This is a genomic window from Castellaniella denitrificans (assembly GCF_027214045.1).
GTDB lineage: Bacteria > Pseudomonadota > Gammaproteobacteria > Burkholderiales > Burkholderiaceae_B > Castellaniella > Castellaniella denitrificans_A.
The window spans coordinates 55,580-110,998 of sequence record NZ_JAPWHE010000008.1 but is presented as its reverse complement, the minus strand read 5'-3'; the positions used below and the strand labels follow the sequence as shown (position 1 = coordinate 110,998).

51 protein-coding genes and 2 pseudogenes (2 of these 53 only partly in view) are annotated in these 55,419 nt (G+C 68.4%); 28 read left to right on the top strand and 25 right to left on the bottom strand.

All coding sequences use genetic code 11. The annotated features are described in order from the left end of the window. The 6 genes in view from fba to O4H32_RS11570 are tightly spaced (at most 45 nt apart) and all read left to right on the top strand, a layout consistent with a single transcriptional unit that may run on beyond the window. A protein-coding gene (gene fba / locus O4H32_RS11595) for a class II fructose-bisphosphate aldolase (RefSeq protein WP_269359320.1) crosses the window boundary here: on the top strand, nt 1-1,023 show its 3' portion. Its footprint begins 42 nt before the window's first position; 1,023 of the gene's 1,065 nt are visible here — the last part of the coding sequence; the start codon falls outside the window, past its left edge; the stop codon is at nt 1,021-1,023. A 6-nt stretch (nt 1,024-1,029) separates the two neighbouring features. Beyond that, nucleotides 1,030-1,917 carry a phosphoribosylaminoimidazolesuccinocarboxamide synthase gene (locus tag O4H32_RS11590; protein ID WP_269359318.1) on the top strand — a complete coding sequence of 296 codons (888 nt, stop codon included), beginning with the start codon at nt 1,030-1,032 and terminating at the stop codon, nt 1,915-1,917. Further along, entirely contained in the window at nt 1,914-2,435 is a 522-nt protein-coding gene (gene purE / locus O4H32_RS11585) for a 5-(carboxyamino)imidazole ribonucleotide mutase (RefSeq protein ID WP_269359316.1), read from the top strand. Before O4H32_RS11590 ends, purE begins: the two co-directional genes overlap by 4 nt. After that, nucleotides 2,432-3,616, top strand: coding sequence for a 5-(carboxyamino)imidazole ribonucleotide synthase (locus O4H32_RS11580; RefSeq protein ID WP_269359314.1), 1,185 nt, complete (start codon nt 2,432-2,434; stop codon nt 3,614-3,616). The genes purE and O4H32_RS11580 overlap by 4 nt, the downstream gene beginning before the upstream one ends. After that, nucleotides 3,609-4,658: an L-threonylcarbamoyladenylate synthase gene (locus O4H32_RS11575; RefSeq protein ID WP_269359312.1), complete on the top strand. Its 1,050-nt coding sequence runs from the start codon at nt 3,609-3,611 to the stop codon at nt 4,656-4,658. Before O4H32_RS11580 ends, O4H32_RS11575 begins: the two co-directional genes overlap by 8 nt. Before the next feature lie 45 nt (nt 4,659-4,703). Further along, the gene (locus O4H32_RS11570) at nt 4,704-5,144 is read left to right on the top strand and encodes a MaoC family dehydratase (RefSeq protein WP_269359310.1); all 441 of its coding nucleotides are present in this window, start codon (nt 4,704-4,706) and stop codon (nt 5,142-5,144) included. Nucleotides 5,145-5,183: 39 nt separating this feature from the next. Here O4H32_RS11570 and purU read toward each other — a convergent pair whose 3' ends face one another. Genes purU through O4H32_RS11550 form a run of 4 tightly spaced genes read right to left on the bottom strand, consistent with a single transcriptional unit; the run spans nt 5,184 to nt 7,905 of the window. Continuing rightward, complete coding sequence (purU, locus tag O4H32_RS11565) at nt 5,184-6,032, bottom strand: formyltetrahydrofolate deformylase (RefSeq protein WP_269359309.1); 849 nt, start codon at nt 6,030-6,032, stop codon at nt 5,184-5,186. Between the two features lie 40 nt (nt 6,033-6,072). Beyond that, nucleotides 6,073-6,603 (bottom strand): flavin reductase family protein, encoded by a 531-nt coding sequence (locus O4H32_RS11560; RefSeq protein WP_269359307.1) that lies wholly within the window; start codon nt 6,601-6,603, stop codon nt 6,073-6,075. Nucleotides 6,604-6,610: 7 nt separating this feature from the next. After that, nucleotides 6,611-7,243 (bottom strand): pyridoxamine 5'-phosphate oxidase, encoded by a 633-nt coding sequence (gene pdxH, locus O4H32_RS11555; RefSeq protein ID WP_269359305.1) that lies wholly within the window; start codon nt 7,241-7,243, stop codon nt 6,611-6,613. A 23-nt stretch (nt 7,244-7,266) separates the two neighbouring features. Then, a complete protein-coding gene (locus O4H32_RS11550) occupies nt 7,267-7,905 on the bottom strand; it encodes a gamma-glutamylcyclotransferase (RefSeq protein ID WP_407932650.1) in 639 nt (212 codons plus the stop codon). A gap of 130 nt (nt 7,906-8,035) precedes the next feature. Here O4H32_RS11550 and O4H32_RS11545 point away from each other — a divergent pair, with 130 nt between their 5' ends. Next, entirely contained in the window at nt 8,036-8,896 is an 861-nt protein-coding gene (locus O4H32_RS11545) for a tRNA threonylcarbamoyladenosine dehydratase (RefSeq protein WP_269359303.1), read from the top strand. A 97-nt stretch (nt 8,897-8,993) separates the two neighbouring features. On the opposite strand, the gene O4H32_RS11540 is transcribed toward O4H32_RS11545, so the two are convergent. From O4H32_RS11540 to uvrA, 4 genes and pseudogenes are all read right to left on the bottom strand, one after another. Beyond that, on the bottom strand, nt 8,994-9,773 hold the full coding sequence (locus tag O4H32_RS11540; RefSeq protein ID WP_269359301.1) for an aminotransferase class IV: 780 nt from the start codon (nt 9,771-9,773) through the stop codon (nt 8,994-8,996). Beyond that, nucleotides 9,743-10,933: an aminodeoxychorismate synthase component I gene (gene pabB / locus O4H32_RS11535; RefSeq protein ID WP_269359299.1), complete on the bottom strand. Its 1,191-nt coding sequence runs from the start codon at nt 10,931-10,933 to the stop codon at nt 9,743-9,745. Before pabB ends, O4H32_RS11540 begins: the two co-directional genes overlap by 31 nt. Then, nucleotides 10,933-12,804: pseudogene (locus O4H32_RS15020) on the bottom strand (excinuclease ABC subunit UvrA); the annotation flags it as partial. The pseudogene O4H32_RS15020 and the gene pabB, both read right to left, overlap by 1 nt. A gap of 101 nt (nt 12,805-12,905) precedes the next feature. Beyond that, nucleotides 12,906-16,608: pseudogene (gene uvrA, locus O4H32_RS11530) on the bottom strand (excinuclease ABC subunit UvrA); the annotation flags it as partial. A 208-nt stretch (nt 16,609-16,816) separates the two neighbouring features. On the opposite strand from uvrA, the gene O4H32_RS11525 reads away from it, so the two are divergent. The 3 genes from O4H32_RS11525 to O4H32_RS11515 all read left to right on the top strand — a co-directional run bounded on the left by O4H32_RS11525 (nt 16,817) and on the right by O4H32_RS11515 (nt 18,705). Beyond that, on the top strand, nt 16,817-17,377 hold the full coding sequence (locus O4H32_RS11525) for a YceI family protein (protein ID WP_269359296.1): 561 nt from the start codon (nt 16,817-16,819) through the stop codon (nt 17,375-17,377). A gap of 110 nt (nt 17,378-17,487) precedes the next feature. Next, nucleotides 17,488-17,616 (top strand): hypothetical protein, encoded by a 129-nt coding sequence (locus tag O4H32_RS11520; protein ID WP_003803595.1) that lies wholly within the window; start codon nt 17,488-17,490, stop codon nt 17,614-17,616. A gap of 126 nt (nt 17,617-17,742) precedes the next feature. Then, nucleotides 17,743-18,705, top strand: coding sequence for a glycosyltransferase family 2 protein (locus O4H32_RS11515; RefSeq protein WP_269359295.1), 963 nt, complete (start codon nt 17,743-17,745; stop codon nt 18,703-18,705). 64 nt (nt 18,706-18,769) lie between these two features. Here O4H32_RS11515 and O4H32_RS11510 read toward each other — a convergent pair whose 3' ends face one another. Next, nucleotides 18,770-19,222, bottom strand: a complete 453-nt coding sequence (locus O4H32_RS11510; protein WP_269359294.1) for a hypothetical protein — start codon at nt 19,220-19,222, stop codon at nt 18,770-18,772. A 121-nt stretch (nt 19,223-19,343) separates the two neighbouring features. Between O4H32_RS11510 and ettA the strand changes: the two genes are divergently transcribed. The 5 genes from ettA (at nt 19,344) to O4H32_RS11485 (ending at nt 24,981) form a co-directional block, all read left to right on the top strand. Next, the gene (gene ettA / locus O4H32_RS11505) at nt 19,344-21,017 is read left to right on the top strand and encodes an energy-dependent translational throttle protein EttA (protein WP_269359293.1); all 1,674 of its coding nucleotides are present in this window, start codon (nt 19,344-19,346) and stop codon (nt 21,015-21,017) included. 53 nt (nt 21,018-21,070) lie between these two features. Then, nucleotides 21,071-21,628, top strand: a complete 558-nt coding sequence (locus tag O4H32_RS11500; protein ID WP_269359292.1) for an isochorismatase family protein — start codon at nt 21,071-21,073, stop codon at nt 21,626-21,628. A 138-nt stretch (nt 21,629-21,766) separates the two neighbouring features. Beyond that, complete coding sequence (locus O4H32_RS11495) at nt 21,767-21,994, top strand: glycine zipper 2TM domain-containing protein (RefSeq protein ID WP_269359291.1); 228 nt, start codon at nt 21,767-21,769, stop codon at nt 21,992-21,994. Between the two features lie 170 nt (nt 21,995-22,164). After that, complete coding sequence (locus O4H32_RS11490) at nt 22,165-23,970, top strand: acyl-CoA dehydrogenase C-terminal domain-containing protein (protein WP_269359290.1); 1,806 nt, start codon at nt 22,165-22,167, stop codon at nt 23,968-23,970. Between the two features lie 126 nt (nt 23,971-24,096). Continuing rightward, nucleotides 24,097-24,981, top strand: a complete 885-nt coding sequence (locus tag O4H32_RS11485) for an AEC family transporter (protein WP_269359289.1) — start codon at nt 24,097-24,099, stop codon at nt 24,979-24,981. 218 nt (nt 24,982-25,199) lie between these two features. Here O4H32_RS11485 and minE read toward each other — a convergent pair whose 3' ends face one another. From minE to O4H32_RS11465, 4 genes are all read right to left on the bottom strand, one after another. Beyond that, on the bottom strand, nt 25,200-25,466 hold the full coding sequence (gene minE, locus O4H32_RS11480; protein ID WP_269359288.1) for a cell division topological specificity factor MinE: 267 nt from the start codon (nt 25,464-25,466) through the stop codon (nt 25,200-25,202). A gap of 2 nt (nt 25,467-25,468) precedes the next feature. Next, a complete protein-coding gene (gene minD / locus O4H32_RS11475) occupies nt 25,469-26,284 on the bottom strand; it encodes a septum site-determining protein MinD (RefSeq protein WP_269359287.1) in 816 nt (271 codons plus the stop codon). A gap of 106 nt (nt 26,285-26,390) precedes the next feature. Then, entirely contained in the window at nt 26,391-27,194 is an 804-nt protein-coding gene (gene minC / locus O4H32_RS11470; RefSeq protein ID WP_269359286.1) for a septum site-determining protein MinC, read from the bottom strand. 6 nt (nt 27,195-27,200) lie between these two features. Continuing rightward, nucleotides 27,201-28,952 carry a glutamine--tRNA ligase/YqeY domain fusion protein gene (locus tag O4H32_RS11465; protein ID WP_269359285.1) on the bottom strand — a complete coding sequence of 584 codons (1,752 nt, stop codon included), beginning with the start codon at nt 28,950-28,952 and terminating at the stop codon, nt 27,201-27,203. A gap of 130 nt (nt 28,953-29,082) precedes the next feature. On the opposite strand from O4H32_RS11465, the gene O4H32_RS11460 reads away from it, so the two are divergent. The 4 genes from O4H32_RS11460 (at nt 29,083) to ruvB (ending at nt 34,358) form a co-directional block, all read left to right on the top strand. Further along, nucleotides 29,083-30,417 (top strand): cytochrome ubiquinol oxidase subunit I, encoded by a 1,335-nt coding sequence (locus tag O4H32_RS11460; RefSeq protein ID WP_269359284.1) that lies wholly within the window; start codon nt 29,083-29,085, stop codon nt 30,415-30,417. Further along, nucleotides 30,414-31,463 (top strand): cytochrome d ubiquinol oxidase subunit II, encoded by a 1,050-nt coding sequence (locus O4H32_RS11455; protein WP_269359283.1) that lies wholly within the window; start codon nt 30,414-30,416, stop codon nt 31,461-31,463. Before O4H32_RS11460 ends, O4H32_RS11455 begins: the two co-directional genes overlap by 4 nt. A gap of 22 nt (nt 31,464-31,485) precedes the next feature. Further along, entirely contained in the window at nt 31,486-33,207 is a 1,722-nt protein-coding gene (locus tag O4H32_RS11450; protein WP_269359282.1) for a ClcB-like voltage-gated chloride channel protein, read from the top strand. Between the two features lie 89 nt (nt 33,208-33,296). Then, a complete protein-coding gene (gene ruvB / locus O4H32_RS11445; protein WP_269359281.1) occupies nt 33,297-34,358 on the top strand; it encodes a Holliday junction branch migration DNA helicase RuvB in 1,062 nt (353 codons plus the stop codon). A gap of 12 nt (nt 34,359-34,370) precedes the next feature. On the opposite strand, the gene recQ is transcribed toward ruvB, so the two are convergent. The 7 genes from recQ to O4H32_RS11410 form a co-directional block, all read right to left on the bottom strand. Continuing rightward, nucleotides 34,371-36,245, bottom strand: a complete 1,875-nt coding sequence (gene recQ / locus O4H32_RS11440) for a DNA helicase RecQ (RefSeq protein WP_407932652.1) — start codon at nt 36,243-36,245, stop codon at nt 34,371-34,373. Nucleotides 36,246-36,306: 61 nt separating this feature from the next. Beyond that, on the bottom strand, nt 36,307-36,891 hold the full coding sequence (ruvA, locus tag O4H32_RS11435; protein ID WP_269359279.1) for a Holliday junction branch migration protein RuvA: 585 nt from the start codon (nt 36,889-36,891) through the stop codon (nt 36,307-36,309). A 61-nt stretch (nt 36,892-36,952) separates the two neighbouring features. Beyond that, nucleotides 36,953-37,501, bottom strand: a complete 549-nt coding sequence (gene ruvC, locus O4H32_RS11430) for a crossover junction endodeoxyribonuclease RuvC (RefSeq protein WP_269359278.1) — start codon at nt 37,499-37,501, stop codon at nt 36,953-36,955. Between the two features lie 13 nt (nt 37,502-37,514). Next, nucleotides 37,515-39,110, bottom strand: a complete 1,596-nt coding sequence (gene purH / locus O4H32_RS11425; RefSeq protein WP_269359277.1) for a bifunctional phosphoribosylaminoimidazolecarboxamide formyltransferase/IMP cyclohydrolase — start codon at nt 39,108-39,110, stop codon at nt 37,515-37,517. 50 nt (nt 39,111-39,160) lie between these two features. Further along, nucleotides 39,161-39,400, bottom strand: a complete 240-nt coding sequence (locus O4H32_RS11420) for a helix-turn-helix domain-containing protein (protein ID WP_269359276.1) — start codon at nt 39,398-39,400, stop codon at nt 39,161-39,163. Between the two features lie 18 nt (nt 39,401-39,418). Then, complete coding sequence (gene dusB / locus O4H32_RS11415; RefSeq protein ID WP_269359350.1) at nt 39,419-40,429, bottom strand: tRNA dihydrouridine synthase DusB; 1,011 nt, start codon at nt 40,427-40,429, stop codon at nt 39,419-39,421. 44 nt (nt 40,430-40,473) lie between these two features. Further along, entirely contained in the window at nt 40,474-41,625 is a 1,152-nt protein-coding gene (locus O4H32_RS11410; protein WP_269359275.1) for a Rossmann-fold NAD(P)-binding domain-containing protein, read from the bottom strand. An 82-nt stretch (nt 41,626-41,707) separates the two neighbouring features. Between O4H32_RS11410 and O4H32_RS11405 the strand changes: the two genes are divergently transcribed. Together O4H32_RS11405 and O4H32_RS11400 are read left to right on the top strand one after the other, a co-directional pair. Then, nucleotides 41,708-42,562: a cytochrome c oxidase assembly protein gene (locus tag O4H32_RS11405; protein ID WP_269359348.1), complete on the top strand. Its 855-nt coding sequence runs from the start codon at nt 41,708-41,710 to the stop codon at nt 42,560-42,562. A 31-nt stretch (nt 42,563-42,593) separates the two neighbouring features. Continuing rightward, entirely contained in the window at nt 42,594-44,075 is a 1,482-nt protein-coding gene (locus tag O4H32_RS11400) for a M48 family metalloprotease (protein ID WP_269359274.1), read from the top strand. Nucleotides 44,076-44,094: 19 nt separating this feature from the next. On the opposite strand, the gene O4H32_RS11395 is transcribed toward O4H32_RS11400, so the two are convergent. The 4 genes from O4H32_RS11395 to O4H32_RS11380 are packed head-to-tail and all read right to left on the bottom strand — an operon-like array spanning nt 44,095 to nt 46,800. After that, nucleotides 44,095-45,180: a YheT family hydrolase gene (locus tag O4H32_RS11395; RefSeq protein ID WP_269359273.1), complete on the bottom strand. Its 1,086-nt coding sequence runs from the start codon at nt 45,178-45,180 to the stop codon at nt 44,095-44,097. Nucleotides 45,181-45,183: 3 nt separating this feature from the next. Further along, nucleotides 45,184-45,606 carry a YybH family protein gene (locus O4H32_RS11390; RefSeq protein ID WP_269359271.1) on the bottom strand — a complete coding sequence of 141 codons (423 nt, stop codon included), beginning with the start codon at nt 45,604-45,606 and terminating at the stop codon, nt 45,184-45,186. Between the two features lie 4 nt (nt 45,607-45,610). Then, entirely contained in the window at nt 45,611-45,820 is a 210-nt protein-coding gene (locus tag O4H32_RS11385; protein WP_269359269.1) for a zinc-finger domain-containing protein, read from the bottom strand. 59 nt (nt 45,821-45,879) lie between these two features. Further along, nucleotides 45,880-46,800 (bottom strand): branched-chain amino acid transaminase, encoded by a 921-nt coding sequence (locus O4H32_RS11380; protein WP_269359267.1) that lies wholly within the window; start codon nt 46,798-46,800, stop codon nt 45,880-45,882. A 129-nt stretch (nt 46,801-46,929) separates the two neighbouring features. On the opposite strand from O4H32_RS11380, the gene O4H32_RS11375 reads away from it, so the two are divergent. Beyond that, nucleotides 46,930-48,309 (top strand): DEAD/DEAH box helicase, encoded by a 1,380-nt coding sequence (locus tag O4H32_RS11375; protein ID WP_269359266.1) that lies wholly within the window; start codon nt 46,930-46,932, stop codon nt 48,307-48,309. A gap of 12 nt (nt 48,310-48,321) precedes the next feature. Here O4H32_RS11375 and O4H32_RS11370 read toward each other — a convergent pair whose 3' ends face one another. Beyond that, nucleotides 48,322-48,696, bottom strand: a complete 375-nt coding sequence (locus tag O4H32_RS11370; RefSeq protein ID WP_269359264.1) for a thioredoxin family protein — start codon at nt 48,694-48,696, stop codon at nt 48,322-48,324. 64 nt (nt 48,697-48,760) lie between these two features. Between O4H32_RS11370 and O4H32_RS11365 the strand changes: the two genes are divergently transcribed. From O4H32_RS11365 to O4H32_RS11340, 6 genes are all read left to right on the top strand, one after another. After that, nucleotides 48,761-49,552, top strand: a complete 792-nt coding sequence (locus tag O4H32_RS11365; protein WP_269359262.1) for an EI24 domain-containing protein — start codon at nt 48,761-48,763, stop codon at nt 49,550-49,552. Nucleotides 49,553-49,567: 15 nt separating this feature from the next. Beyond that, nucleotides 49,568-50,446, top strand: coding sequence for a competence/damage-inducible protein A (locus O4H32_RS11360; RefSeq protein WP_269359260.1), 879 nt, complete (start codon nt 49,568-49,570; stop codon nt 50,444-50,446). Nucleotides 50,447-50,558: 112 nt separating this feature from the next. After that, a complete protein-coding gene (locus O4H32_RS11355) occupies nt 50,559-51,389 on the top strand; it encodes an IclR family transcriptional regulator (protein ID WP_269359258.1) in 831 nt (276 codons plus the stop codon). Between the two features lie 165 nt (nt 51,390-51,554). Continuing rightward, nucleotides 51,555-52,124 carry a TIGR01841 family phasin gene (phaP, locus tag O4H32_RS11350; RefSeq protein ID WP_269359257.1) on the top strand — a complete coding sequence of 190 codons (570 nt, stop codon included), beginning with the start codon at nt 51,555-51,557 and terminating at the stop codon, nt 52,122-52,124. Between the two features lie 307 nt (nt 52,125-52,431). Then, nucleotides 52,432-53,637: an efflux RND transporter periplasmic adaptor subunit gene (locus O4H32_RS11345; protein ID WP_269359255.1), complete on the top strand. Its 1,206-nt coding sequence runs from the start codon at nt 52,432-52,434 to the stop codon at nt 53,635-53,637. Beyond that, on the top strand, nt 53,634-55,419 hold the 5' portion of the coding sequence (locus O4H32_RS11340) for an efflux RND transporter permease subunit (RefSeq protein WP_269359253.1). It continues 1,373 nt past the right edge of the window; the window shows 1,786 of its 3,159 coding nt (coding positions 1-1,786); its start codon is at nt 53,634-53,636; its stop codon lies off the right edge, out of view. The genes O4H32_RS11345 and O4H32_RS11340 overlap by 4 nt, the downstream gene beginning before the upstream one ends.

The following is a 55,419-nucleotide window of genomic DNA, read 5'->3' as shown; positions in this document are numbered from 1 at the left end:
GAGCACGGTTACGGGATCCCTGCGTTCAACGTCAACAACCTGGAACAGGTCCAGGCCATCATGGAGGCCGCCGCCCAGACCGACAGCCCGGTCATCATGCAGGCGTCGGCCGGCGCGCGCAAATACGCGGGCGAGGGTTTCCTGAAATACCTCATCCAGGCCGCGGTCGAATCCTATCCGCACATCCCCGTGGTCATGCACCAGGACCACGGCCAGTCGCCCGACGTGTGCCGGGGCGCCATCGAACTGGGTTTCTCCAGCGTCATGATGGATGGCTCGCTGATGGCCGACGGCAAGACCATCGCCTCCTACGAATACAACCTGGACGTCACCCGTCAGGTCGTCGCCATGGCGCACAAGCTGGGCATCACTGTCGAAGGCGAACTGGGCTGCCTGGGTTCCCTGGAAACGATGAAGGGCGACAAGGAAGACGGGCACGGCGCCGAGGGCACCATGACCCGCGAACAACTGCTGACCGACCCCGAGCAGGCCGCCGACTTCGTCAAGCAGTCCCAGCTGGACGCCCTGGCCATCGCGGTGGGCACCAGCCACGGCGCCTACAAATTCACCCGCAAGCCCACCGGCGACATCCTGTCGGTGCAGCGGATCAAGGAAATCCACGCCCGGCTGCCCAACACCCACCTGGTGATGCACGGCAGTTCCAGCGTGCCCCAGGAACTGCTGGCGGAAATCCGCCAGTTCGGCGGCGACATGAAGGAAACCTACGGCGTGCCCGTGGAAGAACTCCAGGAAGCCATCAAGTTCGGCGTGCGCAAGGTCAACATCGATACCGACATCCGCCTGGCCATGACCGGCGCGATCCGCCGTTTCCTGGCCGAAAACCCGTCCAAGTTCGATCCGCGCGAATACTTGAAACCGGCCCGCGAGGCCGCGAAAAAGGTCTGCCTGGCCCGCTACGAGCAATTCGGCGCCGCCGGCCATGCCTCCAAGATCAAGGCGATCCCGCTGTCCGACATGGCGGCGCGCTACGCCTCCGGCGAACTCACGCAACTGGTGAAATAAACTCACATGAAGGCCTTGCTCCAATCCTCCATCGAATCGCTGCCCCTCCTGGGGCGCGGCAAGGTCCGCGACATGTACGCCGTGGGCGAAGACAAGCTGCTCATCGTCGCCACCGACCGGATCTCGGCCTTCGACGTGATCCTCGACGACCCCATTCCCGGCAAAGGCCAGGTGCTGACCGCCCTGACCGAGTTCTGGCTGGGGCGTCTGGGGCACCTGATTCCGACGCACGCCACCGGGATCGCCCCGGAAGACGTGGTCGCCCCCGGCGAACGCGATCAGGTGGCCGGGCGCGCCATGGTGGTCAAGCGCCTGGAACCGATCCTGGTCGAAGCCGTCGCGCGCGGCTATCTGATCGGCTCGGGCTGGAAGGACTACCAGGCCACCGGCGCGGTCTGCGGCATCGCCCTGCCACCGGGGCTGCGCCAGGCTGAACGCCTGCCGGAGCCGATCTTCACCCCTGCGGCCAAGGCTGAATTCGGCCAGCATGACGAAAATGTCGATTTCAACTATGTCGTGGCCCAGGTGGGCGCCGATCTCGCGGCCGAGCTGCGCCGCGTCACCCTGGCACTGTATGCCGAGGCCGCCGAATACGCCCGCGGCAAGGGTATCCTGATCGCCGACACCAAGTTCGAGTTCGGCCTGGACGCGCGCGGCACGCTGCACCTGATGGACGAAGTCCTGACGCCGGATTCCTCGCGCTTCTGGCCGGCGGACGCCTACGCCGTGGGCATCAGCCCGCCCTCCTTCGATAAGCAGTTCGTGCGCGACTGGCTGGAAACCCAGGACTGGGACAAGACCGCCCCCGCGCCGCGCCTGCCGGCCGACGTGCTGGAACGCACGGCCGCCAAGTACCGCGAAGCCCTGGATCGCCTGACCCAGGGGGCGCGATGAGTCATCCCGCATTCGCTGCCGCGCCGGCGCCCGTGGTCGGCCTCGTCATGGGCTCGTCCAGCGACTGGGACGTGATGCGTCATGCGGCGGCGGTGTTCGAGGAATTCGGCATTGCCCATGAGTCCCGCGTCGTGTCCGCTCATCGCATGCCGCTGGACATGGTCGAATATGGCGCCCGGGCGGTGGAACGCGGCCTGCGCGCCATCGTCGCGGGGGCGGGCGGCGCGGCCCACCTGCCCGGCATGATGGCGGCGCTGACGCCGGTGCCGGTGTTCGGCGTGCCCGTGCCTTCGCGCTACCTGCGCGGCGAAGACTCCCTCCTGTCCATCGTGCAGATGCCGCGCGGTGTGCCGGTGGGCACCTTCGCCATCGGCGAGGCCGGCGCGGCCAACGCCGCCCTGCACGTGGTGGCCAATCTGGCCATGACCGATTCCGCGCTCCTGCAAAAATTGCAGGAGTACCGCGCGCGCCAGACCGGCACCGCGCGCGCCATGGTCGTGCCGCCGGAGGGCGCATGAGCGCGCAACGCCTAGGCGGCGGCGAGCCTGCGCCGCTGCCTCCCGGCGCCTGGCTGGGCGTACTGGGCGGCGGCCAGTTGGGCCGCATGTTCTGCCAGGCCGCCCAGGCCATGGGTTACCGTGTGGCGGTGCTGGATCCCGACGGATCCTGTCCGGCGGGCAGGGTGGCCGACGAGCACATCCGTGCCGCCTACGACGACGCGGACGGGCTTGACCATCTGGCGCGGCGCTGCGCGGCCGTCACCACGGAATTCGAGAACGTCCCGGCCGACAGCCTGCGCCGCCTGGCGCAGACCCGCATCGCGACGCCTTCGGGCGATGCCGTGGCGGTGGCACAGGACCGGCTGGCGGAAAAATCCTACATCCAGTCGGCGGGCGTGCCGGTCGCCGCCCACGCGGCCATCCGGTCCGCGGCCGACGTGGACGCCTGCCCCGACGCGCTGTTTCCCGGGGTCCTCAAGACCGCCCGTCTCGGTTACGACGGCAAGGGCCAAGTCCGTGTGGCTTCGCGCGAGGAAGCCCGGCGCGCCTTTGACGCGCTGCGCGGCGTGCCCTGCATCCTCGAGGCACTGCAGCCCCTGGACTACGAAATCTCGGTGGTGGTGGCGCGCGACCTGCGTGGCCGCGCCGTCAGCTACCCCCCCTCGCGCAATGTCCATCGGGACGGCATCCTGGCGCTGTCGGTCGTCGATGGTTCCGTGCCGTCCGACGTCGCCGACCAGGCGCGCGGCCATGCCCTGTCGCTGGCCGATCACCTGGATTACCACGGTGTGCTGTGCGTGGAATTCTTCGTGCTGCGCGACGGGCGCGTGGTGGCGAACGAAATGGCGCCGCGCCCTCATAACAGCGGTCACTACACCCAGGACGGCTGCCTGGTGAGCCAGTTCGAGCAACAGGCGCGCGTCATGGCCGGGCTGCCGCTGGGTGGCACCGATCCCCTGCGGCCGGCCGCCATGCTCAACTTGCTGGGGGACCTGTGGTTCGACGCGCAGGGGCGGCGGCGCGAGCCGGACTGGGCGGGTGTGCTGGCCGTACCCGGCACCCGCCTGCATCTGTACGCCAAATCCGAGGCGCGACGCGCCCGGAAAATGGGCCACGTGAACATCCTGGGCGCGGACGCGGCGCAGCTGCGCGAGCGTATCGCCCAGGTATCGGCCGTGCTGGGACTGCCCGATGCCTGATCCATTCGCGGACGCGGGGCCGGCCGAGGCCGGCCCCGACCAGATCCAGGAAGCGGCCCGGCGGCTGGCCCAGGGGCGGCTGGTGGCCTTCCCGACCGAGACCGTCTACGGCCTGGGCGCCGACGCCGAAAATCCCGAAGCCGTCGCGCGCATCTATGCCGCCAAGGGACGGCCGTCCGATCATCCCGTCATCGTCCACCTGTCGCCCGATACGGATCCGGGCTATTGGGCGGCCTCGATCCCGGCCCAGGCCCGGCGGCTGATGGCGGCCTTCTGGCCGGGACCCTTGACCTTGATCCTGCCGCGCGCGGCCCGCATCCCGGACGCGGTCAGCGGCGGACAGGACAGCATCGGCCTGCGCTGTCCCTCGCATCCGGTGGCGCAGCGGTTGCTGCGCGCCTTCGCATCCCTCAAGCCGCACGGTTGCGGCGGGGTCGCGGCGCCGTCGGCCAACCAGTTCGGCCAGGTGTCGCCCACGCGCGCCGATCACGTGCGCGGTGAATTCCCGCACCTGGACGCGCAGGCGCTGATGATCCTGGAAGGCGGCGCCTCGGCGGTCGGAATCGAATCCACGATCCTGGACCTGTCGCGGCTGGACCGGGGCGTCGGTCCCGTATTGTTGCGGCCCGGGCACGTGACGGCCGCGCAGATCGCCGAGGTGCTGGGCGAGGTCCCGGCCCTGCCCGACGCGGCGGCGCCCCGGGTGTCGGGTTCGCTCAAGGCGCACTATGCGCCGCGCACGCCGGTATCGCTGGTGGACGCCGGCGCCCTGTCCAGTCTGCTCCAGAGGGGGGCGGCGGATGCCCCGGGCCGGCGGCTGGCCGTGGTGGTCCTGGATGCCGCACCGTACGCCGCGCCGCCGGGTATCGACTGGATCGTCCTGCCGGCCGATCCGGCGGTTTACGCGCACCGGCTGTACGCATTGCTGCGCGATCTCGACGAGGCGGGCTACGACCGGATCCTGCTGCAACGCCCTCCCGCAGGTCCGGACTGGCAAGGGGTCAATGACCGGATCACGCGGGCGGCGGCCGCGTTCGGCTGAGGATACGCTACACTGGCCGACAGCCGCTTTCCGGAGCACGATTCGATGAAATTCAAGGAACTCGAACCCGGCCTGGTGATTCATCACGGACCGGTCACGGTGGACGAGGCAGAGATGCTGGCGTTCGCGCGCGCCTATGATCCTCAGTGGTTTCACGTCGATGCCGAACGCGCCAGGGAAAGCCGCTGGGGCGGTCTGATCGCGAGCGGCTGGATGACCTGCGGACTGGCCATGCGCATGGCCACCGAAGCCGTTCTGCACGATTCCGAGTCCTTCGGTTCGCCCGGTCTGGAACGCCTGCGCTGGATCGCGCCGGTGCGTCCGGGTGACCGGCTGCGCCTGGAGGCCACGGTGGATACCAAGCGCGTGTCGTCCACGCGCGACGACCTGGGCATTGTCCGATGGACCTGGCGCCTGTACAACCAGGATGATGCCCAGGTGCTGGAGACCGAGGTCACCAGCCTGTTCGACCTGGGCGCCGCCTAGACACCGGGGCCGCGCGCCCGTTTCAACGCCACGCCTGCGTCAGCGGAACACCACGGTACGCCGCTCGTTCAGCAGGATGCGATGTTCGACATGCCAGCGCACGGCGCGCGACAGCACGACGGATTCGATGTCGCTGCCGATGCGTGTCAGATCACCGGGGCCCATGGCGTGGTCCACCCGTTCGATGTCCTGCTCGATGATGGGCCCCTCGTCCAGATCCTCGGTCACGTAGTGTGCCGTTGCCCCGATCAGCTTCACCCCGCGCGCATGCGCCTGGTAGTAGGGTCGCGCGCCCTTGAAGCCGGGCAGGAAGCTGTGATGGATGTTGATGGCGCGGCCTTCCAGGGCGCGGCACAGGGCCGGCGACAGGATCTGCATGTAGCGCGCCAGCACCACCAGATCGACCCGTTCGCGTTCGACCAGCTCCAGGATCCGCGCCTCCTGGGCGGCGCGGGTGTCGGCCGTGAGGGGCAGGTGATGGAAAGGCAGGCCGTGGGATTCGGCCAGCGCGCGAAAATCCGTATGGTTCGACACCACGCCGGCCACTTCGGCGGGCATCTGTCCGCCGCTCACCCGGAACAGCAGGTCGTTCAGGCAATGCCCCTGGCGGCTGACCAGCACCAGCAGCCGGGCCTTGCGGGCCGCGTCGTGGAACTGGCACTGCATCTCGAAGCGTTCGGCGATGCCGGCGAAATCGCTCGTCAGCGATTCGACCGGCTCGGCGACCGGCAGGGCGAAATGGACGCGCAGGAAAAAGCGCGACGAATCCGGATCGCCGAACTGCTGGGCGTGGACGATGTTGCCGTGGTGCGTCAGCAGCCAGCCACTGACAGTGTGGACGATGCCCATGCGGTCCGGGCAGGAAAGGGTCAGGATGTAATCGTGCATGGCGGAGATCGGGGAAGGCGCCCGGGGCGGTGGGGTGACGCTAGTTCCGGGAAAGGGGCTCGCTGCCGGGGGTCAGTTCGAAGTCGCCCGCGTGATAAATCAGCGGTGACAACAGTTGACGGTGGCAGTGTTCCACCTGGCCGACGAAGATCGTGTGATCGCCGGCCTCGTGGCGCTGGGTGTTGTGGCATTCGAACCAGGCGGCGCAACGGCTGTCGGCCAGCATCAAGGTGCCGTTCGGGGCGCGTTCCAGGCCCAGGCCGGTGAAACGTTCGGCCTGCGGGCCCTTGGCGAAGCGCCGGGCCAGGTCCACCTGGCCGGCCGACAGCACGTGGATGACATAGCGGTCCAGCGCCCTGAAGGCAGCCAGGGAAGCGGCTGTGTGCGTCAGCGTCCACAGCACCATCGGCGGTTCCAGTGAGACGGAACTGAAGGAACTGATCGTCAGCCCCAGCGGGGTGCCGGTCTCGGGGTGTTCCGCCGTGATCACGGTGACGCCCGTGGGGAATCGGCCCAGGGCCGAGCGGAAGTACAGGGCCGGAAAGTCGGCGGGCGTGGGCTGCGGACGCATGGGCGTTTCAGGGCGCGATGCGATCGAGGACCCAGTCGCCTTCGGCGTCGCGCGCGTAGACCAGCCGGTCGTGCAGGCGCGAAGGCCGGCCCTGCCAGAATTCGACGCGCGTCGCCTCCAGGCGGTAGCCGCCCCAGTGGGGCGGACGGGCCGGATCGTCGCCCAGTTCACGGCTCAGGTCGGCGACGCGTTCGGCCAGGGCTTCGTGGGTGATGGGCCGGCTCTGGGGCGAGGCCCAGGCGCCGATGCGTGAGCCCAGGGGGCGGCTGGCGTAGTAGGCGTCGGATTCCGGCGCAGACACGGGGCTGACGGGGCCCTCGACGCGCACCTGCCGTTCCAGTTCGGGCCAGAAGAACAGCAGGGCGGCCTGGGGATTGGCGGCCAGCTCCAGACCTTTGCGCGACTGGTAGTTGGTGTAGAACACGAAGCCCCGGGGGTCGAAGTCCTTGAGCAGCACGATGCGCGCCGAGGGACGGCCGGCCATGTCCGCCGTTGCCAGGGTCATCGCGGTCGGTTCGCGGACCTCGCTGCCCAGGGCCTGTTGGAACCACTGGTCGAACTGGGCATAGGGATCGGAGGCCACATTGGATTCGAGCAGCTCGAATTTCTGGTAGGTCTGGCGGATATCGGCGATGGACATGGTGTCTTGGTCGGAAAAGGGCGTCAAATGGGGCGGCGCAGCGCGCGCGCGATGGCACGCAGGCGGCGGTCGGTGATGCCGGCGGCGTCCAGGGCGTCGGCGGTTTGCAGCACGTATTCGGTACAGTGGCCGTAGCGCCCGCGCCCCTGGCGCACGATGGCGACGATCTCTTCGGTGGACAGGCCTTTCACGTAGCCTTCGTCCCGGCGGTCCATGGTGAAGACCAGGCCGGTGACGGCGCCGGATGTCGTGTGGCAGTTCAGCCAGCGCGGGATGTAGGACGCGCTGGGCATCTCGCGTTGCCACAGGGGGCCCAGGATGTCAGGCACCCGATCGCCGGCGATACGGTAGACAGTGCCTTCGCAGGAACCGCCCAGGTCCAGGCCGAAGACCAGGCCGGGGCGTTCCGGCGTGCCGCGATTGATGCGGGACCACAGGCACAGGGCGCGGTGGTAGCCGTGGATCCGCGCGCGACGGGCTTCCAGGTGGTCGAATTCCGGCCGCCAGATCAGGGATCCGTAGCCGAATATCCACAGATCGGAGCGGCCGTCCCAGTGCCGCAGCGTCTGGTCGATGGACGCCTGATGCCAGGTCGCGTCCCGCAGATGGAAAGCTTCCGGCGGGGGCGGAAGCTGGCTGGCGCGGGCGGCGGGCGTGTTCACGAGGGTTGGGCGGTATTGGAATCTGGGACAGCCTGTATTGTAGAGGACTTGCGCGACGGGGCGGCGCGAAGACTCGATGGACGGTTCCCCCGGCTAAAATGCAGGATTGCGCCTTTCTTCCATCGCCGCGATGCCCGACTTTCTTCCCCCCGATGCCGACCTGGACGCCGAACGTCGTTTCGGCGGCCTCGACCGCCTGTACGGCGACGGGGCCAGACGGGCGCTGGCGGAACTGCGCGTGGTGGTGGCCGGTATCGGCGGCGTGGGCGCCTGGAGCGTGGAAGCCCTGGCCCGCTCGGGTGTGGGGGCGCTGACGCTGGTGGACCTGGACCACGTGGCCGAATCCAACATCAACCGCCAGGTCCACGCGCTGGGCAGCACGCTGGGACGGGCCAAGATCGCCGCCATGGCGGACCGCGTCCGCGACATCAACTCCGGCTGCCGCGTCGAATGCGTCGACGATTTCGTCGGCCCGGACAATGTGGATGCGATCCTGTCGGGGCCGCCCGGCGTGCTGCTGGATTGCACCGACCAGGTGCCGGCCAAGATCGCCATGATCCTGCGGGCCCGCGCGGCGGGCTGGCTGGCGCTGGCGTGCGGCGGGGCGGGTGGCAAGACGGACCCGCTCGCCTTGCGGGCCGGGGATTTGTCGGCCGTGACGCACGACGCCTTGCTGGGGCGGGTGCGACAGGAACTGCGGCAACGCCACGGTTATCCCAAGGGCGGTGCGGCGGGCGGCAAGCCGCGCCGCCGGGTGCCGCGCATGGGGGTGCATTGCCTGTGGTTCGATCAGCCCGTCGTGCTGCCCGAAGCCTGGCGGCGCGCGGCCGCAGCCTCCGTGCCGGCCGACGGACCCGGGTCCGCGCCTGCCGCCGCACCGCAGGGCTTGTCCTGCGCGGGCTATGGCTCGGCCGTGGCGATCACGGCCACCATGGGGATGGCGGCGGCCGACTGGGCCGTGCGCCAGGGACTGGCCAAGGCGGGACTGTAATTCGTCCGGTGCGGGGCCGTTCGCGCATTGCGGCCTCTCTCTACATCGCGGCCTGCAGGCCGCTTCGAAGCGATCGGCATGAAATGATCCGCAGGGATCATTTCATATCCGAGCTCATCCAGCCGCGCAGGGCGTTCGACACGCGCAACGCCGGGGCCTGCCGCAGGTCGGCGAGGCTCAGTCGGGCTTCGCGCACGGCCCCCTCGTCCAGCAGGGCCTGGCGCCGCACGCCTGGCAACAGACCGCAGGCCAGGGGCGGGGTCAGCCAGGCGCCGTCCGCGTCCTGGACGTAGATCGTGCTGCGGCTGCCCTCGCACAGGTCGCCGGCGGCGTTGCCGAAAATCAGGTCGAAATAGTCCGGATGTGCCGACAGCCAGCGCTGGGCCGCCGCGTATCCGGGGCGATGCGTGGTTTTGTGGCGCAGCCAGGGGTCGGCGGCCTCCAGGACGGCCTGGGGCCCCAGCACGTCCGCCGCCAGGGCGATCCGCACCGGCTCGGTCGTGGGCGGCAGCGGCGCGCATGTCAGGGAGAGCGCGCCGTCGGCCGCCAGCAGCAGGCGCAGGCGGCACGGCGGATGCATGTCGGTGGCGGCCGGATCACCCGTTGTCGTCTCCGAAGCTTGCCGCCCTTGAGCCGCCAGGCCCCGGATCTGCGCCTCCATCAAACTTTCCAACACCGCCTCGTCCAAGGGATAGCCCAGTGCCCGGGCGGAGGCCCGCAGTCGCGCCCGATGGCCGGGCCAGAGCGCGACACGGCCCTGTTCGAGACGCATGGTTTCGATCAGATCGGGGGCGATCCGCCGGATCTCGGCGGCGGAAGGCGCGGGCAGGCCCGCCGTGGACCGGGTCAGTCCGGATTCAGGACGCGGGCTTTCCACAGGCATTCCTCCCATTCGTCGGCGGCGCGGGAATCGTACACGATGCCGCCGCCCACGCCGAACTCGGCCCGGCCGCCACGCAGTTCGATGGTGCGGATGGCGACGTTCAGCGAGAAATCCCCGTCCGGTGCCAGCCAGCCCACGCTGCCGCAGTAGATGCCGCGCCGGCGAGCCTCCAGCGCCCGGATGGCCCGCATGGCGGCGATCTTCGGCGCGCCCGTGATGGAACCGCAGGGGAACAGGGCGCGCAGCACCTCGGCCAGCGGCACGTCCGGCGCTTCGGCCTCCACGGTGGAGGTCAGCGTCCAGACCGAGGGATAGGCCTCCAGGCTGAACAGGGCCGGCACGCGCACGCTGCCGGGGACGGCGATGCGGCCCAGATCATTGCGCAGCAGGTCCACGATCATCAGGTTCTCCGCGCGGTTCTTGGCGCTGCGTCGCAGCGCCTCGGCGGCCTGCCGGTCCCAGGCCGGATCGGCGTGGCGGGGCGCGGTGCCTTTCATCGGCCGCACGCGCAGGCGCGCGCCCTCGCGGGCCACGAACAGCTCGGGTGACAGGGAAAGCACCCAGCGCTCGCCATCGCGCACGCAGGCGGCATGAGCCACGGGATGACGCCTGGCCAGATAGGCGTAGGCCCGCATGGGGTCCAGGCCTCGCGGCCAGTCCAGATGCAGCGGCAGGGTGTAGTTGATCTGGTAGTAGTCGCCCCGGGCGATGCCGGCGCGCACGGTCTCGATGGCTCGCGCATGGCGGTCGCGGGACACGCCCGGTTGCGGATCCGGCCGCCACGGCCGGCCCTGGTCATCGGCGAGACCGTCCGACGCCGGTGCGCCGGCGTCCGGACGATCGGGGCGGGGCGGTACGCCCGCCGCGTCCGGTCCTGCGCAGACTTCCCATTCGGCGCGGGCGTGGACCAGCGCCGTCAGGCGGGGCAGGGCGTCGCGCGTGTCCACGTCAGCCGGATCGGCGGCTTCAGGCATCAGCCATTCGCCCAGTTCGTAGTCCAGCAACAGGGCGACCCAGTTGCCCGCCCGCCGGGCCGCCTCGATGGCGTCCCAGGCGGCGGGCAACTCGGCGCGGCGGTGGACGGCGATGCGCGCCACCGGGTCCAAGAGCCGCAGCGACCGGCCCGCCAGCCGGTCCTCGAAGAGGCAGGGCATCAGGCCTCCCGGGCGCCGCGCGCGCCGCCGGCCGCCAGGAATTCCGCCAGGATCCGCCCGGTGTGCGTGTCGCCCGCGCAGAGCCGCTCGGGGCTGCCTTGGGCGACCACGCGGCCGCCCTGGTCGCCGCCTTCGGGCCCCAGGTCCACGATCCAGTCGGCCTCGGCGATGACGTCCAGGTTGTGCTCGATGACCACCACGGTGTGGCCGGCGTCCACCAGCCGGTGCAGCACCCGGATCAGCTTTTCCACGTCCGCCGTGGACAGGCCCACGGTGGGCTCGTCGAGCACGTACAGCGTGTGCGGGACGCGCGAAGCGCGGCCAGTGCGCAGTACGCCCTCGTCCAGGTGCGCCTTGGTCAGTTCGGTGACCAGCTTGATGCGCTGGGCCTCGCCGCCGGACAGCGTGGGCGAGGGCTGGCCCAGCGTCAGATAGCCCAGGCCCACATCCTGCATCAGTTGCAGCGCGCGGGCGATGCGGCGATGCGCGGAGAAATGACCGATGGCGTCGTCGACTTCCATGCGCAGCACGTCGCCCGCGCTGCGACCGTTCCATTGCACCCCCAGGGTTTCCTGGTTGAAGCGGGCGCCGTGGCAGGCGTCGCACGGCACTTTCACGTCGGGCAGGAAGCTCATTTCGATGGTGCGCATGCCCTGGCCTTCGCATTCCGGGCAGCGGCCGTCGCCGGTGTTGAAGGAAAAGCGCGAGCCCGTCCAGCCGCGCAGCCTCGATTCCCGCGTGCCGGCGTAGAGCTTGCGGATATCGTCCCAGAAGCCGACGTAGGTGGCCGGGCAGGACCGGGGCGTTTTGCCGATGGGTGTCTGGTCGACTTCCAGCACCCGGTCGATGGCCTCCCATCCGCGGATCGTGCGGCAGCCCTGCCAGGGGCCGGCCGGCCGGTTGCCGACGTGGCGCGCCAGGTTGTCCAGCAGCACGTCGCGCGCCAGGGTGGACTTGCCCGAGCCCGACACGCCGGTGACGACGTTCAGACGTCCCAACGGGATGCGCGCGTTGGCCTGTCGCAGGTTGTGCCGCGTGGCGTCTTCGATGTCCAGGCTGGGTGTGCCGGCGTCGACGGGGCGGCGGCCGTTCATGGGGTGGGCCAGGGGCTCGCGCAGGTAGCGCCCGGTGACGGAGGCCGGGTTGCGGATGATTTCCTCGACCGTGCCCTGGGCGACCACCATGCCGCCGCGCACGCCGGCGCCCGGGCCGATGTCGATCACGTGGCCGGCGCGACGGATGGTGTCCTCGTCGTGCTCGACCACCACCAGGGTGTTGCCGTTGCCTTCCAGGCGGGTGAGCGCGTCCAGCAGGATGCGGTTGTCGCGCGGATGCAGGCCGATGGTGGGCTCGTCCAGCACGTAGCACACGCCCTGCAGGTTCGAGCCCAACTGCGCGGCCAGGCGGATGCGCTGGGCCTCGCCGCCCGACAGGGTGGGGGCGGCGCGATCGAGGGCGAGGTAGCCCAGCCCCACGTCCATCATGAAGTCCAGGCGGCCGCGGATCTCGGCCAGAATGTCGCGCGCGATCTCGGCTTCGCGGCCTTGGGCGCCCAGGCCCAGGAAGAAACGCTGGGCGTCGCTGACGGGCATCGAGGCCAGGTCGGCGATCGAACGGTCGCGCCAGCGGAAGGCACGCGCCACGCGGTTCAGCCGCTGACCCTGGCATTGGGGGCAGGGCTGCGGCAGGCCGGTGGCTTCGTCCAGCCAGACGGATTCCTCGCCGGTCTGGTCCTCGGTGAAACCGGTCAGTTGCAGCCCGGTGCCGTAGCACCCCGGGCACCAGCCATGGCGCGAGTTGTAGGAGAACAGGCGCGGGTCGGGCTCAGGGAAACTGGTGCCGCAGCTCGGGCAGGCGCGCTTGATGGAGAAGGTCAGCAGGCCCGGGGCGGGCGCCAGGCCGGCGGCGCGGCGGGCCTCGATCGTGGCCGGACCGGGCGCGGTCAGACCGGTCAGCACGCGGAAGCTGCCATGGCCCAGCGCCAGGGCGGCGCGCACGGCCTCGCGCAGGCCGGCTTCGTCGCGCACGTCCACGATCAGGTCGCTCACCGGCAGTTCGATGGTGTGTTCCTGGTAGCGGTCCAGGCGCGGCCAGGGGCTGACCGGAATGAATTGGCCGTCCACGCGCAGATGGGAGTGGCCGTGCGAGGCCGCCCATTTCGCCAGGTCGGTGTAGTAACCCTTGCGCGCCACCACCAGCGGCGCCAGCAGGCCGATGTGCTCGCCCGCGTGGTCGCGCAGCAATTGCGCGACGATCTGCTCCGGCGTCTGCGGCGCTACGGGGACGTCGCAGTCCGGGCACATCTGGGTGCCCAGGCGCACGTACAGCAGGCGCAGGAAATGGTGGATCTCCGTCATGGTGGCGACGGTGGACTTGCGTCCGCCCCGGCTGGTGCGCTGCTCGATGGCGACGGTGGGCGGGATGCCGTAGATCGCGTCCACGTCCGGCTTGCCGGCCGGCTGCACGATGGCGCGCGCATAGGCGTTCAGGGATTCCAGATAGCGCCGCTGACCTTCGTTGAAGAGGATGTCGAAGGCCAGGGTGGACTTGCCCGAGCCCGACACGCCGGTGATGACCGTGAAGGCGTCGCGGGGGATGTGGACGTCGATGCCCTTCAGGTTGTGCTCGCGGGCGTTCAGGATGTGGATGTCGGGGCTGGCCGGAGCCGCCGCCGGCAGGCGTGGCGCGGGTTCGTTCAGGACCAGCGCGGGACTGTCGATCTGCCGCGCATAGTCGTCCAGCGCCCGGCCGGTGTGCGAATCCGGGTGGCGCATCAGGTCTTCCGGCGAGCCTTCGGCCACGACGCGGCCGCCCTGGTCGCCGCCTTCAGGCCCCAGGTCCACGACCCAGTCGGCGGCGCGGATCACGTCCAGGTTGTGCTCGATGATCAGCAGCGAATGGCCGGCGGCCAGCAGCTTGCGAAAGGCCCGCATCAAGCGGGCGATGTCGTCGAAGTGCAAGCCGGTGGTGGGTTCGTCGAACAGCAGCAGGCTGCCCTTCAAGGCGCCCTGCGGCGCCCGCGAGCGGGCGGCCTCGGCCAGGTGTCCGGCCAGCTTCAGGCGCTGGGCTTCGCCGCCAGACAAGGTGGGCACGGGCTGGCCCAGGCGCACGTATTCCAGGCCCACGTCGGCCAGGGGCGCCAGGCCCCACTGCACGTCGCGCAGGCCTTTGAAGAAGTCCAGCGCCTCGCTCACGGTCATGTCCAGGACCTCGTCGATCGAGGCGCTGCGTCCCAGGTGCTCGATGCGCACTTCCAGCACCTGTGGCCGGAAACGGCGGCCGTCGCAGTCCGGGCAGCGCAGGTAGACATCCGACAGGAATTGCATTTCCACGTGTTCGAAACCGGTGCCGCTGCAGCCGGGGCAGCGGCCGTCCCCGGTGTTGAAGCTGAAGGTGCCGGCCGTGTAGCCGCGTTCCTGCGACAGTGCGGCGGCCGCGAACAGCTTGCGGATGGCGTCGAAGGCGCCGACGTAGCTGGCCGGGTTGGAGCGCGTCGTTTTGCCGATGGGCGTCTGGTCCACCATCACCACGTCGGCGATGCGCTCCGCGCCCAGCAGGGCGGTGTGCTCACCCGGCGCTTCGGTGGCGCGGCCCAGGCGTTTGAGCAAGGCGGGGTAGAGCACGTCCTGCACCAGGGTGGACTTGCCCGAGCCCGACACGCCGGTCAGGCACACCAGCCGTCCCAGGGGTAGGGAAAAGTCGATGTTTTGCAGGTTGTTGGCGCGGGCACCCCGCAGCAGCAGGCGCGGGGTATTGTCCCGCACCGGCAGGGGACGTGGCGATTCGATGCGCATGCGGCCGCCGAAATAACGGCCCGTCAGCGTGTCGGCCATGGACAGCTCGGCCGGCGTGCCGTCGAACACGAGGTGCCCGCCGCGCTCGCCCGGCCCCGGACCGATGTCCAGAATGCGGTCGGCGGCGATCATGACCTGGGGGTCGTGCTCCACCACGACCAGGGTATTGCCGTGGTCCCGCAGGCGGTGCATGACCTGGACGATGCGATGGATGTCGCGCGGGTGCAGGCCGATGGACGGCTCGTCCAGCACGAACAGCGTGTTCACGAGAGATGTGCCCAGCGCGGTGGTCAGGTTGATGCGCTGGACCTCGCCGCCCGACAGGGTGCGGCTCTGGCGGTCCAGCGACAGGTAACCCAGGCCGACGTCGCACAGAAAGCGCAGGCGGGCGCGGACTTCGTCCAATAGTTCGGTCAGCGCTTCGTCCAGCGAACGGCCGAACTCGACGCGGTCGAACCAGTCCCGTACCCGTTCGATGGGCAGGCGCATCAGGTCGTGCAGGCCCAGGCCCGGGAGGGCCGCCAACTGCCCGGGCGTCCAGCGTGCGTGCGCCGGCAGGAAACGGGTCGCGCCGGGGATCGGATCACAGTCCCGTCCCAGGCGCCACAGCGTGGCGTCGGGTTTGAGCCGAGCGCCCTTGCAATGCGGGCAGGGCGTGTAGCTGCGGTATTTCGACAGCAGTACCCGCACGTGCATCTTGTAGGCACGGGACTCCAGCCAGTCGAAGAAGCGCTGCGCGCCATACCACTGGTGCTTCCAGGCGGACGGGCCGCCCTTCCAGTCGGGCGCGCCGCCGATCACCCAGCCGCGCTCCTCGTCCGTCAGATCGCGCCAGGCCGCGTCCAGGCGCACGCCGGCCTTGGGGGCGTAGCGTTCCATCTCGACCTGGCATTCCTTGTAGCTGGCGGTCTGCCAGGGCTTGATCGCCCCGTCGCGCAGGCTGCGGGTCTCGTCCGGCACCACCAGGCCGTAGTCGATGCCCATCACCCGGCCGAAGCCCCGGCAGTGCTCGCAGGCGCCCAGAGGAGAATTGAAGGAAAACGTGCTGGGCAGCGGTGTGCCGTAGTCGATGTCGCATTGCGCGCAGTGCAGGCCGGCGCTGAAGCGCCAGGTTTCCTCGCCTTCGTCGAACAGCGCGTGCACGGCGAGCCGGCCGTTGCCCTGGCGCAGCGCCGTTTCCAGCGCCTCGTCGACGCGTGCGGCTTCCGCGTTGCCCAGGCGGAAGCGGTCCTGGACGACATGCAGCATGCGCCGTCCGGGATCGCCGGCCTTGCGCTTGCCGGCCGCCTTCCCGGCGGCCGTCTCCGTCGCGGACGCGGAGGCCGTGTCGTCCTGGCGATGAATGCGCGTGTAGCCCTGCTGTTCAAGAAAGCCGCGGACCTCTTCCTCGGTGAAATTGGACGGAACCGAGACCGGAAAGGTGATCACCAGGCGGGGGTCGCGGGCGGCGCACAGGCCGTCCAGCTGACGCCGGATGCTGGACGGATCGTCGCGCGTCACCGGCCGGGCGCAGTTCCGGCAATGCAGGTGGCCTGCGCGGGCATAGAGCAGCTTCAGGTGGTCGTTCAGCTCCGTCATGGTCCCCACGGTGCTGCGCGAATTGCGCACGGGGTTGACCTGATCGATGGCGATGGCTGGCAGGATGCCTTCGATACGCTCTACCTGTGGCTTGTCCATGCGGTCCAGAAACTGGCGCGCATAGGGCGAGAAGGTCTCGACGTAGCGGCGCTGGCCCTCGGCGTACAGGGTGTCGAAGGCCAGTGAGCTCTTGCCGGATCCCGACACGCCGGTCACCACCAGGAGTTCCCCGGTGCGGATCGTCAGATCCAGGTTCTTCAGGTTGTTCTGGCGGGCGCCGAAGATGCGGATGGGTGCGTTCATTCCGCCATCATAATCCGGCTCGAAGCGGCATTGCGCGCCTGGGGCCGGGCGCTGATTCCAGGGCCTCGCGGCGGTCCTGGCGAACCGTCCGGTTTGATCCGCGTCAGGTGTCCGGACGCCGGGCGGCCCCGCTGGCCCGCCGAATATTTACAATTGACTGAACGCCGCCGGGGCGGTCCCGGCTTCCGTGGAAAACCGGAGAATCGCCATGAAACGCCTGCTTGTCATCCCGTTGCTGTGCGCCGCCCCTTTCCTGGCCCGGGCGGCCGACTACAAGACCGATGCGGACCACACCTTCGTCTATTTCGAAGTCCTGCACAATGGCACGTCCACGGTGCGAGGCCGCTTCGACACGGTCGAGGGCGACGTTGTTTTCGATCGCGCGGCCAGAACGGGCCAGGCGAAGATCCGCGTCGACATCAAGTCGATCAACACCGGCTCGAAAGGCTTCGACGAACATCTGCTGGGCGGCGATTTCTTCCAGGCCGGACAGCACCCCGAGGCCTTCTTCGAATCCTCCGCCTTTCGCTTCGAAGGCGACCTGGTCCGCGCCGTCGAGGGCAATCTGACCCTGCTGGGGCGGACTCATCCGGTCAGGCTGAACGCCGTCCGCTTCAACTGCTACCAGAACAAGCGCCTGAATCGCGAAGTCTGCGGCGGGGATTTCCGGGCGGACCTCAAGCGCAGCCAGTGGGGCATGGGCTTCGGCCTGCCGGGCATCCCGGACGCCGTGCGCCTGCAGATCGAAATCGAAGGCGTGCGCCAGTAGGCGGCGAGGGCGTCGCGCCCGGGCATGCCTGGGCGCTTGCCGGCAACTGGTGAAATTTTGCTAAAATGGCGTGTTTTGCTTTCAAGCCCGCCTTACACCAGGAGATCCTCATGGCAGAAATCAAACGCACGCGGCGCAACACCCTGGAGCGCCGTTGCCTTGGCAAAGCCTTCAAGCGTCTGTTCGTGCGCGCCCCCAAGGGCGTCTTCAAGATGCTGGAAAAGGTCAAGCGCGTCTGATCCTTCGGCGCCGGACAGCCGTATTGTTTATATACAATTCGGCATCAGGGAAACCACGAACCCGACGGTTCGTGGTTTTTTTTGCGACTATCATGGGCTGATCGGAACAACGAGGAGCCTTCCTGAATGGCTTGCTGGCGTCATCTGTTTTCCGTCGTCACGCCTACGTACAACCGCGCGCACACGCTGGAACGCGTCTACCGGTCGCTGCGGGAACAGTCCTTCCAGGACTTCGAATGGGTGGTCGTGGACGACGGTTCGACGGATGCCACCCGGACCCTGGTCCAGGGGTGGCAGCAGGAAGCCAGTTTCCCTATCCGTTACGTCTGGCAACCCAATCAACACAAAAAAACAGCGTTCAACAACGGGGTGCGCCACGCCCAGGGCGAATGGCTGGTGGCCATCGACAGCGACGACGAGCTCGACCCCAACGCCCTGTACCACATGGCCGGTGTCTGGGAACAGATCCCGCCCGCACAGCGGGACCGCACCGTGGCGATCATCGGCCTGTGCGCGCGGCCCGACGGCAGCGTGGTGGGCGACCTGTATCCCCGGGACGTCATGGACGTGTCCTCGCTGGACATGACGTTCCGCTACCATGTCCGGGGAGAGAAATTCGGTTGTCTGCGCACGGATGTGCTGCGCCAATTTCCCTTTCCCGAGGACATTCCCGGTTTCGTGCCCGAAAGCCTGGTCTGGCGGGCAATCGCCCGTGCCGGCTACCTGACCCGTTTCGTCAATCAGGTGTTCCGCGTGTATCACGACGACGCCGACGGCCTGTCGCGCGAGGGGAGGGTGGACAGCGGTCGCCATGCGCTGGGCCTGTGGCTGCTGGCGCACGACACGGTGGCGTATTGCCTGGGCTGGTTCCGCTACCAGCCGGCCTCGTTCTTCGGCGCGGCGATCCGCTATACCCGTTTCGGTCTGCACCTGCGCGCGCAGCGGGTGGACCGGCCCGCCGGGCGATGCCTGAATCGCTGGGCGTCGCGCCTGCTGGTGGCCGCCATGTGGCCGGCCGGGGTCGCGCTGTATGTGCGCGATCGCCTGAGAGACGCGATGGCGAGGGCCAAGCACCCGGTGACGATCTGAGCGTTCCGTCGCGGCATCTCTCCACGTCGCGGCTTGCAAGCCGCTCCGATTCGCCCGGCGCTGGTCAGTCCGCAGGGACTGACCCGTGTCCTGGCTCATCCTCGTCGTCCGGTGGTGTTTCGGTTTCCTGCAGGTCGAAGGGCAACAGGTCCGTCAGCGTGTCGGTCCAGGCCACCTCTTCGCCCTGGGCGTCCACCTTGATGTAGCGTACGCCTTCCAGGTCGGATAGCTGAACGGCCCACAAGAGTTCGCAATCCACCGCCTGGCCGTCGCCCAGGTCCAGGCCGCCGCAACTGCCCAGGAAACGCGCTCCGGGACCGCCCGCCTGGACGCGGGGGCGGTCCCCGTCCTCGTCCTTGGGACCCAGCGGCAGAGCGAACAGCGCCCATTCATAACCCTCGTCGGGCTCGGACACGATTTCGGCGATCACGGGTTTGCCCAGCCAGGCGCACAGCGCGTCGGCCGTGCGTCCCAGCAAGTCGGCCTCGGCCGGGGTGAATGCGAGAGAGAGGGGCATGATGGAAAATGGGCGGGGTGACTGATGATCGGCATTGTACGGTTTGAGGCGCCGCCCGTCCGGCCTACAATCGAAGCTTTGCGCGGCCGAATCCCTTGGCGCGCCCTTTCACCGTCGAGACATGGCACAGTACGTTTATTCCATGAACCGGGTTGGCAAAATCGTGCCGCCCAAACGCCAGATCCTGCGGGACATCTCCCTGTCCTTCTTTCCCGGCGCCAAGATCGGGGTCCTGGGCCTGAACGGCTCGGGCAAGTCCACCTTGCTGAAGATCATGGCCGGGGTGGACAAGGACATCGAGGGCGAAGCCGTCCCCATGGCGGGCCTGCGCATCGGCTATCTGCCGCAGGAACCGCAGCTGGATCCCGACCACACCGTCCGCCAGGCCGTCGAGGCCGGCCTGGGCGAAGTCTTCGAGGCCCGCAAGCGCCTCGACGAGGTCTATGCAGCTTACGCGGAGCCGGACGCCGATTTCGATGCCCTGGCCGCCGAACAGGCCGAACTGGAAGCCGTCATCGCGGCCGCCGCCACCAGCGGCAGCGACGACATCGAGACCCAGATGGAAATCGCCGCCGACGCCCTGCGCCTGCCACCCTGGGATGCCGTGGTCGGCAAGCTGTCGGGCGGCGAGAAGCGCCGGGTGGCGCTGTGCCGCCTGCTGCTGTCCAAGCCCGACATGCTGCTGCTGGACGAGCCCACCAACCACCTGGACGCCGAGTCGGTCGAATGGCTGGAAGTCTTCCTGCGCCAGTTCCCCGGCACGGTCGTGGCCGTCACCCACGACCGTTATTTTCTGGACAACGCCGCCGAATGGATCCTGGAACTGGACCGGGGCCATGGCATTCCCTGGAAAGGCAACTACAGTTCCTGGCTTGAACAAAAGGAAGACCGCCTGAAACAGGAGGAGGCCGCCGAATCCGCACGCCAGCGCACCATCAAGAAAGAGCTGGAATGGGTGCGGCAGAATCCCAAGGGCCGTCAGGCCAAGGCCAAGGCCCGCCTGGCGCGTTTCGAGGAACTGTCCTCGCACGAATACCAGAAGCGCAACGAAACCCAGGAAATCTTCATTCCCGTGGCCGAGCGCCTCGGCAACGAGGTCATCGAGTTCCGCAACGTGTCCAAGTCCTTCGGCGACCGCCTGCTGATCGACGACCTCAGTTTCAGGATCCCCGCCGGGGCCATCGTCGGCATCATCGGCCCCAACGGCGCCGGCAAATCCACGCTGTTCCGCATGATCGCGGGCCAGGAGGCCCCGGATTCCGGCGAAGTCGTCCTGGGCCAGACCGTGAAACTCGCCTTCGTGGATCAGTCGCGCGATTCCCTGCCCGATGACAAGACCGTGTTCGACGCCATCTCCGACGGCGCCGACCTGTTGACCGTGGGCCGTTTCGAGATGCCGGCGCGCGCCTACCTGGGCCGCTTCAACTTCAAGGGCGCGGATCAGGGCAAGCAGGTCGGCAAGTTGTCGGGCGGCGAACGCGGCCGCCTGCATCTGGCCAAGACCCTGATCGCGGGTGGCAACGTGCTGCTGCTGGACGAGCCTTCCAACGACCTGGACGTCGAGACCCTGCGCGCCCTGGAAGACGCCCTGCTGGAATTCGCCGGCTCCGTGCTGGTCATCAGCCACGACCGCTGGTTCCTGGATCGCATTGCCACGCACATCCTGGCGTTCGAGGGAGATTCCCGGGTGGTGTTCTTCGACGGCAACTACCAGGAATACGAGGCCGACAAAAAAGTCCGGCTGGGCGAGGAAGCCGCCCGTCCTCATCGACTGCGCTACAAGGCGCTGAAATAATCCGACCGGCCTGCAGGCCGGGAGGTGGAGAGAAGCCACGATTGGAGTGCGTCATGAAATACGCGGATGTGAATCAGGCCTTGCTGACGACCGGCACCAGCCTGTTGCTGGTGGTGGACATGCAGGAAAAGCTTCTGCCCGCCATCCGTGATGCCGACGCCCTGCGTGGCCGGGTCGAGCGCCTGGCCCAGGCTGCGCGCTTGCTGTCGGTGCCGGTCTGGGCGACCGAGCACTGGCCAGGAAAGATCGGCGCCACCCATCCCGGCCTGCTCGCGCATGTGGACCGGGTCGTGGCCAAGACTCATTTCGACGCCTGCCGCGAGGCCGGTTTTCTGGCGGATTGGCCCGCGGGCCGCACGCGGGTGTTGTTGACAGGCACCGAAGCCCATATCTGCGTGTTACAGACCGGGCTGGGCCTGGCGCAGGCCGGTTTCCGTCCCGTGCTGGTGGCTGACGGCATCGGCTCCCGGCGCGAATCCGACTGGTCGGCCGCCTGCGCACGCTGGCGCCATCATGGGCTGGAGACCGTCACGTCCGAGATGGCGATCTACGAATGGCTTGAAACGCCGGCGCATCCGGCCTTCCGGGACGTCCTGGCGCTGGTGAAGTGACACGTGGCCGCCGCTGTTACAAGTTACAAGGTTCGACATCTTGGCTCACAGCTTTTTCAGGTCACGGCGCTTATAAAGAACCCAGGACGCCCGACCGGGCGCGGAATCATCACGCAGCACACGAAAAGGAGAACCACTATGACGATCAGGACATTCGGAAAAATCGGCGCGGCCCTGATGCTGGCGACGGCCATGGCCGGATGCTCATCCTGGGATAGCATGAGCCACCGACAGAAATCGGCCGTGACGGGCGCGGGCCTGGGTGGCGTGGCGGGCGCCGTCGTCACGGGCGGAGGCATCCTGGGCACGGTCGGCGGCGCGGCCATCGGCGGTGTCATCGGCGATCAGATCGGCAAGAATCGCTGATCGCCTGCTTCCCGCTTGCGCGGGATCCCGTCGATGCCCTCGTTTTCGGGAAAGATTCCACGGCGCGCCCGAAAGGGCGCGCTTTTTTTATTGACTTTCTCCGGCGTCTGTTCTTAAATTCAAACAAACGTTTGAATTTAAGAACCATCACGATACCTGGAGATCTGGAGATGCCCGATTACAAAGCCCCCCTGCGCGACATCCGTTTTGTGCGCGACGAGGTCCTGAACTATCCCGCCCATTACCAGTCCTTGCCGGGCTGCGAGGAGGCCACCCCCGATATGGTGGACGCCATCCTCGAAGAAGGCGCGAAATTCTGCCAGGAAGTGCTGGCGCCCCTGAACCAGGTGGGCGACCGCGAAGGGTGCGTCTGGTCGGCCGAGGGTGTCAGGACCCCGACGGGGTTCAAGGAAGCCTACGCCCAGTACGTCGAGGGAGGCTGGCCTGCGCTGTCGCACGACACCGCCCATGGCGGTCAGGGCCTGCCCGAATCCCTGGGCATGACCATCAGCGAACTGATGGGAGAGGCCAACTGGGCCTGGGGCATGTACCCCGGCCTGTCGCATGGCGCCATGAATACCCTGCAGGCGCATGGCACCGAGGAACAGCAGAAAACCTACCTGGAACCGCTGGTTTCCGGCCAGTGGACCGGCACCATGTGCCTGACCGAGCCCCACTGCGGCACCGACCTGGGCATGCTGCGCACCAAGGCCGAGCCGCAGGCCGACGGCAGCTACAAGGTCACCGGCACCAAGATCTTCATTTCCGCCGGCGAGCACGACATGGCGGAAAACATTGTCCACATCGTACTGGCCCGCTTGCCGGACGCGCCCGCCGGCACCAAGGGGATCTCCCTGTTCATCGTGCCCAAGTTCCTGCCCGATGGCCAGGGCGGTCTGGGCGCGCGCAACGGGGTGTCCTGCGGCTCGATCGAGCACAAGATGGGCATTCACGGCAACGCCACTTGCGTGATGAATTTCGACGGCGCCACCGGTTTTCTGATCGGGCCCGCCAACAAGGGCCTGAACTGCATGTTCACGTTCATGAACACAGCGCGTCTGGGCACCGCCATCCAGGGTCTGGCGCACGCCGAGGTCGCCCTTCAGGGCGCCGCGACCTACGCCCGCGAGCGCCTGCAGATGCGTGCCCTGAGCGGTCCGAAATTCCCCGACCAGCCGGCCGACCCCATCATCGTGCACCCCGATGTGCGCCGCATGCTGCTGACGATCAAATCCTTCTCCGAGGGCAACCGCGCGCTGCTGTACTACGCCGCGCAGCAGGTGGACATCATGCAGCGCAGCCAGGACGCGGATGCGCGTGAACAGGCCGACAAGCTGCTGGGCTTCCTGACCCCGATCGCCAAGGCCTTCATGACGGAAACCGGCTTCGAGGCGGCGAACCTGGGCGTCCAGGTCTTCGGGGGCCACGGCTACATTGCCGAGCACGGCATGGAACAGAACGTGCGCGACAGCCGCATCTCGATGCTGTACGAAGGCACGACCGGCATCCAGGCCCTGGACCTGCTGGGCCGCAAGGTGCTGATGACCCAGGGCGAATCGCTGCGCATTTTCACCAAGGTCGTGCACAAGTTCTGCAAGGCCAACAGCGGCAACCGCGCGATCTCCGAGCTGGTCAAGCCTTTGGCCGAACTGAACAAGGAATGGGGCGACCTGACCCTCAAGATCGGCATGAAGGCCATGACCAATCGCGAGGCCGTGGGCGCCGCGTCCGTGGACTACCTGATGTATTCGGGCTACGTGACGCTGGCCTATTTCTGGGCCGACATGGCGCGCGTCGCGGCCGAGAAACTGGCGGCGGGCGAGGGCGACAAGGCGTTCTACCAGGCCAAGCTGCATACCGCGCGCTTCTACTTTGCCCGCATCCTGCCGCGCACCCGCGCACACATGGAGGCCATCAAGGCCGGTCCCGATGTGCTGATGGACCTGCCGGCCGAGGATTTCGCACTGGGGTATTGATCGGCCACCGCCGGCGTGTGCGCCGGATCGGGAACGGGGCGGGCTTCCTGGCGGGGGCCCGCCCCTTGCCATGGGTGCCGCGCTGTACACTCTGGGCTGCCTTTCGTCCCGTTCCCTGCCGTCCACATGCTGCTGACCCTGCTGAACATCGTCCTGCCCGTCTTCGCCGTGGCTGCCCTGGGTTTTGCCTTTGGCCGCCGCCAGGCGCGCACGCCGGACATGGCGTTCATCAACCACGCCAACGTGATGGTGTTCTGCCCGGCACTGGTGTTTTCCGCACTGCTGGATAATCCGGTCGATCTGGCGCGTGGCTGGCCGCTGGTGGCGGCCGGGGTGCTGATCATCGTCGTGCCGGGCCTGCTGCTGGCCCTGGTGCGCACTCCGGGGGTGTCACGGCCCGCTTTCCTGGTGCCGGGGATGTTCCGTAACACCGGCAACATCGGCATTCCGCTGATGATGCTGGCCTACGGCAAGGATCTGCTGGGCGACATCGTCGTGCTGTTCGTGTTGTCGAACCTGCTGCACTTTTCCCTGGGCCTGTTCCTGCTGTCGCGCGGCGGCAGCCGCTGGATGTGGCTGCGCAATCCGAACATCTGGGCGGCCCTGCTGGGGGTGGCGCTGGCGCCGCATCGCGCATGGATCCCGCCTTTCGTGACGACCACGCTGGACCTGACCGGGCAGATCGCCATTCCGCTGATGCTGTTCGGGCTGGGCGTGCGCTTGTCCCAGGACCGGATCGAGCAACTGGGACTGGCGTTGCGCATCAATGTTCTGTATCTGCTGGCGGGTCTGCTGACGCTGCCCGTCGTGCTGTGGCTGCTGCCCCTGACGCCGGAATGGGCGCGCATGGTGGCGCTGTCGGTCATGTTGCCGCCGGCGGTGCTGAACTATCTGTTGTGCGAACAGTATCGCGTCGAACCCGGGACCGTGGCCAGCGTGGTGCTGCTGGGCAATGTGCTGTCGGTGGCGACGATCCCGCTGGTGGTGTGGGCGACGCTATCTTGGATTTGAGCGGGAGAAACAGCTTCATCGGGGCGCTCGCCAAACGCGCGGGATGCTCAGTCCCCCGGACTGAGCACAAGCGTCCCGCTTGAACAGTGGCTCGCTTGCCTCCCCGTTGAAGCCGTTTCATCCGGCGGGTTCGAAGTTCGCGTCCGGCAAGGCCCGCCCCCGACCCTGGCGTGCCGTCATGCGGCCGGATGCATCCCGGGGCTGGATGCCGGCCTGGGTCAGTTGCGCGCTTCGGCTTGCGGCATTTCGATCTTGACCTCGAGCACTTCCAGGGAATCCTGTCGGTCGAGGTTGACCTTGATGTCCTCGGGGTTGATCTGGACGTATTTCGAGATCACCGCGATCAGTTCTTTTTGCATCTGCGGCAGGAAGTCGGGCGCGTTGCGGCCGCTGCCGCGTTCGTTGATCAGAATGAGCTGCAGGCGGTCCTTGGCGATGCTGGCCGAGGTTTTTTTCTGTCCGCGCAGGAAATCCAGGAACGACATGCTTATTTCCCCCCGAACAGGCGCTTGAACAGGCCGGGTTTTTCATAGTCCACGAAGCGCAGAGGCTTTTCTTCGCCCAGATAGCGGGCCACCACGTCCTGGTAGGCCAGGGCGACGTCGGAATCGCGGATGTGGATGGCCGGGATGCCCTGGTTGGATGCCTGCAGCACGGTTTCAGATTCCGGGATCACGCCGATCAGGCGGATGCGCAGAATGTCCTCGATGTCGCCCAGGGACAGCATTTCGCCATCAGCCACGCGCTTGGGGTTGTAGCGGGTCAGCAGCAGGTGCTCCTTGATCGGCTCATCGCCTTTTTCGGCGCGGCGGGACTTGGCCGACAGGATGCCCAGGATGCGGTCGGAGTCGCGCACCGAGGAGACTTCGGGGTTGGTGACCACCAGCGCGTCGTCGGCGAAATAGGACGCCATGATGGCACCGGTCTCGATGCCGGCAGGGGAATCGCAGACGATGTATTCGAAATCCATGGCGGCCAGGTCGGTCAGGACCTTTTCCACGCCTTCGCGCGTCAGGGCGTCCTTGTCGCGCGTCTGGGACGCCGGCAGGATGTACAGATTTTCCAGCTGTTTGTCGCGGATCAGCGCCTGGTTCAGGGTGGCTTCGCCCTGGATGACGTTGACGAAATCGTAGACCACGCGGCGTTCGCAGCCCATGATCAGGTCCAGGTTGCGCAGACCGACGTCGAAGTCGATCACGACCGTCTTGTGGCCGTGCATGGCCAGGCCGGCCGAGAAGCTCGCGCTGGTGGTGGTCTTGCCCACCCCCCCTTTGCCGGAGGTGACTACAACGATGCGCGCCATGGTGACTGTGTTCCCCTGTTCGAAAAAATTCATGACATCGTAAAGCAAAATGCCCCGGGAAGGCCGGTTCGCCGTCGACGGGGCGTGTCCGGATGTGACGGCCCGCTCAATGCCCAGCCTGCAGCGCCCGGATGCGCAGCGTGTCGCCGTCCAGTTCGATCTGGGCGGGGCGGTTGTGCAGTGTTTCGGGCAGGCGGGTTTCGACCACCCGGTAGACGCCGGCGATGGCCAGCAGTTCCGGATCGAGCTGGGTCGTCAGGATCATGGCGTGCGGATTTCCGCGCGCGCCGGCCATGGCCTTGCCGCGCAGCGGGCCGTAGACGTGGATGTGGCCGTCGGCGATGACCTCGGCGCCCTGGCTGACCATGCCCATGACGATCAGGTCGCCCCCGCGCGCGTAGATGCGTTGGCCGGAACGCAGCGGGTGACGGATCACCAGGGTCTCGGCGTGCGCGCCGGCGTCGGTCGGTGGCGCCGATGTGTCGGTGTCAACCGGCGGTTCGGAGGGCGTCGACTTTGCGGAGCGGGCGGGCGCGGCTTCCGGTTCGGGCTTGTGCGTCCGGGCCGTCCTGGCGGGTGCGTCGGTGCGGCTTTCCTGGCGGCTCGTGGAGATGTCCAGGGGCGCCAGGCCGGCCTGGTGGGCCGAGGCCAGCAGGGCCTGCGGCGCCCGTACGCCGATCGGGTGCAGCCTGTGGTGGCGCAAGGCGGTGGCCAGTGCCTCCCAGTCCGGCGCCTGGTCCAGGCCCTGGGCGTCGAGCACCACGGGCTCGTTCTCGTAGAAGGCGCCGGCTTCCTTCATGCGCTGGTCCAGCGCCCGGGTCAGCTCGGCGGTGTCGGCCGTGTGCAGCACGGCCCGCAGGACGTGCAGGGACGCGCTCTTGAAGTCCAGGGCGGAAGCGGTCTTGGGCATGGCGGTTCAGACCCAGGTGTCGCGCAGCGTGACGGCGCGGTTGATCACCGGACGTTCGGGCGTCGAGTCCTCGCGGTCTGCGACGAAATAGCCCAGGCGCTCGAATTGCCAGGTCGCGCCGGGTTCGGCGCGTGTCCCCGGTTCCAGCCAGGCGTCCACCACCCGGCACGATTCGGGGTTGAGCGCCCGCAGGAAGTCGCGGTCGCCCCCGTCGGGGTGCGGCTCGGTGAACAGACGGTCGTACAGGCGGATCTCGGCGGGTACCGCGTGGGCCGCGCTGACCCAGGTGACGGTGCCCTTGACCTTGACGGCGTCGGCGCCCGGCGTGCCGCTGCGGGTGTCGGGCAGGTATTCGGCATGGACTTCGACGATCTCGCCCTGCGCGTTCTTGACGCAGCCGGTGCAGCGCACGATGTAGCCATATTTCAGGCGAACCAGGTTGCCCGGGAACAGGCGGAAGTATTTTTTGGGGGGTTCCTCGCGGAAGTCGTCGCGTTCGATCCAGAGTTCCCGCGTGAAGGGGAAGCTGCGCCGGGCGCCTTCGGGTTCGTGCGGGTTCAGCGGCGCGGAGCAGGGTTCTTCGTGGTTTTCCGGAAAATTCGTGATGATGAGCTTGAGCGGATCGAGCACGGCCACGGCGCGCGCGGCGACAGGGTCGAGATCGTCGCGCAGGGCTTGTTCAAGGATGCCGTAGTCGATGCGGGAGTCGGCCTTGGACACGCCCAGGCGCTCGCAGAACAGGCGGATGGAGCCGGGCGTGTAGCCCCGGCGGCGCAGGCCGGCCAGGGTCGGCAGGCGGGGATCGTCCCAGCCGGCGACGTGTCCTTCCAGGACCAGCTGGCGCAGCTTGCGCTTGCTGGTGACGACGTAGCTCAGATTCAGCCGCGCGAATTCGTGCTGGCGCGGCAGCGGCGCGGCCAGTTGGCCCAGTTCGGCCAGGCGTTCCAGAATCCAGTCGTAGAAGGGACGCTGGTCCTCGAATTCGAGCGTGCAGATGCTGTGCGTGATGCCTTCCAGGGCGTCCTCGACCGGGTGCGCCCAGGCGTACATGGGATAGATGCGCCAGGCGTCGCCGGTGCGGTGGTGGGTGGCGTGGCGGATGCGGTAGAGGACCGGGTCGCGCAGGTTGATATTGGGCGAGGCCATGTCGATGCGCGCGCGCAGGGCCATGCGTCCGTCAGGAAATTTTCCGGCGCGCATGTCGCGCAGCAGCGCCAGGGATTCGGCGGCGGGGCGGTTGCGCCAGGGCGAATCCGTGCCCGGTTCCGTCAGCGTGCCGCGCGTGGCGCGCATTTCATCGGCCGACTGTTCGTCCACGTAGGCGTGGCCGGCCTGCACCAGGGCCTCGGCGAAGCGGTACAGGGTCTCGAAGTAGTCGCTGGCATAGAAGCAGTGTTCCACGCCGCCCTGCGTCCAGTCGAAACCCAGCCAGCGCACCATGTCGATGATGGCGTGGACGTATTCGTCCTCTTCCTTTTCAGGGTTGGTGTCGTCGAAACGCAGATGGCAGATGCCCTGGTAGTCGCGCGCCAGGCCGAAGTTCAGGCAAATGCTCTTGGCGTGGCCGATGTGCAGGTAGCCGTTGGGTTCGGGGGGGAAGCGGGTGCGGATGCGGGCGGGGTCGGGCGCGCCGGCGCGTCGGACTTCGGCCGGGCAGGGCGGGGGCGCCCATTGCCTGTCCTGGTATCGACCCGATTTCAGGTCATTGTCGATGAGGGTGCGCAGGAAATTCGAGGCGGGCGCGGAATCAGTGGTCATGGTGCGAGGATACGAGCCCCTGGGGCGGGAAGGTAAACGGGCATTTTGCCATGTTCGCGCGGGGGCCGGCCGGCTGGGGCCGCGAAAGGCGTACAGGCTCGAAGGGGGTTCATATAAACTAGCGCACATTATGACGCAAACCGCATGGGTTCTGTCGCTGTCCCAGTTTTATCTGAGCCTGGGATTCGTGCTGTTCTTCCTGGCGCTGGAACTGGGCCTGGCCTGGGTGTTGTTCGGCTTCCGGCTGTTCGCCGGCCGCAGCCAGGCGGCGCTGCTCGCTTATCGCTTCTGGGCCCGTGTGTTCGCCCTGTCCCTGATCCTCGGCTTCGCCGCCAGTCTGCCGCTGCTGCTGCAGTTGGGCACACTGTGGTCGGGGTTCATGGACCGGGCGGGCGAGGTCGCGGGCCCGTTGATGGGCATGGCGGTGCTGACGGCCTTCATTTTCAAATCCTGTTTCCTTGGCGCCATGCTGTATGGCCAGCGGTCCCTGTCCGACCGGGCGCATACGTTGGTCGTGGGCATGGTGGCGGTGGGCACGTCGCTGACGGCCTGGTGGCTCGCCGCGTTGCTGGCCTGGCTCCAGTGGCCGGCGGGCGCCATCCTGTCCGAGGGCCGCTATCGGGTGACGGACTGGCTGGAATTGCTGGTCGGCGGTCTCGCGCCCGCGCTGTTCGGGGTGCTGCTGGCCGGCGGTCTGCTGCTCGCCGCGACGCTGATGTTGGCCGTGACCGCCTGGCGCACCGAGGTCCGTCCCAGCGATTCGGGCGATCGCAGCGTCTATGCCTGGGGGCTGCGGCTGGTGCTGCTGGCGCTGGTGCTGCAGGCGCTGCTGGCGGCCGTCCTGGCGCGCGAGCTGCTGCCGCTGCAGCCGGCGCGCGTGGCGGCCGTCGTACCGCAATGGACCAGCGGGCCGCCGGCGCGCCTGTCCCTGGCGGCCTGGCCGGATGCGTCCCGGGGGCGTGACGCCTGGCGTCTGCAAGGGCCGTCCGATTGGCCCGAGTGGGTGCGGTTGCCGGCCGCCGGGCCCTTACGGGGGCTGAACGATCTGGCGGGCATCCGGCCCCCCTTGCTGACCACCTACCTGTCGGCGCGCCTGGCCGTGCTGCTGACCGCCGTACTCGTGGTGATGGCCGCGTGGGCGCTGTGGCGGAGCCGCCGTCTGGGCCATGAGCCCGACAGCCTGACGCGGGTCGACCGCGTCGGCCTGCGGGTCATGGCCTGGCTGGCCGTGATCCTGCAGGCGGCGGGTTGGGGCCACCTGCTGGTCGGCAGCCTGCCGTATGCCATTCAGGGGACGGTTTCGTTGCGCGAAATCGGTACGGACGCGGGCGAAGGGGTCCTCTGGGTCGTCCTGTGCCTGCAGATCGTGGTCTACGGCGCGCTGGCCGCGGGTTTCCGCCAGTTGCTGCGGCACGCCACCCGCTACGGTGTGGTGCCGGTGGCCCGTCACCGGGGACGCGCATGATCGATTCGCTCGCGGCCTTGCTGGGCCTGGGCGCCCAGGACCCGGCCTTCTGGATTCCCCTGGCGCTGATCGTCGTGTTCTTCGCCATTGTCGTGGCGGGCGTGCTGCTGGACGGTTTCGATATCGGTGTGGGCTGCGTGTCCCTGGTGGCGCCGCCCGCCTTGCGGCCGCGCATGCTGTCTTTGCTGGGCCCCTGGCGCGACGCCAACGAATTCTGGGTGTTCCTCGGGGTCGGGCTGTTCGCGGTGGCGTTTCCCTATGCCTGGCCCCAGACCCTGGGACGCCTGTATCTGCCGCTGTCGTTGCTGGCCCTGGGCACGATGCTGCGCTCGGTGTGCTTCGAATGGCGTTTGCGCGCGCCGGTCGAGCACCAGGGTCGCTGGCAGTTCGGCTTCGGCGCGGGTGCCGTGCTGGTCGCGTTTTCCCATGGCTATATCCTGGCGCGGGTGGCGGTGGCGTACCAGCCGGGCGGAGGCAACACCGGCTTCGCGGTCCTGATGGGCGGATGCGCCGTGGCGGTCTACAGCCTGCTGGGGGCTTCCTGGCTGATGATGCGCGAGGCGGGCGAACTGCGTGTGCGCGCCGTGGGCTGGGCTCGCCGCACCTTGCGGTGGGGCGCCGTGGGCGCCGTGGGCGTGTCGGTGGTGCTGGATTTTTCCAACGCCGGGGTGTTCCTGAAATGGGGCGACGGTTCGCACTGGCTGGCGGTCGGTCTGGTCTGGAGCACGCTGCTGGCGTGTTTCGTCCTGACGGAAATGACGCTGCAGCGGATGATCAGCCAAAGCTATCGCGCCTCGGCCCTGCCTTACGCCCTGGTCCTGGTGATCGTGCTGATCGTGCTGGGCGGCCTGGCCTACAGTTTCTTTCCCTACCTGGTGCTGGACGAGATCACGCTGTGGGACGCCGCCGCGCCGGTGGCGACCTTGCGCCTGGCCCTGTCGGCCGTCGTGATTGCGCTGCCGGTGGCGCTGATTTTCAATCTCTGGGTGTACTGGCGCATGCTTGGCCGGTCGCGGCCGCCCAGCCCGCCGGATTTCAGGCCTTGAGCGCGCGGCGCCGAGAGGCCTCATGATGAGGGGGCCGGATCTGCACCTGCGGGCCGACGGCGCGATCGCCATGCTGTGCTGGGCGGCCCTGGCCGGCGTCGGCGGCGCCGGGGTGACGATTGCCTTTCATGCCGGCATCCATGGGGTCCAGTGGCTGCTCGCCGGGCATTCGGGGGCCATCACCGAAGTGATGCGCGATCTGCCCTGGTGGCTGCGGCTCCTGGCGCCCGCCATCGGCGGCCTGTGTGCCGGAGGGCTGCTGGTGGCCGCCCGGCGCGTGTCGCGTGACGCGAATTCCGACTATATGGAGGCCGTGGCCATCGGCGACGGGCGGATGTCCGTGCGCCAGGGCCTGCTGCGCTCACTATCCTCCCTGTGCACGGTCGCCACGGGCGGCTCCATTGGCCGCGAGGGCGCCATGGTGCACCTGGCCGCCCTGTGGGGCTCGGTGCTGGGCCGGCTGTTGCGCCCGGATACGGCGCGCCTGCGCCTGCTGGTGGCCTGCGGGGCGGCGGCCGGGGTGTCGGCCGCCTACGGCGCGCCCATCGCCGGCGCCGTGTTCGTGGGCGAGATCATCCTCGGGTCCATGTCTTTCCAGAATTTCGGCCCGTTGCTGGTGGCGGCCGCTGTGTCGAATCTGCTCATGCGGCTGAGCGGCCACTACGTGGCGCTTTACGCCATGCCCGGCCTGGAGGCCGTGCCGGCGGCCCTGCTGCTGCCCAGCCTGGCCCTGGGCATCCTGGCCGGCGTGGGGGCGCCGCAGTTCCTGCGTTGCATCCACGGGGTGAAGTCGCTGTTCGGGCGCGCCGGCCTGCCGCTGCCTCTGAGCCTGGCCCTGGGCGGGTTGCTGCTGGGGGGCGTGCTGACCGGCATGCCGCAGATGGCGGGCAATGGCTATAGCGTCGTCGTGTCCCTGCTGCACCAGCCCCAGGCCTGGCAGATGGTGTTGTGGATCCTGCTGTGCAAAGTCCTGGCTACGGCGCTCACGGCCGGCTCGGGCGCCGTGGGCGGGGTGTTCACCCCGACCCTGTTCGTCGGCGCGGCGCTGGGCACGCTGTTCGCCCAGGGGCTGGGGGATGTCTGGCCCGCGCTGGCGGGCCACGGCACGGTCCTGACCCTGGTCGGCATGGGGGCCTTCCTGGCATCCGCGACCAGCGCGCCCTTCATGGCGATTCTGATGATCTTCGAGATGACGCTCAGCTACCAGATGGTGCTGCCGCTGGTGCTGGCCTGCGTGGCGGCATATTTCGTGTCGCGCGGCCTGGCCCAGGCGGTGATGTACCAGGTCACCCTGCGCCACGAGGACAACCAGGCGCTGCGCCAGCGTCTGCGCCACGACCGGCTGGATAGCCTGATGCGGCCGGCGGAAACCGTGATCCGTACGGACGCGCCCGTGCGCCGCGCCCAGGAGATGTTCCTGGACTACCCGGTGAAGTACCTGTATGTGACCGACGCCGAGGGCGCCTGGCAGGGTGTGATCGCCCAGCAGGATCTGACCCGCATGATGCTGGCCGAGACCGACGTGCAGTCCAAGACTTGCGGCGAGGTGCTGCGTCTGGACTTCGTCAGGCCCCTGTATCCCGACCTGAGTCTGGACGAGGCCCAGGCGCGGTTCAGCGCCTTCCAGGGGGAACGACTGCCGGTGATCAGCCGCGACCGGCCCGCCTTGCTGTTGGGGGTGGTCTACAAGTCCGATCTGCTGGAACGCTATTCGCAATTGAAGCGGGCCCTGGGGGATTTCTGAGCGAGTCGCCGCGCCGGGATCGGTGGTGACGGCCGGACGTGCCGCAGGGATGGCATAATCCCGGTACTGGATATCGACACAGTCTTTTCATGGCCATCCAAGCAGATTCCCTCTCGGCGCGCCCGCCCGAACCCCGTCTGGTGACGCCGGACGTGGCTTCGCGCGCCGAAGACTCCGTCGAACGCGCCCTGCGGCCCAAGTCCCTGGGCGACTACGTCGGCCAGCGGCGGGTGCGCGAACAGCTGGACATCTTCATCGCGGCGGCCCGACAGCGCGGCGAATCGCTGGACCACGTGCTGCTGTTCGGTCCGCCGGGCCTGGGCAAGACCACCCTGGCGCACATCGTGGCCCATGAAATGGGCGTGCAGTTGCGCCAGACTTCCGGTCCGGTGCTGGAACGCCCCGGCGACCTGGCCGCCATGCTGACCAACCTGGAACGCAACGACGTCCTGTTCATCGACGAGATCCACCGCCTGTCGCCGGTGGTCGAGGAAATCCTCTACCCCGCGCTGGAGGATTTCCAGATCGACATCCTGATCGGCGAAGGCCCCGCCGCCCGCAGCGTGAAAATCGACCTGCAGCCCTTCACCCTGGTGGGGGCGACCACGCGCGCCGGCATGCTGACCAATCCGCTGCGCGACCGCTTCGGCATCGTGTCGCGGCTGGAGTTCTATTCGGCCGACGAACTGGCCCACATCGTGCGGCGCAGCGCCGGCCTGCTGGGCGCGGATGCGACCGACGACGGCGCCGCCGAGATCGCCCGCCGCTCGCGCGGCACGCCGCGCATCGCCAACCGCCTGCTGCGCCGGGTGCGCGACTACGCCGACGTGCGCGCGGGCGGGCGCATCGACACCGCCACCGCCCAGGCGGCGCTGGCCATGCTGGAAGTCGATCCCCAGGGTCTGGACCTGATGGACCGCAAACTGCTCGAAGCCATCGTGCACAAATTCGACGGCGGCCCCGTGGGCGTGGACAGCCTGGCCGCCGCCATCGGCGAGGAACGCGACACGATCGAGGATGTCATCGAGCCCTACCTGATCCAGCACGGCTACCTGCAGCGCACCCCGCGCGGCCGCATGGCCACGCGTCGCTGCTGGCTGCACCTTGGGTTGAAGGCCCCGGCGGGCGGTGCGGAGCCGGAACTGTTCTAGCGTTCCGCCGCGTCAATCCCGGATCTGCCCCACGCAGGCCACCACATCGGGGCCGTAGGTTTCCAGCTTGCGCGCGCCCACGCCGCTGACGCCGGACAGGGCGTCCAGACTGTCGGGGTTGCGCAAGGCGATCTCCCGCAGCGTGGCGTCGTGAAAGATCACGTAGGCCGGCACATTGTGTTCGCGCGCCGTGCGCGCGCGCCAGGCGCGCAGGTGCTCGAAGCGCGCCAGGGCATCGGGCGGCAGGGCGTCCAGTTGCGCCGCCGTGGTCGTGCGCTGGCGGCCTGGCTTGGCGCGCTTGGTCGCCACGGGGCGCAGCATCAGGGTGCGCTCGCCCTTCAGCACCGCGCGGCTGGCCTCGGTCAGCGCCAGGGTGCCGTAGCCTTCCAGGTCCACCGTCAGCAGGCCCAGGGCCAGCGCCTGGCGCAGGATGCCGCGCCAGGCGTCCACCGACAGGTTCTCGCCCACGCCGAAGACGCTGAGCGTGTCGTGCCCTTGCTGCTTGACGCGATCGGTCATCTGGCCGCGCAGGATGTCGATCAGGTGACCGCCGCCGAATCGTTGTCCGCGCTCGCGCATCAGGCGATAGACGGTCGACAGCAGCTTTTGCACGGCCACGGTGCCGTCCCAGGCGGCGGGCGGCTCCAGGCAGGTGTCGCAGTTGCCGCAGGGTTCGATCGTCTGGCCGAAATAGGCCAGCAGATCCTGGCGCCGGCAGGTGACGGTCTCGCACAGGGCCAGCATGGCATCCAGTTGCCGCATCTGGCGGCGCTGGTGCAGGGCGTTGCCGTCCGAATCGTCGATCATGCGCCGCTGCTGCACCACGTCCTGCAGGCCGTAGGCCAGCCAGGCGTCGGCGGGCAGGCCGTCGCGCCCCGCGCGTCCGGTCTCCTGGTAGTAGCCTTCGACGGACTTGGGCAGGTCGATATGGGCGACGAAACGCACGTCGGGTTTGTTGACGCCCATGCCGAAGGCGATGGTGGCGACCATGACGATGCCGTCCTCGCGCAGGAAGCGCGCCTGGTGTTCGGCGCGTGTCCGGGCGTCCAGGCCGGCATGGTAGGGCAGGGCGTCGATGCCGCTGCGTGCCAGGAATTCCGCCGTCTGTTCGACACGCGCGCGCGACAGGGCATAGACGATGCCGCATTCCCCGGCGTGCTCGGCGCGGATGAAGTCCAGCAACTGGCGCCGCACCTCGTGCTTTTCGACGATGCGGTAGCGGATGTTGGGCCGGTCGAAACTGGCGACGAACTGGGGGGCTTCGTCCAGCGACAGGCAGGCGACGATGTCGGTGCGCGTGGCGGCGGTGGCGGTGGCGGTCAGGGCGACGCGCGGCACGCCGGGCCAGCGCTCGGCCAGCAGCTTCAGTTCCTGGTATTCCGGCCGGAAGTCGTGTCCCCACTGGGACACGCAGTGCGCCTCGTCGATGGCGAACAGGGCGACGCGCCCGCCATCCAGCATGTCCAGGCAGCGGGGGGTCAGCAGGCGTTCCGGGGCTACGTACAGCAGATCCAGTTCGCCGCGCAGAAAAGCGCGCTCGACCTCGCGGGCCTGGCCGGGCGTCTGCGACGAATTCAGGAAGGCGGCGCGCACGCCCAGTTCCAGCAGCGCGTCGACCTGATCCTGCATCAGGGCGATCAGCGGCGAGATGACCACGCCCGTGCCCGGGCGCACCAGGGACGGGATCTGGTAGCACAGGGACTTGCCGCCCCCCGTGGGCATCAGCACCAGCGCATCCCCGCCGCCGATGATGTGCTCGATGACGGCCTGCTGTTCGCCGCGGAAGGCGTCGTAGCCGAAGACTTCGCGCAGGGCTTCCAGGGCGTTCGCGTAGCGCGACGGTTCCACGGACGGCGGCGAGCGGCGGCCGCTGTCCGGGAAGTCCATCGGCCGGCCGTCCTCGTCCCAGAAGGGGATCGGATCCTCGTCGTGCATGCCGGTTCCGGCCTCAGCCTCGCGCCAAGGCCTTCAGGGCCTGACGGATGCCTTCGGACACGCTCAGCCCCTCCGGCAGGGCGCTCATGGCGCGGCGGGCCTCGGCGGCGGAATAGCCCAGGGCCTCCAGGGCGTTGAGCACATCGTTGCCGCCGGCGGCGGACGGCGACCCGTCCGGCCGCGCCGTGCCCGGCATGGCGCCAAGCTTGTCGCGCAGTTCGAGCAGCAGGCGCTCGGCGGTCTTTTTGCCGATGCCGGGCACTTTCACCAGTCGGCCGGATTCCTGGCGTTCGACCGCGTCGGCCAGATCGTCCACGCTCAGGCCCGAGAGCACGGCCAGCGCGGTGCGCGCGCCGATGCCGCTGACCTTGATCAGCGCCCGGAAGGCGGCGCGCTCGGCCGGCGTGGCGAAGCCGTACAGCACATGGGCGTCCTCGCGGATCGCCAGGTGGGTGTGCAGGGTCACGGTCTGGCCCGCGGGGGGCAGCTTGTAGAGCGTGCTCATGGGCACGTCGATCTCGTAGCCCAGGCCGCCGGCCTGGACGCAGACCGTGGGGGGGGACGATTCGATCAAGGTGCCGGTGATGCGGCCGATCATGGCGGACTCCGTCGTTCGGGGTGGGTGCGGGGGGCGTGCCGCGGGAGGGTGTCGCTGTCCATCAGGACACCAGCCGTCCGGTGCGCAGTCGCCGTCGGCCCGTAGACAAGGTCTCGGGCGCCAGTGCCTGCAATCGTCCGGCCAGGGGCGCGCAATGGGCATGGCAGATGGCGCAGGCCAGCGCGTCGGCGGCGTCGGGGGCGGGCTCGCCGTCCAGCGAGAGCAGATGGCGCACCATGGTCTGGATCTGTTCCTTGCTGGCGCGGCCGGTACCGACAACGGCCTTCTTGATCTGCAGCGCGGTGTATTCCTGGACGTCCAGGCCGCAGTCGGCCAGGGCGCACAGCGCCGCGCCGCGCGCCTGGCCCAGCAACAGGGTGGAGGCCGGGTTGGCGTTCAGGAAGACCTTTTCCAGCGCCGCCTGGTCGGGACGGACGTCGCGGGCGACCTCGCGCAGATTGTCCAGGATGACCTTGAGACGGCCGTGCAGGGGCAGGGCGGGCGGCACGACGATGGTGCCGCTGGCCACGTAGCGCAGCCGCGCGCCCTGGACTTCGATCGCGCCGAAACCCGTGCGTCGCAAGCCCGGATCGACTCCCAGGATGATCATCGGCGCCGGCCGATCAATGGCGGAAGTGGCGGGCGCCGGTGAAGACCATGGCGATGCCGCGTTCGTCGGCGGCCGCGATGACTTCGTCGTCCCGGATGCTGCCGCCCGGCTGGATGACGCAGGCCGCGCCCGCGTCGGCGACCACGTCCAGGCCGTCGCGGAACGGGAAGAAGGCGTCGGAGGCGACTGCGGAGCCCGCCAGCGTCAGGCCCGCTTTTTCGGCCTTGATCGAGGCGATGCGCGCCGAATCGATGCGGCTCATCTGGCCGGCGCCCACGCCCAGGGTCATGCCCTGACCGCAGAACACGATGGCGTTGGATTTCACGAAGCGGGCGACGTTCCAGGCGAAGAGCAGGTCGCGCATCTGTTCGGCGGTGGGCGCCAGGCGGGTGACGACGCGCACATCGGCTTCGGTGGCCTGGAGGATGTCCGGATCCTGCGCCAGCCAGCCGCCGCCGACGCGCTTGATGTCATAGGGGTTGTGGGCCGTGCCCAGCGGGACCTGCAGCACGCGCACGTTCTTCTTCGCGGCCAGCAGGCTCAGGGCGGCGCCGGTGTAGGCCGGGGCGATCAGGACTTCCAGGAACTGTTCGGAGACAGCCTGGGCGGCGGTCTCGTCGACCGGCGTGTTGAAGGCGATGATGCCGCCGAAGGCGGAGGTCGGATCTGTCTTGAAGGCCTGGCGGTAGGCGGCCAGCGCATCGGCGCCCAGGGCCACGCCGCAGGGGTTGGCGTGTTTGACGATGACGCAGGCGCCGGTCTGGAAGCTGCGCACGCATTCCCAGGCCGCGTCCGCGTCGGCGATGTTGTTGTAGGACAGTTCCTTGCCCTGGATCTGGCGGTATCCGGCCAGCAGGCCCGCGCCGACTTGTGCGTCGCGGTAGAAGGCGGCGCCCTGGTGCGGGTTTTCGCCGTAGCGCAGGGCCTGTTCGCGGCGCATCTGCACGGTCAGCACGCGCGGCCAGGTCTCGCGTTCCGGCACTTCGGCGGGCTCGGGTTCCCGCGCCGCCAGGCTGCTGAGATAGGCGGCGATGGCGCCGTCATAGGCGGCGGTATGGGCATAGACCTTGGCGGCCAGTTCCAGACGCAGGCCGTAGGACGGCTGGCGGGACGGACCGTCCATGTCCGCCAGCACACGCGGGTAGTCGGCCGGGTCGATCACCACAGTGACGCCGCCGCCGGTCGGGGAACCGTGGTTCTTCGCCGCCGAGCGCAGCATGGCCGGGCCGCCGATGTCGATGTTTTCGATGGCGTCGGCCAGGACGCAGTCCGGCTTCGCCACGGTTTGCTGGAAGGGGTACAGGTTGACCACCAGCAGATCGATGGGGGGGATGTCCTGCTCCTGCAGCGTGCGCAGGTGGGCGGGATCGTCGCGACGCGCCAGCAGGCCGCCGTGAATGCGCGGATGCAGGGTCTTGACCCGGCCATCCAGGATTTCCGGCGAGCCGGTGTGGGCGGCGACCTCGGTGACGTTCAGGCCGGCGTCGGCCAGCAGGCGGGCGGTGCCGCCGGTGGACAGGAGGGAAACCCCGCGCTGGGCGAGGGCCTGGGCGAATTCGACGATGCCCGATTTATCGGACACGGAGATCAGTGCGGTCTGGATGGTCATGTCGGCGGCGGAAAAGAAAAGGAAAACGGGCAGGCGGGCGCCGCGGCGCCTCAGGCCTGGATCTGGTGCGTCTGGAGTTTCTTGCGCAGGGTGCCGCGCGTGATGCCGAGCATGTCGGCCGCGCGCGTCTGGTTGCCCCCGGTGCGTTCCAGCGCGACTTCCAGGACGGTGCGCTCGACGCACAGGCCGACCATGGAGAGCATGTCGTGCGGAGTCGAGTCGCCCAGGTCTTCGAAATAGCGTTCGAGCTGTTCGCGGACAGCGTGTTCCAGGGGGGTGGTGGTGCTCATGTCGGATCGGTCGGAAAATCAGTGGTGGGAAGGCGCGGGTTCGAGGACGGCGTCGTCAGGCTGCTCGTCGAACCACCGCCGCAGTGCGTCGGACTGCTGCGCCGTGCTTTCCAGCGCCATGATGCGCGGCAGCAGCGTGTCCGCACCCGGCAGATCGGCCAGATACCAGCCAATGTGCTTGCGGGCGCTGCGTACGCCGGTGTGTTCGCCGTAGAAGGCGTAGTGGTCGTCCAGGTGGCCCAGCAGGTGTTCGCGCAGTTCGCCGTAGGTGGGCGGCGGCAGGTGAGTGCCGTGGGCCAGGTAATGGGCGATCTCGCGGAAGATCCAGGGCCGTCCCTGGGCGGCGCGGCCGACCATGATGGCGTCGGCTCCAGTGTAATCCAGGACGCGTCGGGCTTTCTCGGGCGAGTCGATGTCGCCGTTGGCGATCAGCGGAATGCGGATCTCCCGGCGGACTTCGCGCAGGGTGTCGTATTCGGCTTGTCCTGTGTACAGGTCGCATCGTGTGCGCCCGTGCAGCGTCAGGGCGGCGATGCCGCAGTCCTCCGCCAGGCGGGCGATGCGCACGGCGTTGCGGCTGTCGCGGTCCCAGCCGGTGCGCGTCTTCAGGGTGACCGGCACGCCCAGCGGAGCGCAGGCGGACACCACGCGGTCCAGGATGCGGGCGACCAGGGCCTCGTCGCGCAGCAGCGCCGAACCGGAGGCGACGTTGCAGACTTTCTTCACGGGACAGCCCATGTTGATGTCGATGATGCGCGCGCCCTTGCGGACGTTGAATACGGCCGCCTCGGCCAGCATGTCGGGGTCCGCCCCGGCGATCTGTACCGCCACGGGGTCGGGCTCGCCGTCATGGTTCAGGCGGCGCGCGGTCTTGACGCTGTCCCACAGGCGCGGGTTGCTGGCCGCCATTTCCGATACCGCGTAGGCCGCCCCCAGCGCCTTGCACAGGCGCCGGTAGGGGCGGTCGGTGACCCCCGCCATGGGAGCCACGCAGACGGGGTGGGGCAGGGTCCAGGATCCGATGCGCATGGCGGGCATTGTAGGTCGTCCGGTGCGGGAGTTGCGCGGCGCGCCTAGAGGCGCTGACCCTGCAGGAGGTGGCGGGCCAGGGGCTTGCGCAGCGCGGGCAGCAGGTCCAGTGCGGCCAGGCCCAGGCCGCAGGCGTGGCGCACCAGCGGATTGGCCGTGGCGAAAAGTCGCGGCAAGGTGTCGGTGATGCCCAGGGTCAGCGCGCGGTCCGCGCGTCGACGCCGGGCATGGCGTTCCAGCAGGGGCTGGACCGGGGCCTCCGGCGCCGCCAGCCAGGGCCGCAGCGTCTGGGTCAGCTGGGCCGCGTCGCGCAGGCCCAGGTTCAGCCCCTGGCCTGCGACCGGATGCAAGGTCTGGGCAGCGTTGCCCACGGCGACCAGGCCTTGGCCCAGCAGGCTGGGGCCGGCGTGCAGCGACAGGGGGAATGCGTGCGCCGCGCTCACCCGGCGCAGACGGCCCAGGCGATGGCCAAAGGCTGTCTGCAGCGTTGCGTCGAATGCGGCGTCCGGCAGGTCGCGCAGGACGTGGGCGCGTTCCGGTGGCACGCACCAGACCAGGCTGTAGAGGTCGTTGCCGGCCGGATGCGGCAACAGGGCCAGCGGGCCGGTGCGTGTGAAGCGCTCGAAGGCGCGGCCCGGCACCGGGGCGTCGGACCGAACGGTCGCCAGGACGGCGTGCTGGCCGTATTCGCGGCGCAGTCCCTGGGGCCGGCTGCCGTCGGACAGCAGCGCGAGGCGCGCGCTGCGCGGCCCGTCCGCCAACCGCAGCCGCACGGGCGAGCCCGCCAGGGGCCGGCGCGGCCGTTCCGGCACCAGCGAAACACCGGCGCGCCGCACAGCGGCGTACAAGGTGTCGAGGAGGTCGTCGTAAGCCACGACGCAGCCCAGTCGGGGAACCCCCATCTCGGCCTGGTCGATCAAGGTGCGGCCCAGATGTCCGGCCTGTGACACGTGCACGGTCAGGATGTCGGCGGCGCGCGCCGGCCAGGCGTCCAGGGTTTCCAGGAAGCGGCGGCTGCCGTGGTTCAGGGCCAGGGCGCGTGGATCGATGGCCTGTCCGGCCGGACGTGGCGAGGGTTCCGGGCCCACCAGTGCGATGCGTGCGGGGTCCGGGGCCGCGCCCGCCAGGCTCAGGGCCAGGGCGCAGCCGACCGGGCCGGATCCCAGGATGGCGGTGTCGTAGGTCGGAGGGGCCATGGCTGTTCGAACGGCGAAAAACGACCATTTTAGAATGCTTTAAACTAGCCGGATCGCATTATTCTGGATGAATCAGCCCGTCATGGACGTGCTCGCCTGGCTGCAGCCTTGGGAATTCTCGCCCGCTCTAGTGCTGGCCTTCGTGGCCTCGGCGTGGCTGTTCCTGCGCGGTCGCCGTGTCCATCGCGTCGGGGTCGTGCGCCAGTCGCTGTTCTGGCTCGGCTGGATCATGCTTTACCTGTCCATGCATACGCAACTGGACTACTACGCCGAGCGCATGTTCTTCATCCACCGCCTGCAGCACCTGGTCCTGCATCATCTGGGGCCGCTGCTGGTCATGAGCGCCTATCCCGGACAGGTCATGCGCGCCGGTCTGCCCCTGGCCTGGCGGGTGCGGCTGGCTGCGGCACGCCGAGCCGGCCCCGTGCGCGTCCTGGAATCCCTGGCGACGCATCGCTGGCTGGTGCCCCTGCTGTTTCTGCTGATGGTGCTGGTCTGGCTGGAGCCGACCGTGCAGTTCTATTCCATGCTCGACTGGCGGCTGTATCGGTTCATGAACTGGGCGGTGGTGATCACCGGGCTGATGTACTGGAACCTCATCCTGGACCGACGGCCCCGCCCCCCCGCCGCGATGTCGCCCGGCGGGCGGATTCTCTCACCCGTCTTCACCATGGCGCCGCAGATGGTCGCCGGAGCCGTCATCGTCTTCACCGAGCATGACATCTATCCTGTTTTCGACCTGTGCGGCCGCGCGTTGCCCGGTTTCAGCGCGCTGGACGACCAGGTGATCGGCGGGCTGATCATGTGGGTGCCGGCGGGCCTGATCGAGACCTTCGGGCTGCTGGTGGCGCTGGGCACCCTGATGCGGCTTTCGTCCCGCAACCGCCTGCCGCAGCCCCGACGGCGTCCGGCGGCCCGGCCCGCGGGCGCGGCCTGAGACGGCGACAGTCGTGGATGCGGGATTCGCCATGAAGACCTGGGTGCGCCGCGCGGGTGCGGGCCTGAGCCTGGCCGGCGCCCTGGCGGCCGGCGTGCCGTCCGCCTGGGGCCAGCCCATGGGGCTGCCCTCGATGGGCGCGGTTTCGTCGGCGGAACTGTCCCCCGCGGTGGAGCGCACCCTGGGCCAGGCCATCATGGAGCAGGGCCGTCAGGATCCCACCTATGTCGACGATCTGGATGTGAACCAGTACCTGACCGCGCTCGGCCGCCGGCTGGCCGCCCATGCGCCCCAGGCCCTGGCCCAGGACATCACCGTGTTCGCCGTGCGCGATCCCTCGATCAACGCCTTCGCCCTGCCGGGCGGCTACATCGGTGTCCACAGCGGGCTGGTGGTCGGTGCGCAGAGCGAATCCGAGCTGGCCAGCGTCCTGGCGCACGAAATCGGTCACGTCATGCAGCGCCACATCGCCCGGGGCATCGCCCAGCAGTCCCAGGGCACCGGCATCATGGTGGCCAGCCTGATCGGCGCCCTGCTGGCGGCCCTGGCCGGCCAGGGCGATCTCGCCATGGGGGTCGCCACCTTCGGCCAGGCCGCGGCCATCGACAGGCAGCTCGGTTTCTCCCGGGGCGCCGAGCAGGAAGCCGACCGGGCGGGGCTGCAGATGATGCGTCAGGCGGGTTTCGATCCCCAGGGCATGCTGGCCATGTTCCGCCGCCTGATGAATGCCTCGCGTCTGAACGAGGGCACGGGCGGCGGCTACGCTTCGACCCACCCGTTGTCCATCCAGCGCCTGTCGGACATCGAAAACCGGATCGAAGGCCAGCCTTCCGCGGCGGTGAAGCCCGATCCCGAATTCTGGTTCGTGCGCACCCGGCTGGCCTTGATCCAGGCACGCGACCATGCCGACCGGCAGCGTTTGCGGCAGACCTTGCACGGCGAGGCGCGTGATCTGCGGGGGCAGCGCCAGGCGGCCGCCCTGTTCGGCCTGGCCTCGCTGGACCAGGAGGACGGCGACCTGGCCGGCGCGCGCGCGCAACTGGAACGGGCGCAGGCCGCAGGGGCGGCGCCGCAACTGGACATGCTGGCGATCCGGCTGGCCGCCGCCCAGGGGCTGACGGCCGCCGTGGATGTTTCGGCCACCGCCTGGAAACGCTGGCCCCACAGCCAGGGGGTGGCCGAAGCGCGCGCCCACGCCCTGCAGAAGGCCGGCCAGGACAAGGCCGCCGCCGTTTTTCTCCAGGCCGCCGTCGAGCAATGGCCGGACACGCCGGAATTCCAGAAGCTGCTGGCGGCCAGCCTGCAGCGCCTGGGGCGCGAGGTCGAAGCCCATGAGGCCATGGCGAGTTATTTCGAGCAGACCGGCGCGTTGCCCACGGCGGTCGAGCATCTGCGACAGGCGCGCACCCTTTCGAAGGACTTCTATGTCCAGTCGCGGCTGGACATGCGCATCCGTGCGTTGCGCGAACGCCTGGACAACCAGCGCGCGCTGCTGGAGCCTTTCAAGAAATAGCCAGCGATCGGGGGTGGGTTCAGCGGCCTTGCCCGAAGAAACGCAGCAACCGCGCCGGCAGCCAGTGCAGGCTGCCCGGGAACATCCCCGTCACGAATCCTGCGTGCCCTCCCTGGGCCGGCTGGTGCAGCAGCACGTCGCCGGACGCGTCCCGGGATCCTGGCAACGAGGCCTCGGGCACGAGGGGGTCGTTGCGGGCGTTCAGCGCCAGGGTGGGCGTGCGGATCGATCGCAGCAGCGGCAGGCTGGCCGCGCGGGTCCAGTAGTCCAGCGCATTGAGGTAACCGTGCATGGGCGCGGTGTACAGGTCGTCGAACTCGCGCAGGGTTCGCATGCTCTGGGTGCGCGACACGTCCACGGAACCAGGAAATTCGCGGGCCTTGTCGAAGATCTTGCGGCGCATGCTGCGCAGGAAATAGCGCGAATACAGTTGCCGGCCCCAGGCGGTGTCCGACAGCCTCCGACCGCAGGTGGCCAGATCCATCGGGACGGATACCGCGGCCGCGGCGCGCAATCCATGGGGGGTGTCGCCCGATTCGCCCAGCAGCTTCAGCAGGGCGTTGCCGCCCAGGGAAATCCCGGCGGCATGGAGCGCGGCAGCGGGCAGACGCGCGCGGACGTGGCCGATGACGAAATCGATCTCGGCCGAGTCGCCGCTGTAGTAGGCCCGGGCCATGCGGTTGGGTACGCCGGAGCAGCCGCGAAAGTGTGCCGCCGCCACCACCCAGCCGGCGGCGCGGAAATCATGGGCGATGGCCTGCATGTACGGGCTCAGGCTGTTGCCCTCGAGGCCGTGGAACAGGACCAGGGCGGGGCCGTCGCCCGCCAGTGCGGCCCAGTCGGCGTCCTCGATCCAGCGTCGCGCCGCCGTGCCCACCAGGCCCGATACGTGCGGCGAGGCCTGGCCGTCGGGATGCCGGTTGGGGTTCAGGCGGGGGGCGCACCAATCCAGGTCGACGAAGTCGCCGTCCGGTGTGTCGACCCGCTCGCGCACGAAATGCAGGGTGGGGTGCTGGGCGCAAAGCGCCCCGTAGAGTGTCTGGGCGTGTCCGCCCGGCAGCCAGGCCGGCACGGGGCACGGGTTGGTGTCGATGCGCGCGCTCATGGCTCAGTGCAGGGTGCGGGAAGGGTCGGGGCGGTCGAGCAGTTCGGCCTCGCGGGGCGCCGCCGATGCGTGGTGCACGATCATCCGCCAGCCTTCCGGGCCTTTCTGGTAGATGTTGGTCGTGTAGAAGCTCAGGGTGTCCTTGCCACGCGGGGTGTCGACCATGATCTGTTCGATCAGCGTGTGGACCGCGTTCATGACGCCCGTCATGGCCTTGACCTGGGCCGGGAAGGCGCTGATCGGGCCGTTGGCGAAGATCTGTTTCCAGGCCTCCCGTACGGCCCGGGGGCCCAGGGTCCGCAGACCGCCCGGGTGGATGCAGACCACATCCTCGTCGTCGCTCCAGACGCGCATCATCAGAGCGGCGTCGCCCTGGCGCATGGCTTCGTAGAAGGCGTATTCCGCCTCTTCGGGCGTGGGAAACATGGGCCTAGTGGCCGTGTGCTTTTTCGCCCTCGCGCAGGGCGTAGCGGGTGCCGCAGTACTGGCAGCGGGCCACGTGGTTCTTGACGACTTCGATGTAGATGCGCGGGTGCTGGCTCCACAGGGGCGCCTTGGGGCCGGGGCAGTAGACCGGCAGGTCGTCGGCGCCGACTTCGACGATGTCCTGGTTGTGGGCGGTTTCGGGCACGCTGCTCATGGTGTTTCCTGGTAAGGGCCGGACGGGCGGGCCGTCCGGGTGGCGGGTTCGGAGAGGACTCAGACTTTGGAGAGCCAGTGGTGGTATTTCGGCGTCTTGCCGGACACCGCGTCGAAGAAGGCTTTCTGGATCTGGGCGGTGATCGGGCCGCGTTCGCCGGCGCCGATCTGGCGACCGTCGATCTCGCGGATCGGGGTGACCTCGGCCGCCGTGCCTGTGAAGAAGGCCTCGTCGGCGATGTACAGGTCGTCCCGGGTCAGCCGGCGCGATTCCACCCGCAGGCCCAGGTCGGCGGCGATCTGGTGGATGGAGGCGCGGGTGATGCCGGTCAGGGCGCAGGCGATGTCCGGTTCGTAGACCACGCCGTCGCGCACGATGAACAGGTTTTCGCCGGAGCCTTCGGCCACGAAGCCCTGGGTGTCCAGCAGGATGGCCTCGTCGTAGCCGTGGTCCAGGGCCTCGGCGTTGGCGAGGATGGAATTGGCGTAGGTGCTGGCGATCTTCGCGCGCGGCATGGTGACGTTGACGTGCTGTCGAGCGAAGGACGAGATCTTGACGCGGATGCCCTGTTTCAGGGCCTCTTCGCCCAGGTAGGCGCCCCAGGCCCAGGCGGCGATGGCGACGTGGACCGAGGCACCCTTGGGCGAGACGCCCATTTTTTCAGAGCCATAGAACACCAGCGGCCGGATGTAGCAGGATTCCAGTTCGTTGCGGCGCACGACCTCGATCTGGGCTTCGGAGATCGCCTCGCGCGAGAAGGGGATCTTCATCTGGTAGATATGCGCCGAATTGAACAGGCGCTTGGTGTGGTCTTCCAGGCGGAAAATCGCCGTGCCGTGGTCGGTGCGGTAGGCGCGTACGCCCTCGAAGACGGACAGGCCATAGTGCAGCGAATGCGTCAGCACGTGCGTGGTCGCGTCACGCCACGGCACCAGCTTGCCGTCGTACCAGATCACCCCATCTCGATCAGCCATGGACATCGCCGTCTCCCGGAATTTGTCAGGCGTTCATTGTACCAATTGCCCGGCACGCGGCGATGCACGCTAAAATAAGGGGTTCATGAACGCGTGGGGCCGGTTTTCCGGGTGCCTGCGCACCTTATCCGACGAATGACCGACTCCACCTCCCAAGACATCACCGCGCCCGAGGCGCCCGTTCCGTTCGCCCAGTTCGGCCTGCACCCCGGCATCATGCAGGCCATCGAGGCCACCGGCTACGTGTCCGCCACTCCGATCCAGGCCAAGGCCATTCCCATCGCCATGTCAGGGCGGGACGTCATGGGCGCCGCCCAGACCGGGACGGGCAAGACCGCCGCTTTCTCGCTGCCGATCCTGCACCGGCTGATGCCGTTTGCCAACAGCAGCGCATCGCCTGCGCGGCATCCCGTGCGCGCCCTGATTCTGACGCCCACGCGCGAACTCGCCGACCAGGTGCACGCCAACGTTGCCCAGTACAGCCGCTTCGTGCCCCTGCGCACGGCGGTGGTGTTCGGCGGGGTGGACATCCGTCCGCAGCGCGATCTGCTGCGCCAGGGCTGCGAAATCCTGATCGCCACGCCGGGCCGCCTGCTCGACCACGTCGAGCAGCGCAACGTCAACCTCGGACAGGTCGGCATCCTGGTGCTGGACGAGGCCGACCGCATGCTGGACATGGGTTTCCTGCCTGACCTGGACCGCATCATGCGGCTGTTGCCGCCGGGCCGCCAGGGCCTGCTGTTTTCCGCCACCTTCAGTCCGGAAATCCGCAAGCTCGGCCGCACTTTTCTGCGTACCCCGGTCGAAGTCGAGGTCGCACGCCCCAATGCCACGGCCGACACGGTCACCCAGATCGCCTATCCCCTGGAAGGCGAGGCCAAGCGCCGGGCCGTGGTCCATCTGGTCAAGTCCCGCAAGCTCAACCAGGTCATCGTGTTTTCCAACACCAAGATCGGCTGCAGCCGGCTGGCCCGCCAGCTGGAGCAGGACGGCGTGCGCGCCGAGTCCATCCACGGCAACAAGACCCAGATCGAACGCATGAAGGCGCTGGACGCCTTCAAGGCCGGCACACTGGAAGTCCTGGTGGCCACCGATGTGGCGGCGCGTGGCCTGGACGTCGCCGGCGTGCCCTGCGTGATCAACTACGATCTGCCGCGCAACGCGGAAGACTACGTTCACCGCATCGGCCGCACCGGCCGGGCGGGGGCCTCGGGCGAGGCCATCGCGCTGTTCGCGCCCGAAGAAGAACGCTATCTTCAGGACATCGAAAAGCTCATCAAGACCACGATCCCGCGCGGCGAACTCGAACTGCCGCGCAGCGTCGCCCGCCGCCGCCCGGTCGGGGGGCATCACGGGTCGTCCGTCCGGCATGCGCACGAGGCGCCGCTGGACGACTTCTTTACCCGGCCCTACGAGCCCGCCGCGGCCGCGCCGCGTCCCGAGGCCGAATCCCGTCCCGCCGCGTCGCCGACGCGGCGTCCCGTGGGCGTGCTGCTGGGCGGAAAATCCTCTTAGGGTGCGCAGGCACTAGTTCGCCAGGGCGTCCAGGCGGCCCGGACCGGCCGGCAGCACCGGCAGGGCCGACGCGCCGTCGATCAGGCGTCGCAATTGTTCGATGCGCGGCTGCAGCGCGCCCCAGTAGCGGGTGCCGTCCCGGTCCTGCACCAGGATCGTGGGAAAATTCTCGATGTCCTCGTCGCCCAGCCAGTCCGGGCTGTCCTCGACGTCCACCCACAGGAAGGTCCAGTCGGGATATTCGTCCGCCAGGGCTTCCAGCAGGGGGCGCCAGGCGTCGCAGGTGCGGCACCAGGCGGCGCAGTAGCAGGCCACGCGTCGGCCTGCGTCCGTGGCCAGCCGGTCGCGCAGGGCCTGGGGGGTGGCGTGCGGATCGAACAATTTCATGCAGACAGGCATCCCGTTCTTTGAATAAGATGATTGTATGGGTTCTCAAGGATCATTCCGCCATATGACGCATCAAGACCTCGCCCTGCGCGACCCCCGCTCCACCCATGGCCTGGCGCTGGTCGGACAGGCTTTCCGCCGTGCCGCCGCCAGCCAGTTGCACCCGCGCATGCTCGCGGCCCTGTTTCTGCCCTTCGTAATCGCCTTCCTGGGGGCGGTGCTGCTCCTGTGGTTTTTCTGGCAACCGCTGACTGGCTGGCTGGATCAGGAGGCTTCGTCCTGGGGGCTGTTCAACACTGTCGACGGCTGGCTGGTCGCGGTCGGCCTGTTTTCCCTGAAGCTGTGGCTGGTGCCGCTGATGGCGGCCGGGTTGCTGTTGCCCATGGCGGGCATCCTGGGGCTGGCGATTGCCGCCGTGTTCGTCATGCCCATCGCGCTGCATCATCTGGAACGCCGCGATTACCGGGGCCTGGACCGCCAGGGTCGCCACACCACGGCGCTGGGCATCTGGAATGCGATCTGGGTCGGAGCGCTGTTCTGTCTGGGGTGGCTGTTCACCATGCCGCTGTGGCTGATTCCTCCCATGGCGCTGGTGCTGCCGGTGTTCTGGTGGGCTTTCGCCTTGAACCGGATGCTGCGTGTGGACGCCATGATCGAACATGCCAGCCCGGCCGAACGCCGGTTGCTGTGGCGGCGTCACAATCGCCAGCTCTGGCTGATCGCGGCCTGTCTGGCTGTCGTGAACCTGATCCCGCTGTTCTGGCTGGTGATGCCGGTATTTTCGGCGCTGGTGTACGCCCATTTCTGTCTGGAAGCGATCCGCCGCCTGCGTGCCGAAACCGTCATAGATCTCTGACCCGGAAACCTGAAAATGCCCTCCGCCGCCGTTCCTGATGCCGATCCGTCCGATCCGCAGTCCGCTTTTTGTGATGCCGACGCCTGCCCCATTCCCCAGGCGCCGCCGCGCGTGCGCCTGATCGCCATCGGCGACGAGATCCTGTCGGGACGCCGTCAGGACAAACATTTCGCCAAGCTGATCGAACTGCTGCAGGCGCGCGGACTGCGGTTGCACGCCGCCGAATTCATTTCCGACGACGAGGACGACATCGTCGAATGCCTGCGACGCAGCTTCGCGACGCCTGACCTGGTGTTCTGCTGCGGCGGCATCGGCGCCACGCCCGACGACCGCACCCGTCAGGCCGCCGCGCGCGCCCTCGGAGTGCCGCTGGCGCTGCACCCCGAGGCCGCCCGCCTGATCGGCGAGCGTTGCGCCGAAATGGCGGCCAAGGGCCAGGGAAGCGCGGACATGTCCACACCGGAAAACCAGCAGCGTCTGCAGATGGGCGTGTTCCCCGCCGGCGCGGAAATCATCCCGAACAGCTACAACAGGATTCCTGGCTTTTTCATCCGGAACCACAGTTTCATGCCCGGATTCCCGGTGATGGCGCACGCGATGATGGCCTGGACGCTCGATACGCGCTATGCCCGGTGGCACCATCGCGAGTCCAGGGTCGAACACGCTTTCCTGGTGTTCGGCCTGCCGGAATCACGCATCACACCGGCCCTGGAATCGCTCGAACGGCGCTGGCAGGGCATCCGGGCCTTCAGCCTGCCGAACGTCGGCGATTCGGGTGGTCACCCCCACATCGAACTGGGGGTCAAGGGCGACCCGGAGGCCGCCGCGCAGGCGCTGGCCTGGCTGCGGACCGAGGTACTGTCCCTGGGCGGGCGGCTCGAGCCGCCCGTCTGACCAGGCGTCGGAGACAGGGCGGCGCGGGTGTCCACGGCCGCCAGAAAATGCTTGCCATGCGATAGGTTTTTTCATAGTATGGAAAAATGGCGCGATGCAACAAAGCGAACCCATGGCACGTCTTCCCCATACTTCCACTCCATCCTCACACGGCACACCGGCACTCGCCGCGGCTGCCGGCGATCATGGCGCGGTGACGATCCAGGTCCTGGATCGCGCCATGCGCATCCTGGATGTCCTGGCCGGACAGCGCGACCCGGTCACGTTGAAGGATCTGTCGGCCGCCACGGGCCTGCACGCCTCGACGGCGCACCGCATCCTGGCCGACCTGGCCGTAGGCCGCTACGTCGAACGCGTCGACAGCGGCCTGTACCGTCTGGGCATGCGCCTGCTGGAACTCGGCTCTCTGGTCAAGGGGCGGCTGGATGTGCGCACGGCGGCCATCGGCCCGATGCGCGAACTGCACCGCCAGACCGGCCAGACCGTCAACCTGTCGCTCGTCCAGGGCGACGAGATCGTCTACATCGAGCGCGCCTGGAGCGAACGGTCCGGCATGCAGGTGGTGCGCGCCATCGGCGGGCGGGCGCCGCTGCATCTGACTTCCACCGGCAAGCTGTTCCTGTCCGTGTGGGACGCCCGCAGCGTGCGCAGCTACGCCATGCGCACGGGGCTGGCCGGCACCACGCGCAACAGCATCACTCAGGTCGATCAACTGGAACGTGAACTCGCTCTGGTGCGCCGGCATGGCTATTCGCGCGACAACGAGGAACTCGAACTCGGCGTGCGCTGCATCGCGGCCGGTGTCCATGACGATACCGGGGCGCTGCTGGCCGGGCTGTCCCTGTCGGCCCCCGCCGAGCGCATGCGCGACGACTGGATTCCGCTGCTGATGAGCACCAGCGCCCGTATTTCCGAAGCCCTGGGCTACGAGGCGCAGCACTGAATCCCGCTCCGGTTCAATCATTTTGTTGCGACGCAACAAAATGAGTTGACATCCTTTTGAATTTCTATAAAATTTCATTTGTGCGTTGCAGCAAAATGCTGCGATCGAGAAGGTGCCGGGCATCGTGCCTCTGAGGAAACCTTCTACCATTGACAAGGAGTCATCATGAGCGCGAATCAACAATCCCTGCTGGCCTCTCAAAAGGCCGTCATCGACAATCTGCTGGCCGTCCAGGGCACGTTCTTCAGCGGTTTCGAAAAGCTGGTCGACCTGAACCTGAAAGCCACCAAGGCCGCTCTGGAAGACGTCGCCCAGAAGTCTCAGGAAGCCGCCGAACTGAAGGACGCGCAGGAACTGCTGGCCTTCACCTCGGCCCTGGTCCGTCCGGAGCAGGCCGTGGCCTACGGCAAGGACGTCTACGAAATCCTGGCCGACATCCAGGGCGACCTGAGCAAGCTGGCCGAAGCCCAGCTGTCCCAGGGCCAGAAGCAGATGTCCGATGTGGTCGAGCAGTTCGCCCGCAACGCCCCCACCGGCTCCGAAGGCGCCGTGGCGCTGCTGAAGTCCTCGCTGGCCACTGCCACCAACGCCTACGAATCCGCCTCCAAGGCGGCCCGCCAGGCCGCCAACGCCGCGGAATCGAACTTCGCCGCCGCGACCAACGCCACGCTGAAGGCCGCCGCCGACGTCGGCAAGGCCACCAAGGCCGGTTCGCGTTCGCGCCGCGCCGCCTGATATCCACAGGCATCGCCGGCCGACCGCCAGGCCGGCCATCCAAGAAGCCCCGGGACGAAAGCCCCGGGGCTTCTTTTTTGCGCGATCAGCGGGCGCAAGCCTGCGCGGCGTGGGGGGGCCTTTTTCCGCCGAGCCGCCCCAAGGAAAAAAGCGCCCCCTTTGGGGGCAGCAAGCGGGCGCAAGCCTGCGCGGCGTGGGGGTTCCTTTTCCTCGTATACTCGCCCAGAGGCGACCATCAGGCCGTCCGCTCCGCCGGTGCAGCGACACGGCGGGGATTCTCCTGTCGATCATCCCGTTTCGAGGACCCATGGCGATTTCCTCCGTGCGCCGTTCTTTTCTGTGGTGGGGCCTGGCGACACTGCTGATCCTGGGCGCGTGGGGCTGGTGGTCGGGCCGCCCTGCGCCGACCGCCGCCGCGGAAAACACGCGGGCGGCCCCGGTCCTGGTGCATACGGCCACCGTGGCAGCCCGCGACATGCCCATCCGGCTCCAGGGGCTGGGCGCGATCCAGGCCTGGGCCAGCGTGACGGTACGCGCGCGCATCGATGGCCAGCTGGAGTCGGTGGGCTTTCGTGAAGGCGAGGTCGTGCGCCGGGGCCAGGTCATCGCCAGGCTCGATGACCGCGTCCAGAAGGCCCAGCTGGCCCAGGCCGTCGCCCAGCGAGCGCGCGACCAGGCGCAACTGGACAATGCCCGCGAGGATCTGGCGCGTTACGTCGAACTGGCCCGCCATGGCGCCATCGACCGCAAGACCCTGGACACCCAGCGCGCCCAGGTCGAGGTGCTGCGGGCCACGATCCAGTCCGACGAGGCCCAGATCCAGGCTGCGCGCGTCCAGCTGGACTACACCCGCATCACGGCCCCTCTGACGGGGCGCACCGGGGCCCTGCAGGTGGACCCGGGCAACCTGGTCCGCGCGACGGATGCCGCAGGACTGGTGCTGATCAACCAGATCGACCCGGTCGCCGTCAGTTTCACCGTGCCCGACACGGCTTTCGCCGAGGTCCAGGCCGCCCTCCGCGTGGCCGGCCCTTCCTCCCCTGGACTGACGGTCGAAGTCTACGGTCGGGGACAGTCGCAACGGCTGGGGCAGGGTGCGCTGGTCCTGATGGACAACCGGATCGACGCCGCCAGCGGCACTTTGCGCCTGAAGGCCCGGCTGGATAATCCCGATCAGGCCTTGTGGCCGGGGCAGACCGTGGATGTGCGGCTGATCCTGGGGGACCGGGCGGGCGCCCTGGTGGTGCCGGAGTCCGCCGTGCAGCGCGGCGCCGAAGGGCTGTTCGTCTACGTGGTGGATCCGGACGGCCGGGTACGCCTGCAGGCGGTGCGTACGGCCGTGGTCCAGGACGGCCTGGCCGTGGTGGACGATGGGCTGTACGCGGGGCAACGCATCGTGATCGATGGCCAGTACAAGCTGCGGCCCGGCTTGAAGATCGCCGAAATCTCGGCCGGAGCGGCCACGCCGGCAGGCGATGAACCCGCATCCGCCGCGCCGGGGAATGCCTCGTGAACATCTCCGAACCCTTCATCCGGCGCCCCATCGGCACTTCGCTGCTGGCGATGGCCTTGTTCCTGCTGGGCCTGGCGGTGTTCCCGCTGCTGCCGGTGGCACCGCTGCCTCAAGTCGATTTCCCCACCATCCAGGTCACTGCCAAGCTGCCCGGCGGCAATCCGGAAACCATGGCCACCAGCGTGGCCCAGCCGCTGGAACGGGAATTCGCCAGCATTCCCGGCCTGGTGCAGATGAGCTCGGAGAATGCGCTGGGTTCGTCGCGCATCACGCTGCAGTTCGCGCTGGATCGCAACATCGACGGCGCCGCCCTGGACGTGCAGAGCGCCATCAACGCGGCCTCGCGCCAACTGCCCTCGAACCTCTCCAGTCCGCCGACGTTCCGCAAGGTCAACCCGGCGGATTTCTCCATCCTGATCCTGTCGGTGCAGTCCGATGTGTTGCCCGTCACCGAAGTCAACGACTTCGCCGACAACATCCTGGCCCAGCAATTGTCGCGGGTCGAGGGCGTCGGCCAGGTGAACATCTTCGGGCAGCAGAAGCCGGCCATCCGGATCCAGGTCGATCCGCGAAAGATCGCCGCATTGGGCCTGGACCTGGAATCGATCCGCGGCGTGATCGCCACCACCACGGTCAATCAGCCCAAGGGCACGATCGACGGCAGCCGTCAGAGCTATACCATCTACACCAACGATCAGGTGCTGGAAGCGGCGCCCTGGAACGATGTGATCGTCGCCTGGCGCAACGGCGCGCCAGTGCGGGTGCGCGACATCGGCCAGGCGGTGCCGGGACCGGAAGACACGAAACAGGCCGCCTGGGCCTTCGCGGGTCGTGGGGCCGGGCCGGGCGACGTATCCTGGAACGGGCGTTCCCTGGTGATGGGGATCACCAAGCAGCCGGGCGCCAACGTCATCGACACGGTCGAGCGCGTCCGCGCGGAACTGCCGCGCCTGATGGCGTCCATGCCGGCCAGCATCCAGGTCAGCACCCTGATCGACCGTACCCAGAACATCCGCGCCTCGGTCCACGAGGTCGAATTCACGCTGTTGCTGTCAATCGCGCTGGTGGTGCTGGTGATCTTCATGTTCCTGCGCAACGTCGCGGGCACGCTGATCGCCAGCGCTACGGTGCCGCTGGCCCTGATGGGCACCTTCGCCCTGATGTATGTGGCCGGCTACAGCCTGGACAACCTGTCGCTGATGGCGCTGACGATCTCCGTGGGCTTCGTGATCGACGACGCCGTGGTCATGCTGGAGAACATCTGGCGCCACGTGGAAGAGGGCATGACACCCATGGAGGCGGCGCTGAAGGGCGCGCGCGAGATCGGCTTCACCATCGTGTCGATCTCGGTGTCGCTGATGGCGGTGTTCATTCCCCTCCTGCTGATGGGCGGCATCGTGGGGCGGCTGTTCCGCGAATTCGCCGTGACCGTCACCATGACCGTGGCGATCTCCGTGCTGGTGACGCTCTGCCTGACGCCGATGCTGTGTTCGCGCTATCTGCGCAATCCGCGGCAGGCCGCGCATGGGCGGCTGTACCAGGCCTTCGAGCGCGGCTTCGACCGCATGCTGGCGGTCTACAGGCGGGGACTGGACCACGCGCTGGACCACCAGTTCGCCACGCTGTGCGTCTTCCTGGCGACGGTGGCCGCGTCCGCCGCGCTGTTCATCCTGATTCCGAAGGGCTTCTTCCCGCAGCAGGACACGGGCGCGATCTTCGGTCTGGCCGAATCGTCGCAGGACAGCTCTTTCGACGCCATGAACCAGCGCATGCTGGCCCTGG

Excerpts from the sequence above, each read along its gene's own strand:
- purU (WP_269359309.1), bottom strand. The coding sequence starts at position 6,032 with ATGCACGATTACATCCTGACCCTTTCCTGCCCGGACCGCATGGGCATC.
- minE (WP_269359288.1), bottom strand. The coding sequence starts at position 25,466 with ATGTCGTTCCTGGATTTCCTGCGCGGACAGAAAAAAACCTCGGCCAGC.
- O4H32_RS11370 (WP_269359264.1), bottom strand. The coding sequence starts at position 48,696 with ATGAAATTGTTCGATCCGCACGCCACCCCCCAGGCCCTGCGCGACCGG.
- O4H32_RS11500 (WP_269359292.1), top strand. The coding sequence starts at position 21,071 with ATGAAATACGCGGATGTGAATCAGGCCTTGCTGACGACCGGCACCAGC.
- O4H32_RS11495 (WP_269359291.1), top strand. The coding sequence starts at position 21,767 with ATGACGATCAGGACATTCGGAAAAATCGGCGCGGCCCTGATGCTGGCG.
- O4H32_RS11400 (WP_269359274.1), top strand. The coding sequence starts at position 42,594 with ATGAAGACCTGGGTGCGCCGCGCGGGTGCGGGCCTGAGCCTGGCCGGC.
- purE (WP_269359316.1), top strand. The coding sequence starts at position 1,914 with ATGAGTCATCCCGCATTCGCTGCCGCGCCGGCGCCCGTGGTCGGCCTC.
- O4H32_RS11360 (WP_269359260.1), top strand. The coding sequence starts at position 49,568 with ATGCCCTCCGCCGCCGTTCCTGATGCCGATCCGTCCGATCCGCAGTCC.
- O4H32_RS11395 (WP_269359273.1), bottom strand. The coding sequence starts at position 45,180 with ATGAGCGCGCGCATCGACACCAACCCGTGCCCCGTGCCGGCCTGGCTG.
- ettA (WP_269359293.1), top strand. The coding sequence starts at position 19,344 with ATGGCACAGTACGTTTATTCCATGAACCGGGTTGGCAAAATCGTGCCG.
- O4H32_RS11410 (WP_269359275.1), bottom strand. The coding sequence starts at position 41,625 with ATGGCCCCTCCGACCTACGACACCGCCATCCTGGGATCCGGCCCGGTC.
- O4H32_RS11345 (WP_269359255.1), top strand. The coding sequence starts at position 52,432 with ATGGCGATTTCCTCCGTGCGCCGTTCTTTTCTGTGGTGGGGCCTGGCG.
- O4H32_RS11520 (WP_003803595.1), top strand. The coding sequence starts at position 17,488 with ATGGCAGAAATCAAACGCACGCGGCGCAACACCCTGGAGCGCCGTTGC.
- O4H32_RS11575 (WP_269359312.1), top strand. The coding sequence starts at position 3,609 with ATGCCTGATCCATTCGCGGACGCGGGGCCGGCCGAGGCCGGCCCCGAC.
- O4H32_RS11515 (WP_269359295.1), top strand. The coding sequence starts at position 17,743 with ATGGCTTGCTGGCGTCATCTGTTTTCCGTCGTCACGCCTACGTACAAC.
- O4H32_RS11510 (WP_269359294.1), bottom strand. The coding sequence starts at position 19,222 with ATGCCCCTCTCTCTCGCATTCACCCCGGCCGAGGCCGACTTGCTGGGA.
- O4H32_RS11450 (WP_269359282.1), top strand. The coding sequence starts at position 31,486 with ATGATGAGGGGGCCGGATCTGCACCTGCGGGCCGACGGCGCGATCGCC.
- O4H32_RS11465 (WP_269359285.1), bottom strand. The coding sequence starts at position 28,952 with ATGACCACTGATTCCGCGCCCGCCTCGAATTTCCTGCGCACCCTCATC.
- O4H32_RS11355 (WP_269359258.1), top strand. The coding sequence starts at position 50,559 with ATGGCACGTCTTCCCCATACTTCCACTCCATCCTCACACGGCACACCG.
- dusB (WP_269359350.1), bottom strand. The coding sequence starts at position 40,429 with ATGCGCATCGGATCCTGGACCCTGCCCCACCCCGTCTGCGTGGCTCCC.
- O4H32_RS11560 (WP_269359307.1), bottom strand. The coding sequence starts at position 6,603 with ATGCGTCCGCAGCCCACGCCCGCCGACTTTCCGGCCCTGTACTTCCGC.
- O4H32_RS11375 (WP_269359266.1), top strand. The coding sequence starts at position 46,930 with ATGACCGACTCCACCTCCCAAGACATCACCGCGCCCGAGGCGCCCGTT.
- O4H32_RS11490 (WP_269359290.1), top strand. The coding sequence starts at position 22,165 with ATGCCCGATTACAAAGCCCCCCTGCGCGACATCCGTTTTGTGCGCGAC.
- O4H32_RS11380 (WP_269359267.1), bottom strand. The coding sequence starts at position 46,800 with ATGTCCATGGCTGATCGAGATGGGGTGATCTGGTACGACGGCAAGCTG.
- O4H32_RS11525 (WP_269359296.1), top strand. The coding sequence starts at position 16,817 with ATGAAACGCCTGCTTGTCATCCCGTTGCTGTGCGCCGCCCCTTTCCTG.
- O4H32_RS11365 (WP_269359262.1), top strand. The coding sequence starts at position 48,761 with ATGACGCATCAAGACCTCGCCCTGCGCGACCCCCGCTCCACCCATGGC.
- minC (WP_269359286.1), bottom strand. The coding sequence starts at position 27,194 with ATGCCCAAGACCGCTTCCGCCCTGGACTTCAAGAGCGCGTCCCTGCAC.
- pdxH (WP_269359305.1), bottom strand. The coding sequence starts at position 7,243 with ATGTCCATCGCCGATATCCGCCAGACCTACCAGAAATTCGAGCTGCTC.
- pabB (WP_269359299.1), bottom strand. The coding sequence starts at position 10,933 with ATGCCCTGCCTCTTCGAGGACCGGCTGGCGGGCCGGTCGCTGCGGCTC.
- O4H32_RS11455 (WP_269359283.1), top strand. The coding sequence starts at position 30,414 with ATGATCGATTCGCTCGCGGCCTTGCTGGGCCTGGGCGCCCAGGACCCG.
- O4H32_RS11460 (WP_269359284.1), top strand. The coding sequence starts at position 29,083 with ATGACGCAAACCGCATGGGTTCTGTCGCTGTCCCAGTTTTATCTGAGC.
- purH (WP_269359277.1), bottom strand. The coding sequence starts at position 39,110 with ATGACCATCCAGACCGCACTGATCTCCGTGTCCGATAAATCGGGCATC.
- O4H32_RS11485 (WP_269359289.1), top strand. The coding sequence starts at position 24,097 with ATGCTGCTGACCCTGCTGAACATCGTCCTGCCCGTCTTCGCCGTGGCT.
- O4H32_RS11545 (WP_269359303.1), top strand. The coding sequence starts at position 8,036 with ATGCCCGACTTTCTTCCCCCCGATGCCGACCTGGACGCCGAACGTCGT.
- ruvB (WP_269359281.1), top strand. The coding sequence starts at position 33,297 with ATGGCCATCCAAGCAGATTCCCTCTCGGCGCGCCCGCCCGAACCCCGT.
- phaP (WP_269359257.1), top strand. The coding sequence starts at position 51,555 with ATGAGCGCGAATCAACAATCCCTGCTGGCCTCTCAAAAGGCCGTCATC.
- minD (WP_269359287.1), bottom strand. The coding sequence starts at position 26,284 with ATGGCGCGCATCGTTGTAGTCACCTCCGGCAAAGGGGGGGTGGGCAAG.
- O4H32_RS11390 (WP_269359271.1), bottom strand. The coding sequence starts at position 45,606 with ATGTTTCCCACGCCCGAAGAGGCGGAATACGCCTTCTACGAAGCCATG.
- O4H32_RS11570 (WP_269359310.1), top strand. The coding sequence starts at position 4,704 with ATGAAATTCAAGGAACTCGAACCCGGCCTGGTGATTCATCACGGACCG.
- ruvC (WP_269359278.1), bottom strand. The coding sequence starts at position 37,501 with ATGATCATCCTGGGAGTCGATCCGGGCTTGCGACGCACGGGTTTCGGC.
- O4H32_RS11385 (WP_269359269.1), bottom strand. The coding sequence starts at position 45,820 with ATGAGCAGCGTGCCCGAAACCGCCCACAACCAGGACATCGTCGAAGTC.
- O4H32_RS11580 (WP_269359314.1), top strand. The coding sequence starts at position 2,432 with ATGAGCGCGCAACGCCTAGGCGGCGGCGAGCCTGCGCCGCTGCCTCCC.
- O4H32_RS11590 (WP_269359318.1), top strand. The coding sequence starts at position 1,030 with ATGAAGGCCTTGCTCCAATCCTCCATCGAATCGCTGCCCCTCCTGGGG.
- recQ (WP_407932652.1), bottom strand. The coding sequence starts at position 36,245 with ATGGACTTCCCGGACAGCGGCCGCCGCTCGCCGCCGTCCGTGGAACCG.
- ruvA (WP_269359279.1), bottom strand. The coding sequence starts at position 36,891 with ATGATCGGCCGCATCACCGGCACCTTGATCGAATCGTCCCCCCCCACG.
- O4H32_RS11405 (WP_269359348.1), top strand. The coding sequence starts at position 41,708 with ATGGACGTGCTCGCCTGGCTGCAGCCTTGGGAATTCTCGCCCGCTCTA.
- O4H32_RS11420 (WP_269359276.1), bottom strand. The coding sequence starts at position 39,400 with ATGAGCACCACCACCCCCCTGGAACACGCTGTCCGCGAACAGCTCGAA.